Consider the following 57,076-nt stretch of genomic DNA (forward strand, 5'->3'; position numbering starts at 1 on the left):
TCAGGTGTGTAAGCGCAGTAATGCGTTCAGCTAACTGATACTAATTGCCCGTAAGGCTTGATCCTATAACAAGTCTGCCTTGTAGATCGGCGCCGTGCGACAGCACCGGCCGCAAGATCCAGAGCGACAAGTTGGATTCTCGTGTGTGATACACACAACTCAAAATTACTGCTTCTTCCCAGATTGGTCGCGTTGCGAAGCAACGTGACAACCCTCTTTGCCTGATGACCATAGCGAGTCGGTCCCACCCCTTCCCATCCCGAACAGGACCGTGAAACGACTCTACGCCGATGATAGTGCGGATTCCCGTGTGAAAGTAGGTAATCGTCAGGCTCCCTAAGCCAGAAACCCCCGCCCGAAAAGGCGGGGGTTTTTGCATTTGCGGCAAAGAAATACGCGATCTCAGGCCGTCGAATCTCTCCCGTTTTTTGCTCAAGCCGCAACGCATATCCACTTTCCATCCTCCAGGACCATTCGCCCGCCTGTTCGCTTCTATCTTCGGTCAATAATCGACTCGCGCGAACTCGGCGAAGCCGCTGGCCTGGCACCATTCATACCCGCTCCACATCGTCGCACCGACTTTTCAAAGTTCGTCCCGTATCGATATTCGCCATCCGCCGCCTCCGCTTTTTAGCCAAATAGGCCGGAAACTCGTGCGAAATGACGCCTTATTCGGCGTGGCCACGTAGAATTTGCGAATCTCCACCCCAGTAGCATCCAGAACGATGAACGCCGCCACTCAGATAGCTCGGGCCGTATGCCCGCACGATTGTCCGGACACGTGCGCAATGCGTGTGACCGTCGAAAACGGTCGGGCGATCAAGGTCGCGGGCGATCCCGACCATCCGCCGACGCAAGGCGTGCTGTGTACGAAAGTCAGCCGATACGCCGACCGCGTTCATCATCCCGACCGACTCACTGTTCCCCTCAAGCGCGTGGGCGCGAAGGGGGAGGGGCGCTTCGTGCCGATCAGCTGGAGCGAAGCATTCGACGAGATCGGTCGTCGTCTCGGCGAAATCGCCGCGCGCGCGCCGGAGGCGATCCTGCCGTACAGCTACGCGGGAACGATGGGGCTCGTGCAGGGCGAAGGCATCGCCCAGCGGTTCTTCCATAAACTCGGTGCGTCCCGGCTCGAGCGGGCCATCTGCGCGGCGGCCGGCGCAGCAGGGCTGCGCTATACGTATGGCGGAAGCGTCGGCATGCATCTCGAGCATTTCGAGGAAAGCGAGTTGATCCTGATCTGGGGCGCCAACCCGATCGCCTCCAGCCTGCATTTCTGGACCCGTGCGCAGGAAGCCAAGCGTCGCGGCGCCCGTCTCGTCGCAATCGATCCCTACCGCTCGCTGACGGCAGAGAAATGCCATCAGCACATCGCATTGAAACCGGGCACCGACGGAGCGTTCGCACTCGGCATGATGCATGTACTGATCACCGAGGATCTGCTCGATCACGACTACATCGCACGCCATACGCTCGGCTTCGATGCGCTCAAGGCGCGAGCCCTGTCCTATCCGCCGGAGCGTGTCGCGCAAATCTGCGGCATCGAGGCGTCGGAACTGATCGAACTCGCACGTCGTTACGGCGCGACCCGCAAGGCATCGATCCGCCTCAATTACGGCATGCAGCGCGTGCGCGGGGGCGGCAACGCCGTGCGCGCGATTGCGAGCCTGCCTGCGCTGACGGGCGCGTGGCGCGACCGGGCCGGCGGGCTGCTGCTGTCGTCGTCGGAATCTGCACCGGTCAATCAGGCGGCGCTGCTGCGCCCCGATCTGATGCCCGGCTGGCCGCAGAAACTGCCGCGCATCATCAACATGAATGCCATCGGCGATGCACTGCTGCATCCGGGCGACGCGACTTTCGGGCCGAAGGTCGAAGCAGTGATCGTCTACAACTCGAATCCGGTTGCGGTTGCCCCCGACTCGTCGAAAGTCGCCGCCGGGTTCGCGCGCGAAGACCTGTTCACGGTCGTTCTCGAGCACTTCAAGACAGATACCGTCGACTTCGCCGACATTGTGTTGCCGGCCACGACGCAGCTCGAGCATCTCGACGTCCACAAGTCGTACGGCCACACCTATGTGATGGCGAATCTGCCGGCGATTCCGCCGGTCGGCGACGCACGACCGAACACCGAAATCTTTCGCGGCATTGCGCGCAGCATGGGGCTGGACGAGCCCGCGCTTTATCACAGCGACGAAGAGGTCGCGCAGGCGGCGCTTCGCTGGGACGATCCGGCACTCGACAGCGACTGGGAGACGTTGAAGCGTGCCGGCTGGCTGAAGCTCAAGGTTGCGGACGCGCCTTTCGCGAATGGCGGCTTTCGCACACCGTCCGGCAAATGCGAATTCTACAGCGCGCGACTCGAGCAGATGGGCATGGACCCGGTGCCCGATTACCTGCCGCCGTTCGAATCGGCGGAGGCGGCGCCTGAACTCGCCGCCCGCTACCCGCTCGCGATGATTTCGCCGCCGGCCCGGCACTTCCTGAACAGCACGTTCGTGAACGTGGACAGCCTGCGCAGCACGGAAGGCCAGCCGCATCTCGATATTCACCCGGCCGACGCCGATGCGCGCGGCATCGCGGAGGGCGACGTCGTACGCATATTCAACGACCGCGGATCGATGCAGGCGGTCGCAAGAGTGACTGATCGCGCGCGGGCGGGGCTCGTCGTCGGACTGTCGATCTGGTGGAAGAAATTGTCGGCGGACGGTCGGAACACGAACGAAGTGACGAGTCAGGCGCTGACCGACCTCGGCAACTCGGCGACCTTTTACGATTGTTTGGTGGAAGTTGAGCGGACTTGACGGAACTTCCAGATATGATCGGACGAATGCGTTCGAAAGTTCGAAGTGGACATCTAACCCTGTTGTCTCAGGACGGGCGAGCCGCTACGATGCGTTTTAGCACGACCATTCGAAAATCAGTGAGGAGACGCGCGGTATGGATAAAATTTGGCTGAAATCGTACCCACCCGGCGTTCCAGCCGAAATCGACGCGTCTCCATATCCTTCCGTCCCGGATCTCCTCGACGAGAGCTTCAGGCAGTATCGCGACCGCAAGGCGTTCGTCTGCATGGGCAAGAGCATCACGTACGGCGAACTCGATGCACTGTCACGCCGGTTCGGCGCGTGGCTGCAGTCGCGTGGCCTGAAGCGCGGCGCACGCGTCGCGCTCATGATGCCGAACGTGCTGCAGTACCCGGTGGCGATCGTTGCCGTGCTCCGCGCGGGCTACACCGTCGTCAACGTCAACCCGCTCTATACGCCGCGCGAGCTCGAACATCAGCTGAAGGACAGCGGGGCCGAGGCGATCGTCATTCTCGAGAATTTCGCGTCGACGTTGCAGGCCGTTATCGCCAATACCGACGTCAAGCATGTCGTGGTCGCGTCGATGGGCGACCTGCTGGGCATCAAGGGCTGGCTCGTCAATTACGTCGTACGCAACGTGAAGAAGATGGTGCCGGCCTGGCAGCTCCCGTCGTTCACGCGCTTCAAGGCCGCGCTGTCCGAAGGGGCGCGGCAGACCTTCAAGCCGCCGAAGATCGGCCCAGACGACGTCGCGTTCCTCCAGTACACGGGCGGTACGACGGGTGTCGCGAAGGGCGCGACGCTGCTGCACCGGAACATCGTGTCGAACGTGCTGCAGGCCGGCGCCTGGCACCATCCCGCGCACGCGAAGTACCCGGAGGTGAAGCAATTCGTGACGGTAGTCGCGCTGCCGCTCTATCACGTGTTCGCGCTGACGGTCTGCGGCTTCCTGACGATGCGCACGGGCGGCATGGGCATCCTGATTCCGAATCCGCGCGACATCGGCGGCATGATCAAGGAACTGAAGGGATACCAGATTTCGACGATTCCCGCCGTCAACACGCTGTACAACGCAATGCTGAACCATCCCGAATTCAACCAGCTCGACCTGTCGAAGCTCGTGATCGCCAACGGCGGTGGCATGGCGATCCAGGAAGGCGTCGCGAAGCGCTGGTACGAGAAGACCCAAACGGCGATCATCGAAGGGTACGGCCTGTCCGAAACGTCGCCGGTCGCGACCTGCAACCCCGTGACGGCGACCGAGTACAGCGGGACGATCGGCCTGCCGCTGCCGTCGACCGAAATTGCCATCCGCGACGACGCCGGCAACGACGTCGCGCTCGGCGAGCCGGGCGAGATCTGCATCCGCGGGCCGCAGGTCATGGCCGGCTACTGGAACCGCCCGGAAGAAACCGCGAAGGTCATGTTCGCGGACGGTTTCTTCAAGACCGGTGACGTCGGCGTGATGGACGCGCGCGGTTACGTGAAAATCGTCGACCGGAAGAAGGACATGATCCTGGTATCCGGTTTCAACGTGTATCCGAACGAGGTCGAGGACGTGGTGGCGTCGCACCCGGGCGTGTTCGAGGTGGCGGCGGTCGGCGTGCCAGACGAGCATTCGGGCGAAGCCGTGAAGCTGTTCGTCGTGAAGAAGGATCCGGCGCTGACCGACAAGGACATCCTCGCGTACTGCAAGGAGCGGCTCACCGGTTACAAGCGGCCGAAACTCGTCGAGTTCCGCACGGAGCTGCCGAAGACGAACGTCGGCAAGATCCTGCGGCGCGAGCTGCGCGACGGACGCGCGTAACACTCAAGTCGAACGAAGGAGCCCGGTCTGTGCCGGGCTCTTTTGTTTGTGGTGCGGCATCAGGGCTGCCGCGCCATATCGGAACGGCGCGCGTTCGTCCGGGCGCGCCGCGGCGGGCGGAGCGCCCCGGTCGGGCCGCCCGCCGCCGATTCGATTCGAACGGGGCGGCACTTCGCTGCACGCCGGAGTCGGCAAATGGTGGCGTTCGTGTCGAGTCAGCGTCGCGAACGATTCGTCGCCAAGAGCGCGTGACCCGGCGATCATTCCGCGCACACCGCACACCGCTTCGCAGCCCCAAAAGAAAAGGCGCCCGAAGGCGCCTTCAAGATGCTGCGGCTTGTCAGGCAAGCTGATTAGAACTTGTGACGGATACCGACACGCGCCGCGACCTGGTTGCTGGTCGTCGACGGATCGAGACCGTTGATCGAAGCATGTGCCTGAACGACGTTGCCTGCCGAGTCGAGCGTGTTGCCCGATGCATGCTGGTACACGCCGATCACGTAGACGTCCGTGCGCTTCGACAGGAAGTAGTCGACGCCCAGCGAGCCCTGGTGGTACTTGGCTGCCGAGTTGCCGTCGATCTTGCTGCCTTGCGTGTAGTCGTACGCCGCACCGACGATCAATGCCGGGGTCAACTGATACTTGAAGTTGATTTCGCCGTTGTTGAAGGTCGCGGTCTGGTTCACGAACGGACCGACCGAGAAGCCCTTGAACTTCGTGTTCGAGTACGTCGCGCCGATCGTCGCTGCGCCGAACGTGTATGCGCCGCCCGCACCGATGACCTGGTACGTGTTCGCGCTGTTCGCATACGCGCCGTAGACCGGCGACGACACGGCCGTCGCCGCAGCCGACGCGCCCGTATTGAACATGCCGCCGAAGTTCGCCGGCGTACGTGCGTTCAAGTAGCCGACACCCAACACCAGCGGGCCGTTGTTGTAACCGGCGCCGAGCGACCAGACCTGGTTCTTCGAGAACTGGCCGGCTTGACCGCCGAAGCTGTACAGGCCGCCGAACGAGAAGCCGCCGTAGGTCGGGCTCGTGTACTTGACCGCGTTGTTCACACGGTAAGCGTTGTTGAAGTTGTCGAGGTCGCCCGGGTGAGCGGCGATGTAGCCGCCCCACTGGTCGCCTGCCTCGAGCGGGCCGACGAAGTCGACGACGGAGTCGTACTGGCGACCCAGCGTGACCGTACCGTACTGGCTCGACAGGCCGACGTAAGCCTGGCGGCCGAACATCAGGCCGCCCTGGCCGAGCTTGCCGGAGTTGACGTCAAAACCGTTCTCGAGCACGAAGATTGCCTTCAGGCCGCTGCCCAGATCTTCGGTGCCGCGCAGGCCGAAGCGGCTGCCTTGCATCACGCCGCTTGCCAGGCCGTACAGGTGGCCGCCCTTGGCGTTGTTGTTGAAGATGAAGCCTTCATCGATGATGCCGTAAAGCGTCACGCTGCTTTGCGCATGTGCAGCGCCAGCAAACGCGCCCAGCGCGACGAGCGCGAGAAGCGACTTTTTCATTAACGGATCTCCAAGAATCACTGAATTTTTTTGGCGGGGCGGATAGTTATGGTGTGTTGACGGGCCCCATCAACTTCGCAAGAAGTCGCACGTAATGTAGCAAAGCCGATTTTTCCGACAAAGCGAAATGCCGTGGCTCAAGGTTCCCATGTTTCCTTTATGCAACAATGGTTAAAATCACGGGTTAACCGCAATTTCCGCTGAATAATCAAGTCGGTTACGTAGCGGAGCACGTGCCGTTGCCGCCCGCGGCAGCGCACGCAGCCAGGAGAACAGGATGGTGTTGGACGAACTGATCAGCGAATTCGATCGCGGCCTGCGATCGCTGACCGGCATTAGCCGGATGAGCCGCCCAGTGCCCGCGCCGGCGGAGCCGCCGGCCGGCGAACTGACCCCCGCGGAGCGCACGCATGCCGCAGGGCTGATGCGCGTGAACCACGTCGGCGAGGTCTGTGCGCAGGCGCTTTATCAGGCGCAGAAGCTGACCGCGCGCTCGTCGTCGTCGAAGGCGATGTTCGAGGAAGCCGCGCGCGAGGAGGAAGATCATCTCGCGTGGACCGCGCACCGGCTGAAGGAACTCGATTCGCGTCCGAGCCTGCTCAACCCGCTGTGGTACGCCGGCGCGCTCGCGATCGGTGTCGTCGCCGGCACGCTGGGCGACAAGGTCAGCCTCGGCTTCATGGCGGAGACGGAGCGTCAGGTCGAGAGCCACCTCGACGGGCACCTGTCCGAGCTGCCGGCGACCGACACGGCGTCGCGCGCGATCGTCGAGCAGATGCGGCTCGACGAGGTGAAGCACGGCAAGGCCGCGACCGATGCCGGCGGGATCGAACTGCCGCTGCCCGCACGGATGCTGATGCGCGCCGCGTCGAAAGTCATGACGAGCACTGCATACTATCTGTGACATTCGGAGGTGGGCGGCGCATGACGCCGCCCACCTCCGTCACCCATCGATACCGCCCGTTTTTTCCGCGTTTTCCCGCCCCCGAAAGCCCCGTCCGCACGCCAGTCTGGCCCGCCTTTCTCACGTATCACCTTCACAAGTTGCACTAGCTCATTCATTTATAACGGTTTTTGGTATGAGGGGCCGCATGAGCATGTGCGCGTAAGTCCTTGTTCTAACTAACAAAATTCGTCAAAAAACCGGGCCGCTCCCTTGACCGTGCCAAACCCTTCCTCTAAAGTGGGAGACAGTGTGAGAAAGTGTATTTTTGTGTGATTTGGCGGGCTATTCGGGCTAAATTCTTGAGCGTTGAGCGGGTGCTTCGGTGCCCTGAACGGGAGAGCGGAAAGTGTTCCAAGGGGCGTCGGCGCTGACGCTCGATGCGAAAGGGCGGATGTCGGTGCCGGCTCGCTATCGCGAAGCGCTGCAAGGACAGGCAGAAGGACGGGTGACTGTGACCAAGCACCCGGACGGCTGCCTGTTGCTGTTTCCGCGCCCCGAATGGGAGGTATTCCGCGCCAAGATCGCCGCGCTGCCGATGGATGCACATTGGTGGCGGCGGATCTTTCTCGGCAATGCAATGGATGTCGATCTCGACAGCGCGGGCCGGATTCTCGTATCGCCCGAGCTGCGGATGGCGGCCGGACTGGAAAAGGAAGTCATGTTGTTGGGAATGGGTAGTCACTTCGAGCTGTGGGATTCGCAGACCTACATCGCGAAGGAGCAGGCAGCGATGGCGCAGGGCATGCCCGACGCGCTGAAGAATTTCACGTTCTGATTGCGGTGACGGAGACGCCCGCGATGGGAAACGAATTGCAGCATCGGACCGTGCTTCTGGACGAAGCGGTCGATTCGCTCGTGACGCGGCCGGACGGCATTTATGTCGACGGTACGTTCGGGCGCGGCGGTCACAGCCGCGCGGTGCTCGCGCGGCTGGCGGCGGCCGGCCGGCTGATCGCGTTCGACAAGGATCCGAGGGCGATCGAGACGGCGCAGCGCATCGAGGATGCGCGCTTCTCGATCGTGCATGACAGCTTTGCATCGATGCGCGACGCGCTTGCGGCGCGCGGCGTCGAGAAGGTGTCGGGTGTGTTGCTGGACCTGGGCGTGTCCTCGCCGCAGGTGGACGATCCGGCGCGCGGCTTCAGCTTTCGCGCGGATGGCCCGCTGGACATGCGAATGGATCCGACGCGCGGCGAGTCGGCGGCCGAGTGGCTCGCGCGGGCTTCGGTGCAGGAATTGACGGAGGTGATACGGGATTATGGGGAAGAACGGTTTGCTTTTCAGATTGCAAAGGCGCTTGTTGCTCGCCGGGCAGAGTCCGACCGTCTTGGGCCTCTCGACACCACGGGCGAGCTTGCCCAAATCGTGGGTAACGTCGTCAAAACCCGTGAGAAGGGCAAGGATCCGGCAACCCGCACCTTTCAGGCTATACGGATTCACGTCAATCAAGAGCTTGCGGACCTGCAAGTCGTACTAGACACGGCATTGTCGTTGCTGGAGCAAGGGGGGCGGCTGGTGGTCATCAGCTTTCATTCACTCGAGGACCGGATCGTCAAGCGATTCATGCAGGCGCACGCGAGCGCGCCTGCGGTCGATCGTCGCCTGCCGATCCGCGCCGTCGACCTCCCGAGCCCGCCGCTCAAGATCATCAGCCGCCAGTTTCCGAGCGAAGCGGAAGTTGCCGCGAATCCGCGCGCCCGGTCGGCCGTGATGCGCATCGCGGAGCGCGTCACGCCATGAGCCGCTTCAATATCTTCCTGCTGATCATCGTGATGGGCTGCGCGCTGTCGGTCGTCAATTCGACGAACCAGCAGCGCCAGATCTTCATCCAGCTGCAGCGTGCGCAGTCGCAGGAGCGTCAGCTCCAGCAGGACTACGCGCAGCTTCAATATCAGCAGAGCGCGCTGTCGAAGACGTCGCGTATCGAGCAACTCGCGAACGATTCGCTGAAGATGCAGGCGATCACGACGGGTCGCACCCAATACCTGACGCTGCCGCCGGGCGCCGTGAAGGCGATCGACGCACCGATTCCGGCTTCGGCCGAGACGGCCGCCAAGGGCGGGGGAGGCGCGCGATGAAGCCGGCACAAAAGCGCCAGGACGTGAAATTCTCGTCGAGCCCCGTGCTCGGCGTGCACCTGCCGATGTGGCGCTCGAAATTCGTCGTGTTCCTGCTGTTCATGGCGTTCGTCGCACTGGCCGCGCGGGCGTTCTGGATCCAGGGGCCCGGCAACGCGTTCTATCAGAAGCAGGGCGAAAGCCGCTACCAGCGCACGATCGAGCTGCCGGCCACGCGCGGCAAGATCCTCGACCGTAACGGGCTCGTGCTCGCGACGAGCCTGCCCGTGCGCGCGATCTGGGCGATTCCGGATGCCGTGCCGGACGATCTCGGCGCGGACAAGGTCAATCAGCTCGGCAAGCTCCTCGGCATGACGCCGAAGGAACTGCGCGTGAAGCTGTCGGAAGACAAGGGATTCGTCTACGTGAAGCGCCAGGTGCCGATCGACATCGCGGACAAGGTCGCCGCGCTCGACATCCCCGGCGTCTATCAGCGCAACGAATACAAGCGTTTCTATCCGGAAGGCGAGATCACTGCTCACCTGATCGGCTTCACGAACGTCGAGGACGAAGGGCAGGAAGGCGTCGAGCTCGGCGACCAGAAGATGCTGTCCGGCACGTCCGGCGTGCGCCGCGTGATCAAGGACCGGATGGGGCACATCGTCGAGGACGTCGCCGAGCAGATCCCGCCGCACAACGGGACGGACGTCGACCTGTCGATCGACAGCAAGATCCAGTACATCGCGTATGCGAACCTGAAGGCCGCCGTCGAGAAGTTCAAGGCGAAGGCCGGCGCGGCGATGGTGGTCGACGTGCGTACCGGCGAGGTGCTCGCGCTCGTCAACTACCCGACCTACAACCCGAACGACCGTTCGCGCATGACGGGCGAGCAGTTGCGCAACCGGATCATGACCGACGTGTTCGAGCCGGGCTCGATCATGAAGCCGTTTACGGTGTCGCTCGCGCTCGACCTGCACCGCGTGACGCCGAACACGCTCGTCGAAACGGGCAACGGGCATTTCGTGCTCGATGGCGCGCCGATCACCGACGACGCGGGTTTCGGCACGCTGACGGTCGGCGGCGTGATCCAGAAGTCGAGCAACATCGGCGCGACGAAGATCGCGATGACGATGCGGCCCGAGGAAATGTGGAATATGTATACGAGCATCGGCCTCGGTCAGGCGCCGAAGGTCGGGTTCCCGGGCGCGGTGGCCGGCCGCCTGCGTCCGTGGAAGAACTGGCGGCGCATCGAGCAGGCGACGATGTCGTACGGCTACGGCCTGTCGGTGTCGCTGTTCCAGCTCGCACGCGCCTACACGGCGATCGCGCACGACGGCGAGCTGATGCCCGTGACCATTTTCAAGACCGACCCCAATCAGCCGATCGTGGGCACGCAGGTGTTCAACCCGACCACCGCGCGCGAAGTGCGCGCGATGCTCGAGACGGTGGTCGCGCCGGGCGGCACGTCGCCGGATGCGGCCGTGCCGGGTTATCGGGTCGGCGGCAAGAGCGGTACCGCGTACAAGCATGAGGGTCACGGCTACACGCGCAAGTACCGCGCGTCGTTCGTCGGGATGGCGCCGATGCCGAATCCGCGCGTCGTGATCGCGGTGTCGGTCGACGAGCCGACCGCCGGCAGCCACTTCGGCGGCCAGGTGTCGGGCCCCGTATTCTCGGCGATCGCGGGCGACACGATGCGTGCGCTGAACGTGCCGCCGAACATGCCGATCAAGCAACTGGTCGTGTCCGACGACACGCCGGGCACGCCCGCCAAGACGGGCCCGCAAAAGCTCGCCGCCGGCGGCAGTGCGAAGCATATGATCGTATCCAGCACGACACGTAATTCACCAGGAGTTGTTCGATGAGCGCCGCTCGCAGTTCCCATCCGGCGCATCAGCAGATCGCGGCCGCGCTTGCGTGGCTGCGCCAGCATGTGGCCCCCGCGGCGCAACTGCATGCCGACACGCGCAGCCTGCAGGCAGGCGACGTGTTTCTCGGCTATGCGGTCGACGGGGCAGACAATCGCGCCTTCATTGCCGAGGCCGTCTCCCGCGGTGCGGCCGCCGTGCTGTATCAGCCGGAAGGCCTTGCAGCCGCGCCGGTCGCACCCGTCGCACTCGCGGTGCCGGCGCTCGACCAGCTGGCCGGTGAGATCGCCAGCGGCTGGTACGGCGACCCGAGCGACAGTCTGCTCGCCATCGGCGTGACCGGCACCAACGGCAAGACGTCGTGCACGCACTGGATCGCGGCCGCGCTGACGGCGCTGCACCAGCCGTGCGCGCTGATCGGCACGCTCGGCAGCGGCATGCCGGGGCAGCTGGTGCCGACCGGCTTCACGACGCCGGACGCGCCGCAGCTGCAGCGCAGCCTCGCGCAACTGCACGACGCGGGCGCAAAGGCCGTCGCGATGGAAGTGTCATCGCACGCGCTGCACCAGGGCCGCGTGAACGGCACGGCATTCGACATCGCCGTGTTCACGAACCTCACGCAGGATCACCTCGACTATCACGGCACGTTCGATGCGTACGAAGCCTCGAAGTCGAAGCTGTTCGCATGGCGTGGCCTGCGCGCGGCGGTCGTCAATCGCGACGACGCAGCCGGCCGCCGCCTGCTCGAGAAGCTGGCCGGCCGCGTGCGCACGATCGCCTACGGGATCGGCGACGTGCACGCAGCCGACGCCGATCGCGAGCTGGTCGCGCTCGACGTGCGCGCGACCGCCACGGGCACGGCATTCCGCCTGCGCTCGTCGTGGGGCGACGCGGACATCGAGGTCGGCACGCTCGGCACCTTCAACGTCAGCAACCTGCTCGCGGTGCTCGGCTCGCTGCTCGCGGCCGACTTGCCGTTCGACGCGGCGGTCGCGGAAATTGCGCGGCTCGAGTCCGTCAACGGCCGCATGCAGCGCCTTGGCGGCCGGCTGGCGAACGATGAACCGCTGGTCGTGATCGACTATGCACATACGCCCGACGCGCTCGAGAAGACGCTCGACGCGTTGCGCCCGATCGCGGCGGCGCGCGGCGGACGGCTCGTCTGCATGTTCGGCTGCGGCGGCGATCGCGATGCGACCAAGCGTCCGCTGATGGGCGCGATCGCCGAGCGGCTCGCCGACGAAGTCGTCGTCACGAGCGACAACCCGCGCAGCGAGGATCCGCAGCGCATCATCGACCAGGTCATCGCGGGCATGACCGCGCCCGATCGCGCACGCCGCATCGAGGATCGCGCGAGCGCGATCCTGCAGGCCGTGCGCGGCGCCGCCCGCGAGGATGTCGTCGTGCTGGCCGGCAAGGGGCACGAGGCAACGCAGGAAATCATGGGCAAGAAGCGCACGTTCTCCGATCAGGATCACGCGCGGCTCGCACTCGCGGCACGCGCGACGCATGGCAAGGGAGGCGGCGAATGACGATGCTCAGTCTGGGCGAAGCCGCCCGCCTGATTCCCGGCGCCACCGTCCACGGCGATCCGGACACCACGTTCGAGCGCGTGTCGACGGACAGCCGCACGGTCGGCCCTGGCGACCTGTTCGTCGCGCTGAAGGGCGAGCGCTTCGACGCGCACGACTTCCTCGGCGACGTGGCCGCGTGCGGCGCGTCGGCGGCGCTCGTCGCACACGTGCCGGCGGGTCTCGCGATGCCGGCGATCGAAGGCGGCGAAACGCGTGCCGCGCTCGGCGCGCTCGCGCACGGCTGGCGCAAACGATTCGCGCTGCCGCTCGTCGCGGTGACGGGCAGCAACGGCAAGACGACCGTCAAGGAAATGATCGCGTCGATCTTCGCCGCGGCGGTCGGTACCGACGCGCGGCTCGCGACGGCCGGCAACCTGAACAACGACGTCGGGCTGCCGCTGACGTTGCTGCGCCTGTCGACCGCGCATCGCCTCGCAGTGATCGAGATCGGCATGAACCACCCGGGCGAGACCGAAGTTCTGGCGCGCCTCACCGCGCCCACGGTCGCGCTCGTCAACAACGCGCAGCGCGAACACCAGGAATTCATGGCGACGGTCGAAGCCGTCGCGCTCGAACACGCGGCCGTGATCCACGCGCTGCCGCCGGACGGCGTCGCGGTGTTCCCGGCCGACGATGCGTACGCGGGCATCTGGCGCGTCGCGGCGACCGGCAACCGGATCCTCGATTTCGCACTGCACGACGCCGAACGGCAGAACGATGCGCAGGTCGTCGGTCGCCTTCACGGCGGCGAACTCGCGATCGACACGCCGGCGGGCGCCGTCACGGTGCGGTTGCGTGCGCTCGGCGAGCACAACGCGCGCAACGCGCTGGCCGCGACGGCCGCGGCGCTGGGCGCGGGTGTCGAACTGTCGGCGATCAAGCAGGGCCTCGAGTCGTTCGAACCGGTCAAGGGCCGGCTCCAGGTGAAGCAGGCGATCGCCGGCAGCCTCGCGGGCGCGACGGTCGTCGACGATACGTACAACGCGAACCCCGATTCGATGCGTGCGGCGATCGACGTGCTTGCTGCCCATCCGGCGCCGCGCGTGCTGGTGATCGGCGACATGGGTGAAGTCGGCGACGAAGGCCCGGCGTTTCACCGGGAGATCGGTGCGTATGCGCGCGAGCGCGGCATCGATGCGCTGTTCGCGCTCGGCGATGCGTCGCGCGATGCGTGCACGGCGTACGGCGAGACGGCCCGCCACTTCGGCGACGTCGGCGCGCTGGTGACGGCGCTGCTCGCGGCGGGCTATGGCGCGCGGGCGACGGTGCTCGTGAAGGGCTCGCGGTACATGAAGATGGAGCGCGTGGTCGACGCGCTGACGAACCAACCCGCGGCGGGCACGGTGCCCGCTGCACACTGAGTAGAAGGAAGGAAGCATGCTGCTGGCGCTGGCGCAATGGCTGCAGGGAGACGCAAGCTTTTTGCGCTTGTTCACGTACCTGACGTTCCGCGCGGTGATGGCTACCATCACCGCGCTCGGTATCGGGCTCGTGTGCGGACCGTGGGTGATCCGCAAGCTGACGCAAATGAAGGTCGGGCAGGCCGTGCGCAAGGACGGCCCGCAAAGCCATCTCGTCAAGTCCGGCACGCCGACGATGGGCGGCGTGCTGATCCTGATCGGCATCGCGGTCGCGACGCTGCTGTGGGGCGACCTGACGAACCGTTTCATCTGGATCGTGATGCTCGTCACGTTCGGCTTCGGCGTGATTGGCTGGGTCGACGACTACCGCAAGGTCGTCTACAAGGACCCGCGCGGGATGTCGTCGCGCGAAAAGTATTTCTGGCAGTCGGTGATCGGGCTGTTCGCGGCGGTCTACCTCGCATTCAGCGTGTCCGAGGCGAACAACGTGCGCGTGTTCGACCTGTTCATGGCGTGGGTGAGGAGCGGCCTGTCGATGGGGCTGCCGGCGCGGGCCGACCTGATGCTGCCGTTCCTGAAGTCGATCAGCTATCCGCTGGGCGTCTGGGGCTTCATCGTGCTGACGTATTTCGTGATCGTCGGCGCGAGCAACGCGGTGAACCTGACCGACGGCCTCGACGGGCTCGTGATCATGCCGGTCGTGCTGGTCGGCGGGTCGCTCGGCGTGTTCGCGTACGTGATGGGCAGCTCGGTCTATTCGAAATACCTGCTGTTCCCGCACATCCCGGGCGCCGGTGAACTGCTGATCTTCTGTTCTGCGATGGGCGGGGCAGGGCTCGCGTTCCTCTGGTACAACACGCACCCCGCGCAGGTGTTCATGGGAGACGTCGGCGCGCTGGCGCTCGGCGGCGCGCTCGGCACGGTCGCGGTGATCGTGCGCCAGGAAATCGTGCTGTTCATCATGGGCGGCATCTTCGTCGCGGAAACGCTGTCGGTGATGCTGCAGGTGTCGTGGTTCAAGTACACGAAGAAGCGCTACGGCGAAGGGCGGCGCCTGCTGAAGATGGCGCCGCTGCATCACCATTTCGAATTGTCCGGCTGGAAGGAAACGCAGGTGGTGGTGCGTTTCTGGATCATCACGCTGATGCTGTGCCTGTTCGGTCTGTCCACCCTCAAGCTGCGGTAAAGGAAAGGTAACAAGGATGTCTGGCGAGATGTTTGGAGATCGGCAGCGGCCGATGGTGCTCGTACTGGGGCTCGGTGAATCGGGTCTCGCGATCGCGCGGTGGTGCGCGAGGCACGGGTGCCGGCTGCGTATTGCCGATACCCGCGAGGCGCCGCCGAACCTTGCCGCGCTGCAGGCCGAAGGCATCGATGCGGAGTTCGTCGGCGGGCCGTTCACGCCCGCGCTGCTCGACGGCGGCGTCGAGATCGTCGGGCTGAGCCCCGGCCTGTCGCCGCTCGAACCTGCGCTGGCGGCGCTGATCGCGGCCGCGAACGAGCGCGCGATCGCGGTCTGGGGCGAACTGGAATTCTTCGCGCAGGCGCTGCGCGCGCTCGGCACGAGCGGCTACCAGCCGAAGGTGCTCGCGATCACCGGCACCAACGGCAAGACCACGACGACGAGCCTGACGGGCCTGCTGTGCCGGCGTTCGGGCAAGAAGGTCGCCGTCGCCGGCAACATCAGCCCGGCGATGCTCGACCGGCTCGCGGGCGCGATCGACGAGACGGCGCTGCCCGACGTCTGGGTGCTCGAACTGTCGAGCTTCCAGCTCGAGACGGCGCGCACGTTCGCGCCCGACGCGGCCGCGATTCTCAACATCACGCAGGATCACCTCGACTGGCACGGCAGCTTCGACGCGTATGCGGCCGCGAAGGGCCGGATCTTCGGCGCGACGACCACGCGCGTGCTCAACCGCGACGATGCGGCCGTGATGAAGTTCGCGCCGGCCGCCGGCGCGGCCGATGCGGCGCGCACGGTCACGTTCGGGCTGAACGAGCCGGTGCAGGACGGCGACTACGGGCTGTCGCGCGATAACGGTATCGCGTGGCTGGTCGAAGCGGTCGACCGCGACGCGCCGGACGAAACGACGACGACCCGCCGGCGCAAGCGCGACGGCGCGCATACGCCCGACATCGCGCAGAAGCGCCTGATGCCGGTCGACGCGCTGCGCATCCGCGGGCTGCACAACGCGGCGAACGCGCTGGCCGCGTTCGCGCTCGCGCGTGCGATCGACTTGGCCGCAGCGCCGCTGCTGCACGCGCTGCGCGAATACCGCGGCGAGGCGCATCGCGTCGAAGTGATCGCGACGATCGACGACGTGGACTACGTCGACGACAGCAAGGGAACGAACGTCGGCGCGACGGTGGCCGCGCTCGACGGGCTCGCGCAGAAGATCGTGCTGATCGCCGGCGGCGACGGCAAGGGGCAGGATTTCGCGCCGCTGGTCGCGCCGGTCGCGCGCTGGTGTCGTGCGGTGATGCTGATCGGCCGCGACGCGCCGGCGATTCGCGACACGCTCGCCGAAACCGGCGTGCCGCTCGCGGACCACGCGACGCTCGAAGGCGCGGTGCGTGCCGCCGCCGAGCTCGCCGAGCCGGGCGATGCGGTGCTGCTGTCGCCCGCGTGCGCGAGCCTCGACATGTTCAGGAACTACGCCCATCGCGCGGAGGTGTTCCGCGCGGCGGTGGATGAAGTCGCCATCGACAAAGGAGCGACGCCATGAGCTGGTCCGATCGCCTCGTCTCCCGTTTCAACGACCGGCGCGACACCGGCGGCAATGCCGCCGGCGGTCGCGTCGCGTCCGCCACGCGCGCTGCGACCGGCGGCCTCGCGAGCGTCGTCAACGGCGTGCGGCCGAGCCGCTCGCGGATGCTCGACTTCGACTACTCGCTGCTGTGGGTCGCGATCGCGCTGCTCGGGCTCGGCGTCGTGATGGTGTATTCGGCGTCGATCGCGATGCCCGATTCGCCGAAATACGCGTCGTATCACGATTACGCGTTCCTGATGCGCCACTGCGTGTCGCTCGTCGTTGCGTTCATCGCGGCGGTGATCGCGTTCCGCGTGCCGGTGTCGACCTGGGACAAATACGCGCCGCATCTCTTCCTGATCGCGCTGGTCGGCCTCGTGATCGTGCTGATCCCGCACGTCGGCAAGGGCGTGAACGGCGCGCGCCGCTGGATTCCGCTCGGCATCACGAACATGCAGCCGTCGGAAATCATGAAGCTCGCGGTGACGATCTACGCGGCGAACTACACGGTGCGCAAGCAGGAGTACATGCAGAGCTTCGCGAAAGGCTTTCTGCCGATGGCGTTCGCGGTCGGTCTCGTCGGCGCGCTGCTGCTGCTCGAGCCGGACATGGGCGCGTTCATGGTGGTCGCCGCGATCGCGATGGGCGTGCTGTTCCTCGGCGGCGTGAACGGCAAGCTGTTCGGCGGCCTGGTCGCGACGGCGGTCGGCACCTTCACGATGCTCGTATGGCTGTCGCCGTGGCGCCGCGAGCGGATCTTCGCGTATCTCGATCCGTGGGACGAACGCTATGCGCAGGGCAAGGCGTACCAGCTCACGCATTCGCTGATCGCGTTCGGCCGCGGCGAGTGGTTCGGCGTCGGCCTCGGCGGTAGCGTCGAGAAGCTGAACTACCTGCCCGAAGCGCATACCGACTTCATCCTCGCGGTGATCGGCGAGGAACTCGGCTTCGTCGGCGTGATGGTCGTGATCCTGCTGTTCTACTGGATCGTGCGCCGCGCGTTCGAGATCGGCCGCCAGGCGCTCGCGCTCGATCGCACGTTCGCGGGCCTGACGGCGAAGGGCATCGGTATCTGGTTCGGCGCGCAGACGTTCATCAACATGGGCGTGAACCTCGGCCTGCTGCCGACCAAGGGCCTGACGCTGCCGCTCGTGAGCTATGGCGGTTCGGGCATCCTGCTGAACTGTGTCGCGCTCGCGGTGCTGCTGCGGGTCGATTATGAAAATCGCGTCCTGATGCGGGGAGGGAAGGTATGACCGCGTCGCGACGCACGCTGATGGTGATGGCAGGCGGCACCGGGGGCCACGTGTTCCCGGGGCTCGCGGTCGCGCACCGGATGGAAGCGGCGGGCTGGCGCGTCGTGTGGCTCGGCAATCCGGCCGGGATGGAAGCGACGCTCGTGCCGAAGCACGGCATTCCGATGGAATACGTGCGCTTCGGCGGACTGCGCGGCAAGGGCCTGAAGACCAAGCTGACGCTGCCGTTCAACCTGCTGCGCGCATGCTGGCAGAGCCTCGGCGCGCTGCGCCGCGTGCGGCCGGACGTCGTGCTCGGGATGGGGGGCTACATCACGTTCCCGGCGGGCGTGATGGCCGCGCTGTCGGGTCGTCCGCTCGTGCTGCACGAACAGAATTCGATCGCGGGCCTGACCAACAAGGTGCTCGCGAAACTGGCCAAACGCGTGCTCGTCGCGTTTCCCGGCGCGCTGCCGCACGCGGAATGGACGGGCAACCCGATTCGTGCGGAACTTGCGCACACGGAACCGCCCAAAGCACGCTATGCGTCGCGCAGCGGCCCGCTGAACGTGCTGGTCGTCGGTGGCAGCCTCGGTGCGGCCGCGCTGAACGAAGTCGTGCCGCGCGCGCTGGCGCTGCTGAGGCCGGACGAGCGCCCGCGCGTCGTGCACCAGGCCGGCGCGAAGCACATCGACGCGCTGAAGGCGAATTACGAAGCGGCCGGTTTCGCGGCCGGCGAAGACGTGCGGCTCGTGCCGTTCATCGACGACATGGCGAGCGCGTACGCGGCGGCGGATCTCGTGATCTGCCGTTCCGGCGCGATGACGGTGTCGGAGATCGCGGCGGTGGGCGTGGCGGCGCTGTTCGTGCCGTTCCCGTACGCGGTCGACGACCACCAGACGACCAACGCCGCGTTCCTCGCCGATGCGGGCGCGGCCGTGCTGGTGCAACAACGCGACCTGTCGGCGGAACTGCTCGCCGACTGGCTGCGCGGCCAGTCGCGGGCGTCGCTCGCGGACATGGCGGAGCGTTCGCGCTCGCTGGCGAAGCCCGAGGCCACCGACGAAGTCGCGCGTGTCTGCGCGAAGGCGGCCGGCGCGAACCTGGAAAAACTGCAATGAAACACATCGTCAAACACATTCATTTCGTCGGGATCGGCGGCGCGGGCATGAGCGGCATCGCCGAAGTGCTCGTCAACCTCGGCTACGAGGTCAGCGGCTCCGACCTGTCGCGCAACGCGGTGACCGACCGTCTCGAGGCGCTCGGCGCGCGGATCGCGATCGGCCACGACGCGGCGAACATCGAGGGCGCGAACGCGGTCGTCGTATCGACGGCCGTGCGCTCGGACAACCCCGAGGTGCTGGCCGCGCGTAGCCAGCGCGTGCCGATCGTGCAGCGCGCGGTGATGCTCGCGGAACTGATGCGCCTGAAGCAGGGCATCGCGATCGCCGGCACGCACGGCAAGACCACGACGACGAGCCTCGTCGCGAGCGTGCTCGCGGCAGGCGGCCTCGACCCGACCTTCGTGATCGGCGGCCGGCTGATCAGCGCCGGCGCGAACGCGCGGCTCGGCACGGGCGACTTCATCGTCGCCGAGGCCGACGAGTCGGACGCGTCGTTCCTGAACCTGTATCCGGTGATCGAAGTCATCACGAACATCGACGCCGATCACATGGACACTTACGGCCACGATTTCGCGCGGCTCAAGCAGGCGTTCATCGAGTTCACGCAGCGCCTGCCGTTCTACGGCAGCGCGGTGGTGTGCGTCGACGATCCGAACGTGCGGCAGATCATCCCGTTCATCTCGAAGCCGGTCGTGCGCTACGGGCTGTCGCCGGACGCGCAGGTGCGCGCGGAAGACATCGACGCGCGCGACGGCCGCATGCACTTCACGGTGATCCGCGAAGGCCGTGCGCCGCTCGCGGTGGTGCTGAACCTGCCGGGCCTGCACAACGTGCAGAACGCGCTCGCGGCGATCGCGATCGCGACCGATCTCGGCGTGGCGGACGACGCGATCCAGCTGGCGCTCGCGGAATTCAACGGCGTCGGCCGGCGCTTCCAGCGCTACGGCGAGGTGCCGAGCGCGGACGGCGGCCAGTACACGCTGATCGACGATTACGGCCACCACCCGGTCGAGATGGCCGCGACGATCGCGGCCGCGCGCGGCGCGTTCCCGGGCCGCCGCCTCGTGCTGGCGTTCCAGCCGCACCGCTACACGCGCACGCGCGACTGCTTCGACGATTTCGTCAACGTACTGTCGACGGTCGACGCGCTGGTGCTGACGGAAGTTTATGCCGCGGGCGAAGCGGCGATCGCGACGGCCAACGGCGATGCGCTGTCGCGTGCGCTGCGCGCGGTGGGGAAGGTTGACCCGGTGTTCGTCGCGACGGTCGACGACGTGCCGGATGCATTGGCGAAGGTCGCGCAGAACGGCGACGTGGTGATCACGATGGGCGCGGGTTCGATCGGCGGCGTGCCGGCGAAGCTCGTGCAACATACTCAACAGAAGGCATGACATGAGCGGGATCGATCCGAAACGTTTCGGCAAGGTGGCGGTGTTGTTCGGCGGCGAATCCGCCGAGCGCGAGGTGTCGCTCACCTCGGGCCGCCTCGTGCTGCAGGGCCTGCGCGACGCGGGCGTCGACGCGCATCCGTTCGACCCGGCCGAGCGGCCGCTGTCGGCGCTGAAGGACGAAGGCTTCGTGCGCGCGTTCAACGCGCTGCACGGCGGCTACGGCGAGAACGGCCAGATCCAGGGCGCACTCGATTTCTACGGGATCCGCTACACGGGCAGCGGCGTGCTCGGCTCGGCGCTCGGCCTCGACAAGTTCCGCACGAAGCTCGTGTGGCAGCAGACGGGCGTGCCGACGCCGCCGTTCGAGACGGTGATGCGCGGCGACGACTACGCGGCGCGCGCGGCGGACATCGTCGCGAAGCTCGGCCTGCCGCTGTTCGTGAAGCCGGCGAGCGAAGGCTCGAGCGTCGCGGTGCTGAAGGTGAAGACGGCCGACGCGTTGCCCGCCGCACTGTCGGAAGCGGCGACGCACGACAAGATCGTGATCGTCGAGAAGAGCATCGAAGGCGGCGGCGAATACACCGCGTGCATCGCCGGCGATCTCGACCTGCCGCTGATCAAGATCGTGCCGGCCGGCGAGTTCTACGACTACCACGCGAAGTATGTCGCCGACGACACGCAATACCTGATTCCGTGCGGGCTGCCCGCCGAACAGGAAGCGGAACTGAAGCGCATCGCGCGCCGCGCGTTCGACGTGCTCGGCTGCACCGACTGGGGCCGGGCGGACTTCATGCTCGACGCCGCCGGCAACGCGTATTTCCTGGAAGTGAACACGGCCCCCGGGATGACCGACCACTCGCTGCCGCCGAAGGCCGCGCGCTCGATCGGCATCAGCTATTCGGAGCTGGTCGTGAAGGTGCTGTCGCTTACGCTCAACGACTGACGCAGGAACGGAACGACGTATGTGGAACAACGTTCGCCAACTCAACCTTGCCGCCAGCGCGCTGTACGCGCTGTTGCTGCTCGTGTTGGCGGCGGCCGGCTGCTACTGGCTGATCCAGCGTCCGACGTTCGCGCTGCGCGAAATCCGGATCGATGGCGACACCGAGCACATCAACTCGCCGACGGTGCGTGCAGGCGTGGTCGGCCGGCTGAAGGGCAATTTCTTCACGGTCGATCTCGACGCGGCGCGGGCGGCGTTCGAGCAGATGCCGTGGGTGCGCCACGCGAGCGTGCGCCGGGTGTGGCCGAATGCGCTGGCTGTCACGCTCGAGGAGTACAAACCGCTCGGGACCTGGGGCAGTGCGCAGCTCGTGAGCGTCGACGGCGAGCTGTTCACCGCGAACCAGGGCGAACTGGATCAGGAATTGCCCGCGTTCGACGGCCCGGAGGGCAGTGCGAAGGAAGTCGTCACGCGGTATCACGACTTCGCGAACTGGTTTGCGCCGCTGAAGGCGGCGCCGGAAGAAGTGACGCTGTCGGCGCGCTACGCGTGGACGGTGAAGCTGTCGAACGGCATGCAGGTCGAGCTGGGCAAGGAACGCAACAGCGAGTCGCTGCATGACCGGAGCCAGCGCCTCGTCGCCGCGTGGCCGGCCGTCACGGAGCGTTGGGGCAACGACATCGAGTACGCGGACCTGCGTTATCCGAACGGATTCGCGATTCGTGCGGCAGGCATGCGGTTCCTGACCGATACCGACAAGCGCAAGAAGTAACGAGAGATCACACGCAAGAGCACTTTATGAGCAAAGACTACAAGGATCTGCTGGTTTCCCTCGACATCGGCACGTCGAAGGTGGTGGCCATCGTCGCCGAGCTGAAGGGCGAAGGCCATTACGAGGTGATCGGCCTCGGCCAGAGCGAGTCGAAAGGTCTGAAGAAGGGCGTGGTGGTCAACATCGAGGCCACCGTGCAGTCGATCCAGCGCGCGCTCGAGGAAGCCGAGCTGATGGCCGACTGCAAGATCACCAACGTGTTCACGGGGATCGCCGGCAGCCACATCCGCAGCTTCAACTCGAGCGGGATGGTCGCGATCAAGGACAAGGAAGTCACGCAGACCGACGTCGCGCGCGTGATCGAGACCGCGAAGGCGATCAACATCCCGACCGACCAGCAGGTGCTGCACATCCTCACGCAGGAATTCATCATCGACGGCCAGGAAGACGTGCGCGAGCCGATCGGCATGAGCGGGATCCGCCTCGAGGTGAAGGTGCACATCGTGACCGGTGCGGTCAGCGCCGCGCAGAACATCGTCAAGTGCGTGCGCCGCTGCGGGCTGGAAGTGAACGACCTGATCCTGCAGCCGCTCGCGTCGTCGCTGGCCGTGCTGACTGAAGACGAGAAGGATCTCGGCGTGGTGCTGGTCGACGTCGGCGGCGGCACGACCGACATCGCGATCTTCGCCGAAGGCGCGATCCGCCACACCGCGGTGATTCCGATCGCCGGCGACCAGATCACGAGCGACATCGCGATGGCGCTGCGCACGCCGACGCCGGACGCGGAAGACATCAAGGTCGGCTACGGGATCGCGAAGCAGGCGCTCGCCGATCCGGACGAGATGGTCGAAGTGCCGGGCCTCGGCGAACGCGGTCCGCGCACGCTGTCGCGCCAGGCACTTGCCGCCGTGATCGAACCGCGCGTCGAGGAACTGTTCTCGCTCGTGCAGCAGGTCGTGCGCGAGTCGGGTTACGAAGAACTGCTGAGCTCCGGCGTGGTCATTACCGGCGGGGCTTCGATGATGCCGGGCATGGTCGAGCTCGGCGAAGACATTTTCCTGAAGCCGGTGCGCATCGGCGCGCCGGAATACGCAGGCGGCCTCGCCGACGTGGTGCGCAACCCGCGCTACTCGACGGCGATGGGCCTGCTGGTCGAAGGCAGTGCACAGCGCATGCGCGGTCGCAAGGTCGCCGTGCAGTCCGGCAACGCGGGGCAGATCTTCTCGCGGATGAAGGAATGGTTCCTGAGCAACTTTTGACATACCGAATCGAAATTCGCGCCGGTGCCGGCGGCTGGCGCGCGACAGGGGGTTGCCCGATCTCCTGCCGAATAACGGCCGAGTAGTTCTATTTTCTTGACGGAGGCAACAATGGAATTCGAAATGCTGGAAACCGAAACCAACGGCACCATCATCAAGGTGGTCGGCGTTGGCGGCGCTGGCGGCAATGCCGTTCAGCACATGATCAACCGTGGCGTGCAGGGCGTCGACTTCATCGTGATGAACACCGACGCACAGGCGCTGTCGCGTGCGCGCGCACCGTCCGTGATCCAGCTCGGCAACACGGGCCTCGGCGCCGGCGCGAAGCCGGAAATGGGCAAGGCGGCGGCGGAAGAGGCGCGCGAGCGCATCGCCGACGCGCTGCGTGGCGCGCACATGGTGTTCATCACGGCCGGCATGGGTGGCGGCACGGGCACGGGCGCGGCGCCGGTGGTCGCGCAGATCGCGAAGGAGATGGGCATCCTGACGGTTGGTGTCGTCAGCAAGCCGTTCGAATTCGAAGGCGGCAAGCGCATGCGCGTCGCGGAAGCAGGCTCGCAGCAACTGGAGGATCACGTCGACTCGCTGATCGTCGTCCTGAACGACAAGCTGTTCGACGTGATGGGCGATGACGCCGAGATGGACAAGTGCTTCCAGTGCGCGGACGACGTGTTGAACAACGCGGTTGCGGGCATTGCCGAAATCATCAATGTCGATGGCCTCGTGAACGTCGACTTCGAAGACGTGAAGACGGTGATGGGCGAGCAGGGCAAGGCGATGATGGGCACGGCGACGGTCGCCGGCGTCGATCGCGCACGCCTCGCGGCCGAACAGGCCGTGGCGAGCCCGCTGCTCGAAGGCGTCGATCTGTCGGGCGCGCGCGGCGTGCTGGTCAACATCACGTCGAGCCGTTCGCTGCGCCTGTCGGAAACGCGCGAAGTGATGAACACGATCAAGAGTTACGCGGCGGAAGATGCCACGGTGATCTTCGGTGCGGTGTACGACGACGCGATGGGCGATGCGCTGCGCGTGACGGTCGTGGCGACGGGTCTGGGCCGTGCGGCGAAGAAGCAGCAATCGGCTCCGATGACGCTGCTGCGCACCGGCACCGACAACCAGCCGGTGAGCGTCTCGCACGGCTATGCGCAGCCGCAGCACGTCAGCACGGCCGACTACGGCGCGCTCGATACGCCGGCGGTGTGGCGCAACTCGCGCGAAACCGCGGCATCGCACGTGCAGGCGCTGCAGGAGAAGGGTGTCGACACGTACGACATCCCGGCTTTCCTGCGCAAGCAGGCTGACTGACGACGCACACAGGCGAAGCCGCGGCAAGTTTGCCGCGGTAACGCCGGCGTGACGGATGCCACGGACCACGACAGGCCGCGTCGGATGCGACGCCGGGCCGGGAAACGTGCCCTCTTCGCTCGAGCGAGGCGGGATGGGCCGTGCTGTCCGCAACACGCTGAAAAACCGTATCGCTATGAGGGACCAGCCATGATTCAAGTGGGCGACGCGCTGCCCGACGCGCAACTGTTCGAGTTCATCGACGACGCGCGCGAAGGCTGCACGCTGGGGTCGAATGCCTTCAGCGTGCGCGACCAGGTTGCGGGAAAGCGGGTGGTGATCTTCGGATTGCCGGGAGCTTTCACGCCGACCTGCTCGGCGCGGCATGTGCCGGGCTATGTCGAGCACGCCGAGCAACTGCGCTCGGCGGGCATCGACGAGCTCTGGTGCGTGTCCGTCAACGACGCATTCGTGATGGGCGCATGGGGACGTGATCTGCACACCGCGGGCAAGGTGCGCATGATGGCGGACGGCAGCGCTGCTTTCACTCATGCGCTGGGGCTGACGCAGGATTTGTCCGCGCGTGGCATGGGAATCCGTTCCCTGCGCTACGCGATGGTGGTCGACGACGGTGTGGTCAAGACGCTGGCCGTCGAAGCGCCGGGCAAGTTCGAAGTGAGCGATGCGGCGAGTGTGCTCGCGACGTTGAAGTCCTGATCCTGCGGTGCGCCGTTGCCTGCCGGCAACGCTGCTCACCGGCCTCAGGGCAGTTGTAACACGGGCCGATGACCGGAAACGCCTCCGTTCCGGGCATCGGCCCGTCCCGTATCGGCGCGGGTAACCAGTCGAAACAGATTGATACGCAGTTTCAAACAGCGTCGAATAGGGAATTACGCTATAATCTCACCTATCGAATATAACTCCTGATTGATATTCTCAATCAAGACGAAGAACACCATGTTGAAGCAGCGCACCATCAAATCGATCGTGAAGACCGTGGGCATCGGTCTCCACTCGGGCCGCAAGGTCGAACTGACGCTCCGCCCGGCCGCGCCGGGTACGGGGATCGTATTCTCGCGCGTCGACCTGCCCACGCCTGTCGACATTCCGGCATCCGCGATGTCGATCGGCGACACGCGGCTCGCGTCGGTGCTGCAGAAGGATGGAGCGCGCGTGTCGACCGTCGAGCACCTGATGTCGGCGTGCGCCGGCCTCGGCATCGACAACCTCTATGTCGACGTGACGGCCGAGGAAATCCCGATCATGGACGGCAGCGCCGCGTCCTTCGTGTTCCTGATCCAGTCCGCGGGCATCGAGGAGCAGAACGCGCCGAAGCGCTTCATCAAGGTGAAGAAGCCGGTCGAAATCCGCGACGGCGACAAGTTCGCGCGTCTCGATCCGTATTTCGGCTTCAAGCTGAAGTTCACGATCGACTTTCGTCACCCGGCCGTCGACAAGACTGGCCAGGAACTCGAGGTCGATTTCGCGAATACGTCGTACGTGCGCGAGATCGCGCGTGCGCGCACGTTCGGTTTTGCCCATGAAGTCGAAATGATGCGCGAGCTGGGTCTCGCGCGCGGCGGCAGCATGGACAACGCGATCGTGCTCGACGAGTACCGGATCCTGAACAACGACGGGCTGCGTTACGACGACGAGTTCGTGAAGCACAAGATGCTCGATGCGATCGGCGACCTGTACGTGGTCGGCCATCCGCTGCTGGCGTCGTACACCGCGTACAAGTCGGGGCACGGGCTGAACAACGCGCTGCTGCGCGAACTGCTCGCGCACGAAGACGCGTACGAGATCGTCACGTTCGACGACCCGCAGGCTGCGCCGAAGGGCTTCGCGTTCGACGCGCAGACGGCCTTCGCCTGATCGGCGTCCGGCGCCCCGCGATAAAAAAAGCGACCCTCGGGTCGCTTTTTTATTGGGCGGCCGGCCCGCACGGGCGGCGGCGCGCGTTCAGCGCGACGACTTCGCGCCGTGCCGTGCGGCCATCCGCGCGAGCGCGGCCTGCAGCGGCGACGGCTCGAGGTGATCGGCGAGCTCGCGCAACGCGGCGGCGCCGACGGTCGTCATGCGCGCCTGCTTCACGTGCGGCGGTTCCGGCGCGTCCTTCGGCCGCACGCGTACGCGCAGCGCCGAGACCGGCCAGCCGCGCTTCTGGAGATCGGCGAGCAGGCGCGGCTCGACCTGCCGCAGGCGGGCCGCGAGCGCATTGTGCGCGGCAAAGAGGGTCAGGGTGCCGTCCTTGATGGAGCCCGGTTCGACATGATTCGCAAGATAGTCGGGCAGGAGCGCCGCGAGGTCGCGCTGCAGCGACGCGACCTGTTCGACGCCGGCGCGCAGCGCCGCGAACGCGTCGGTGCGGTTGAGCACTTCGGACACGGGTTGCGGGCGATATGCGGGGAGCGGGCCGAAACGCTTGGAAAATCGGTTCATCGAGGCATTCTTCGGGCGCGCACGGGCGCGGGCGTTGACGCCGATTGTACCCGCGCCGGCTCCCGCACGGGCGGCTTTCGGGCCGTGCGCCCGGTTGCCTGCACGGGTTCGGCGTGCGGCGTGGGTCGGGCCGGGACACCGGCGCATGCTTCCTCGCGTGCTAAAATTCCTCGTTTGATTCCACTAATTCGCTAAGCCGCCGAGGCTCGGGCGTCGGGGCGCGCAACACGCGCCGGGCGCCGGTGCTGCGACGCAGGATCCGATCCGATGACAACCGGTTTTCTCCAGAAAATTTTTGGCAGCCGCAACCAGCGGCTCGTCAAGCAATACCAAAAGACCGTCGCGACGATCAATGCGCTCGAAACGCAGATCGAGAAGCTGACGGACGACCAGTTGCGCGGTAAGACGGATGAGTTCCGCCAGCGGATCGCGGGCGGCGAGTCGCTCGACAAGCTGCTGCCCGAGGCGTTCGCAGTCTGCCGGGAGGCGAGCCGCCGCGTGCTGAAGATGCGCCATTTTGACGTGCAGCTGATCGGCGGCATGGTGCTCCACTACGGCAAGATCGCGGAAATGCGCACCGGCGAGGGCAAGACGCTCGTCGCGACGCTGCCCGTGTACCTGAATGCGCTGGCCGGCCGTGGCGTGCACGTGGTGACGGTCAACGACTACCTCGCGCAGCGCGACGCCGAATGGATGGCGCGCCTCTACAACTTCCTCGGTCTGTCGGTCGGCATCAACCTGTCCGGCATGGAGCACGACCAGAAGCAGCAGGCCTACGCGTCGGACATCACCTACGGCACGAACAACGAGTTCGGCTTCGACTACCTGCGCGACAACATGGTCTACGAGACCGACGCGCGCGTGCAGCGGGCCCTGAACTTCGCGGTCGTCGACGAAGTGGACTCGATCCTGATCGACGAGGCGCGTACGCCGCTGATCATCTCGGGCCAGGCGGAAGACCACACCGAGCTGTACGTGCGGATGAACGCGCTGCCGCCGCTGCTCGAGCGCCAGATCGGCGAGGAGAAGGCCGATGGCACGGGCGTCGAGAAGCCGGGCGACTACACGCTCGACGAGAAGTCGCGCCAGGTGTTCCTGACGGAGTCGGGCCACGAGAAGGCCGAGCGGCTGCTCGCCGAGTGGGGCCTGATCGGCGAGGGCGAGAGCCTGTACGCACCGCAGAACATCACGCTGATGCACCACGTGTACGCGGCGCTGCGCGCCCACACGCTGTTCCACAAGGATCAGCACTACGTCGTGCAGAACGGCGAAGTGGTGATCGTCGACGAATTCACGGGCCGCCTGATGGCGGGCCGCCGCTGGTCCGACGGCCTGCACCAGGCGGTCGAGGCGAAGGAGCACGTGAAGATCCAGAGCGAGAACCAGACGCTCGCCTCGATCACGTTCCAGAACTACTTCCGGATGTACGCAAAGCTCGCGGGCATGACGGGCACGGCGGACACCGAAGCGTACGAATTCAACGAGATCTACGGCCTCGAGACGGTCGTGATCCCGACCAACCGTCCGCCGAAGCGGATCGACAAGCAGGACCAGATCTACAAGACGGCCAAGGAGCGCTACGACGCGGTGATCCGCGACATTCGCGAGTGCTACGAGCGCGGTCAGCCGGTGCTGGTCGGCACGACCTCGATCGAGAACTCGGAACTGCTGTCGCACCTGCTGAAGCAGGCCGGGCTGCCGCACGAGGTGCTGAACGCGAAGCAGCACGAGCGTGAAGCGGCGATCGTCGCGGAAGCCGGCCGTCCGAAGCGCATCACGATCGCGACCAACATGGCCGGTCGCGGTACCGACATCGTGCTCGGCGGCAACGCCGAGAAGCAGGCCGCATTCATCGAAGCCGACGAAGCGATCCCGGCCGACGAAAAGGCGCGCCGCATCAAGCAGTTGCACGACGAGTGGGAAACGCTGCACGAGCAGGTGAAGGCCGCGGGCGGCCTCCACATCATCGGCACCGAGCGCCATGAATCGCGCCGGATCGACAACCAGCTGCGCGGCCGTGCGGGCCGCCAGGGCGATCCGGGCTCGTCGCGCTTCTATCTGTCGCTCGACGATCCGCTGCTGCGCATCTTCGCGGGCGACCGCGTGCGCTCGATCATGGATCGCCTGAAGATGCCGGAAGGCGAGGCGATCGAGGCCGGCATCGTCACGCGTTCGATCGAATCGGCGCAGCGCAAGGTCGAAGCGCGCAACTTCGACATCCGCAAGCAGCTGCTCGAATACGACGACGTGTCGAACGACCAGCGCAAGGTGATCTACCAGCAGCGCAACGAATTGCTCGAAGCGCACGACATCACCGAGACGATCTCGGCGATGCGTCACGGCGTGATCACCGAAGTCGTCCGCCAGTTCGTGCCGGAAGGCAGCATCGAGGAACAGTGGGACGTGCCCGAGCTCGAGGAAGCGCTGCGCAACGACTGGCAGCTCGACCTCGCGATCCAGGAAATGGTGAACGAGTCGTCGTCGATCACGGCCGAGGAGATTCTCGAAGCCGTGACGACCGCCGCCGACGAGCAGTACGAGGCGAAGGTCGCGCTGGTCGGCCGCGAATCGTTCAGCGCGTTCGAGCGTTCGGTGATGCTGCAGACGGTCGACCGGCTGTGGCGCGAGCACCTCGCGGCGCTCGACCACCTGCGCCAGGGCATCCACCTGCGCGGCTATGCGCAGAAGAACCCGAAGCAGGAATACAAGCGCGAAGCGTTCGAGCTGTTCGCCGCGATGCTCGACGCGATCAAACAGGAAGTCACGCGCATCGTGATGAACGTGCAGATCCAGTCGCCTGAGCAGCTCGAGGAAGCCGCCGAGCAGATCGAGGAGCGCGGCGGCCATCTCGAAAACGTCGAGTTTCAGCACGCCGACTACGCGGAATCCGGCGCGCCGGTCGCGAACGTCGCGGCCGCCACCGCGGCCACGGCGACGGCCGACATGGTCGGCAGTGCGATGACCCACAGCGGCCCCGGCGGCGAGATGCCGAAGGTCGGCCGCAACGACCCGTGCCCGTGCGGCAGCGGCAAGAAGTACAAGCAATGTCACGGGAAGCTGTCATGATCGGCGGCGGCGCGCATCCGCGTGCCGCTTCGTTCGCAGCTTCGAGTCAGTGACGTGAGTTGCGGCGGCCCGCGCGTGCGGCCGCCGGTTCTTCCAATCGATGCCGGCGCGTGCCGGCATTTTCCATCCGGCAGGTGTGCCCCATGGCTGTCAATTTTCCGTCGATCGATCCCGCCCAACTCCATCCCGTCGCCGGCGTCACGCTCGGCTGGGCGGAAGCGAACATCCGCAAGCCGAATCGCAAGGACGTGCTGGTCATCTCCGTCGACGAAGGGGCGACGGTCGCTGGCGTATTCACCGAGAACCGCTTCTGCGCCGCGCCCGTGATCGTGTGCCGCGAGCATCTCGCGAAGGTGCGCGCGGGCGGCGCGGGCATCCGCGCGCTCGTCGTGAACACGGGCAACGCGAATGCGGGCACCGGCGAGCCGGGCCTCGCGAACACCCGCGAAACCTGCGCGGAACTCGCGCGTCTCGCGGGCCTCGACGCCGCACAGGTGCTGCCGTTCTCGACCGGCGTGATTCTCGAGCCGCTGCCGATCGACCGCCTGAAGGCCGGGCTGCCGGCCGCGCTCGCGAACCGCAAGGCCGCGAACTGGTACGACGCCGCGCAGGCGATCATGACGACCGACACGCTGCCGAAGGCCACGTCGCGCCAGGTGACGATCGACGGCCATACGGTCACGCTGACGGGCATCAGCAAGGGCGCGGGCATGATCAAGCCGAACATGGCGACGATGCTCGGCTTCCTCGCGTTCGATGCGAACGTCGCGCAGCCGGTACTCGACACGCTCGTGAAGGAAGTGGCCGACCGCTCGTTCAACTGCATCACGATCGACGGCGACACGTCGACGAACGACTCGTTCATCCTGATCGCGTCGGGCAAGAGCACGCTGCCCGCGATCACGTCGACCGATTCGCCGGCTTATGCGGCGCTGCGCGATGCAGTGACGCAGGTTGCCCAGCAGCTGTCGCAGCTGATCGTGCGCGACGGCGAAGGCGCGACGAAATTCATGACGGTGCAGGTCGAGGGCGGCAAGAGCGTCGCCGAGTGCCGCCAGATCGCGTATGCGATCGGGCATTCGCCGCTGGTGAAGACGGCCTTCTATGCATCCGACCCCAACCTGGGCCGGATTCTCGCGGCGATCGGCTACGCGGGCGTCACGGATCTCGACGTCGGCAAGATCGATCTCTATCTCGACGACGTGCTCGTCGCGAAGGCCGGTGGCCGCAACCCGGCTTATCAGGAAGAGGACGGCCAGCGCGTGATGAAGCAGAGCGAAATCACGATTCGCGTGCTGCTCGGTCGCGGCGACGCGCAGGCAACGGTCTGGACGTGCGACCTGTCGCACGATTACGTGAGCATCAACGCGGACTACCGCTCCTGATCGGGAGCGCTCGAACGACATGGACAAGCTCGAACAGTTTCTGACGCGCGCGGAAGCGCTGCTCGGCCGCCTCGAGGGGATGCTCCCCCCGGCGCCGGCGGCCGTCGACTGGAACGCCGCCACCGCGTTCCGCTGGCGCAAGCGCCAGGGGCGCGGCTATCTGCAACCGGTGCCGGCAGCGTCGACGATCACGCTCGACGACCTGCACAACATCGATCGGCAGAAAGGGCTGATCGAGCAGAACACGCGACAGTTCGTGCAGTGCAAGCCGGCGAACAATGTGCTGCTGACCGGTGCCCGCGGCACCGGCAAGTCGTCGCTGATCAAGGCGTGCCTGAACGCCTATGCGAAGGACGGGCTGCGCCTGATCGAAGTCGACAAGGACGATCTGCACGATCTCGGCGACATCGTCGAGGTGATCTCGCAGCGTCCGGAGCGGTTCATCGTGTTCTGCGACGACCTGTCGTTCGAGGACGGCGAATCGGGCTACAAGGCGCTGAAGGTCGCGCTCGACGGCTCGATCGCCGCGCAGTCCGACAACGTGCTGATCTACGCGACGTCGAATCGCCGCCATCTGCTGCCCGAGTACATGAGCGACAACGAGTCGTACAAGCATCTGCCGGACGGCGAGATCCACCCCGGCGAAGTCGTCGAGGAAAAGATCTCGCTGTCGGAGCGCTTCGGCCTGTGGGTCAGCTTCTACCCGTTCAAGCAGGACGACTACCTCGACATCGTCGCGCACTGGCTGCGCCATTTCGGTTGCGCGGACGCCGAGATCGAGACGGCACGCGGCGATGCGCTCGTCTGGGCGCTCGAGCGCGGTTCGCGTTCGGGGCGTGTCGCATGGCAGTTTGCGCGCGACTGGTCGGGCCGCAAGGAGCAGGCATGAGCACGGATTCCGTAACGAGCGCCGTGCGCGCGCCCGACGGCCGGAAGGTGACGGAAGTCGCGGTCGGCGTGATGGTGCAGCCAGACGGTCGCTACCTGCTCGCGCAGCGGCTGCAGGGCAAGCCGTATGAAGGCTATTGGGAGTTTCCGGGCGGCAAGCTGGAGGCCGGGGAGAGCGTCGAGGACGCGCTGGCGCGCGAGCTGCACGAGGAACTCGGCATCGAAGTCACGGCCAGCCACCGCTGGCATACGCTCGAGCACGATTATCCGCACGCGTACGTGCGGCTTTATTTCTGCAAGGTGACGGGCTGGACGGGTGAGCCGCACAGCAAGGAAGGGCAGGCGTTCGTATGGCAGCAACTGCCGGTCGAGGTCGCGCCGCTGTTGCCGGCGGCGCTGCCGGTGCTGGAACTGCTCGAGAAGGAAGCGGCGTCGCAATGACGCCGTGACGGCTCGCCTGGAAGGCGGGCCGTATCCGCCCATGGGCGGTGCCGTGCGCCGCTCAGCTGTCGCGGCGGCCGTCGGTGCCGTCTTCCTCCGACGACGGACCCTCGTCGGAGGACCCGCCGATCCGGTACTTTTCCGCGGCCCATGCACCGAGGTCGAGCTGCTTGCAGCGGGCCGAACAGAAGGGACGGAACTTGTTTTCAGGCGTCCAGCGCACTTCTGCGCCGCACGAAGGACATTTCACAACGGTAGTCATACGAAAGCGTCGAACCGGCACACGGCCGTTACAGATTGCACAGTGTCAGATGGAACGGCACGTCGATGTCCACCGCGCGCGGCCGCACGTCGCCGTCCTGCATGGTGAACCGTACCCACAACATGTATTTGTTGGCGCTCGCTTCGGGAATCACGCGCAGCTCCGGCGGCACGCGCACCTGCATCAGCTGATAGGTGCGCCCCGACAGCATCTGCTGGTAGCTGCCCTGCATCGCCATCACCTTCGACGCCTGGCCCGATTCGCGAGCGAGCCGCAGCACGATCGCCGCGGCATCGCGCAGCGGCAGCAGCGGCAGGATCCATTTCGCGATGTCCTGGCGCCGCTGTTCCGCGGGCCATTGCTGCCACGCGTAGTACGACGGAAGGTCGAACTTGCACGTGCCGCCGGGAATCACCGCGCGGCTGCGGATGCTGGCGAGCCACTCGTTGTCGACCAGATGCTGCCCGGTCTTGCCCTGCATCTGCGCAAGATTGGCGAGCGTCTGCTCGATTTCACCGAGCACGGACTCGAGCGCATTCTGTTCGATGCCCGGATTGCCGCGAAAGGGGGCGAGCGTCTGGCGTTGACGTTCGAGCTCTTTCATCAGATCCGATTTCAGGTCCGCGCGGCCCGTGACCTCGGCGATTTCGAACAGCGTCGTCAGCGCGACGTGATGCTCACGCGGGTCCTCCTGAGCCAAAAAGAACGCGAAGCGCTCGAACAGGTCTTCGAGGCGCAACAGCGTGCGAATTCGCTCGTTGAACGGATACTCGTAAAGAATCAAGCGCGCTCGCCTCTAGGGTAGGGATTGAAACAATGCAGGACATTCTAATGCTCACTGTCTACCCTAGCAACGCACCAATTTCGTACACCATCACGATCGCACGCCGCGATCAGTGCGCGGCAGCCGCCAATGCGAGATAGCGTTGGTGCAGTGCATCGACCTGCGCGGCGAGCGCATCGGGTGTCGTCGCGTCGTTGACGATCACGTCGTCGGCCGCTGCGAGACGCGCCTCGCGCGTTGCCTGTCTCGCGATGATCGCTTCGACCTGTTCGCGCGTGAAATCATTGCGTCGCATCACACGTGCGATCTGCGTTTCGACCGGACAGTCGACCACGAGCACACGATCGCTGCGCGCCTTCCAGTTACCTGACTCCACGAGCAGCGGCACGACGAAGATCACGTAAGGGCCTTGCGCTGCGCGGGCTTCGCGATCGGTTTCGGCGCGGATCAGCGGATGCGTGATCGCCTCGAGGCGCCGGCGTGCGTCGTCGTCGCTGAAAATGAGTGCGCGCATCTTCGCGCGATCGAGCGAGCCGTCGGCCGCGACGAAGTCCGGTCCGAATGCGTGTTCGATCGCGGGCATCGCGAGACCGGCCGGTGCGGTGATGCGGTGCGCGATCAGGTCGGTGTCGACGAGCGATGCACCGCGTGCGGCGAACAGGTCGGCGACGGTCGTCTTGCCGCTGCCGATGCCGCCGGTCAGTCCTATTGCAAACATGTGAGCCTCCGCCGGGCCGCCGCGCGGAAGCGAAGCGCCTCCCCGCGACGCAGCGAACATGGCGGACGCCGGCAGCGTGTCATGTCAGCCGCCGAGCGCCGAATAGAAAGGGGTACCGAAAAACAGCGTGGCGACGCCGCCTGCCGCGAGGAACGGGCCGAACGGAATCGGCTCCTCGAAGCGCATGCGCCCGCGCCAGGTCGCGACGAGCCCGACGAGCGCACCCGTCACCGCGGCGAACAGCACGACCTGCGGCAGCGCGGCCCAGCCCATCCACGCGCCGAGCGCGGCGAGCAACTTCAGGTCGCCGAAGCCGATGCCCTCGATGCCGCGCAGCCACTTGAACAGCCAGTAGACCGACCACAGGAACAGGTAGCCGGCCATCGCGCCGACCACGGCCGAACGCAGCGACGTGAACGTGCCGCCGAGATTCAGTGCGAGCCCGGCCCACAGCAGAGGCAGCGTCATCGAATCGGGCAGGTAGCCGGTCTGGATATCGATCGCGCTCATCGCCAGCAGCGCGGCGCACAGTCCGAACGCGGCGAGTGCGGCAACGGTGGGGCCGAACGCGGCGAGCGAACCGGCGGCGAGCAGCGCACCGGCGAGCTCGACGAGCGGATAGCGCACGCCGATCGCATGGCCGCACTGACGGCAGCGCCCGCGCAACAGCAGGTAGCTGACGAGCGGGATGTTTTCCCACGCGCGCAGCACGTGACCGCAATGCGGACAGGCGCTGCGCGGGCGCCACAGATCGTAGTGCGGCGGATAGCCGTCGTCCGGCGGCGAGCTTGCGCTGCCGGTTGCTTCCGCGATTTCGGCCTGCCACGCGCGCTGCATCATCACCGGGACCCGGTGCACGACGACGTTCACGAAGCTGCCGACGCACAGGCCGAGCACGACGGCGAACGCATACTGCACCGCGAGCGGCAGCATCGCCAGCGCGTGCAACGTGCTGTCGGGCGAGTCGAAAACGGTGGTCAGGGGCGCGGGCGTCATGGGGCTCGGGTTCGGGCTTGAAAAGGCGACAGAATCGGTTGCGATGCTACACCACGTTGCCCAGCTGAAGGATGGGCAGATACATCGCGATCACGAGGCCGCCGACGAGCGCACCCAGGACGATCACGATCAGCGGCTCGCCGAGCGCGGCGAGCGCATCGAGGCGTGCGTCGAGCTGACGTTCGCATAGCGCGGCGATATCGGCGAGCATCGTGTCGAGCGCGCCGGTTTCCTCGGCGACGGCGATCGGCTGCACGACGTCGTCCGGGAAGCAGCCCGCCGCGTGCATCGCATCGGCGAGACGCGCGCCGCGCAGCACGCGCGTCGCGATCTGCGCGGTGGCCTGCTCGAACACCGGATGGCCGGCGGTGCGTTCGAGCGTGGAGAATGCATCGGCGAGCGGGACGCCCGCACCGAGCAGCGTTGCGAGCGAGCGGCACCAGCGCGCGGTCGCGAACCGCGTGAGCGCGCCGCCGACGAGCGGCGCATCCAGCACGTGCCGCGCGGCCGTGTAGCGCAGCGATGGCGAGCGCCGCAGCGCGTGACGTGCGGCGAGCCCCGCCACCGCTGCCCCGGCGACGAACGTGCCGCCCCAGGCCGAGGTCGCGGACGAGAGGGCGAGCAGGGCTCGGGTCGGCGCCGGCAAGGCCGCGCCGAAGCCGTCGAAGATCTGCCGGAACGTCGGCACGACCCACACCATCAGCGCGGCCGAGATCGCGAGCGCGAACACGATGACGGCGACCGGGTAGGCGAGCGCGGCACGCAGCTTGCGCCATTGCGCGTCGGCACGTTCGCGGTGCTCCGCGACGCGGGTCAGTATGGTGCCGAGCGCGCCCGATGCTTCGCCTACCTCGATCAACTGGCGATACAGCGTGCCGAACTGGGACGGGTAGCGTGCGAGCGCGGCGGCGAAGCGCTGCCCGCCGACGATCTCGCGTGCGAGGCCGGCGGCGATGCGCGGCAGCCCGTCGCGCGTGCGGGTGCGCGCGAGCATCTCGAGCGACGGTGCGAGCGGCAGTCCGGCCTGCAGCAGGCTCGCGAGCTGACGCGTGAAGCGCGTGACTTCCCGCGCGCCGGCCGACGGCGGGCGGGCCGTGCCGCGGACATCGAGCGACAGCACCGTGACGCCGTCGCGCGCGAGCGCCGCACGTGCGGCGGCGGCATCGAAGGCGATGACGTTCCCGCGGCATGGCGTGCCGTCGCGACGACGGCCACGCCACGCGAAACGCGTCTCGTGCGGCGGTGCAGGCATCGCGATCACGCGTCGGGCGTCGCGGCCAGTGCTTCCGCGACGCTCGTCGTACCGTCGCGAACGTGCGCGAGTGCCGCGTCGCGCAGACTACGTACGCCCTCGGCTGCCGCGCATTGCGCGAGCGCACCGACGCTTGCGCGCGCGACGATGCGTTCTGCCATCTCCGGTGAAACCGGCATCGTCTGATGCAGGCCGATGCGGCCTCGATAACCGATGCCGTGACAGGCGGCACAGCCGCGCGCGACGAACGGGCGCCACCCGGATTCCAGTGCTGCCGGATTGCAGCCTGCTTCGCGCAGCGCGCGCACCGACGCGTCCGAACGCACGCGGCAGGTGAGGCACAGGCGCCGCACGAGGCGTTGCGCGGTGACGAGGCGCAACGCGGCGGCGAGGTTGTATGGCGCGACGCCGATGTCGAGCAGTCGCGCGACGGCTGCCGGCGCGTCGTTCGTATGCAGCGTGGACAGCACGAGGTGCCCGGTCTGTGCGGCCTTGATCGCGACGTCGGCCGTCTCCGCATCGCGAATCTCGCCGACCATGATGACGTCCGGGTCCTGACGCAGCAGCGCGCGCAGCGCAGTGGCGAACGTCAGCCCGGCTTTTTCGGCGACGCCGACCTGGTTGATGCCGTCGAGCTGGATCTCGGCCGGATCCTCGACCGTGCACACATTGTGCGCATCGCGGTCGAGCATCTGCAGCGCGCAGTAGAGCGACAGCGTCTTGCCGCTGCCGGTCGGCCCGGTCACGAGCACGAGACCGTGCGGCGCGCGTATCGCGGCTTCCATCGCCGCGGCCTGCCGCGCGTCGAAGCCGAGACGCGCGAGCGTGAGGTCGGGCGGCAGCGTTTCGAGGCGGCGCAACACGAGCTTCTCGCCGAACAGCGTGGGCAGCGAGCTGACCCGGTAGTCGCCGCGCGTGCCGCCGTCGACCGCGATGCGCAGCCGGCCGTCCTGCGGAAGCCGGCGCTCGGCGATGTCCATGCGGGCGAGCACCTTGATCCGCGTCACGAGCGCGTCGCGCAGATGAGCGGGCGGCCGCGCGTGTTCATGCAGGACGCCATCGATGCGCAGGCGGATGCGCCAGCCTGCTTCGAACGGTTCGACGTGGATGTCGGACGCGTCGCGCACGCGGGCGGCGTGCAGTGTGTCGGTCAGCAGCCGTACGGCGGGCGAGTCGTCGAGTTGCGCCGCATCGAGCGACCGCGGTGTTTCGGCGGGCGATGCGGCGGTGGAGACAGGCGGCCGCTGCGTGTGCAGCGGCGCCCCGGGAAGTGGGAAGTGCATGTGAGCCGGCGCTCGGCCGCCTGTTGATCGTGACCGGCAAATGGTCGCGTATCGTGCGCGGCGCCGACAGTCGGCCGTTCGGCTAGCGCGCGCCGCGTGCGCGCGTGCTGCGCGGCTTGAAGAGCTTGACGGTGCGCACGGCCTGGTCGTCGCTGCGCATGACCTCGAGCATCACGTCGCGGATCTTCAGGCACACGTCGCCTTCGGGGATTTCCTCGAGGATTTCGAGGATCAGGCCATTGAGCGTCTTCGGTCCGTCGGTCGGCAGTTGCAGGTGCAGCCAGCGGTTCAGTTCGCGCAGCGGCATGCTGGCGGCGACGATGCATTCTCCGTTCTCGTTCCAGCCGCCCGCGCGTTCGCCGCGCGGCATCGACGTCGTGAATTCGCCGATCAGTTCCTCGATGATGTCCTCGGGCGTGACGAGCCCCTCGAGTTCGCCGTACTCGTTGACGACGAGCGCGGTCCGCTGGCGGCTTTCCTGGAAATACTGGAGCTGCTGGACGACCGGCGTGCCCGACGGCACGTAGTACGGCTCGGCGAGCAGCGTGCGCAACGTTTCGCGGTCGAAATCCTGGTTGTGCAGCCCGGTGAGCGTCTTGCGGACGTGCAGCACGCCGAGCACCTTGTCGATGTCGCCTTCGTAGACGACGAGGCGGTTGTGATAGCAGGTCTCGAGCTGATGCAGGATGTCGTCGAGCGGCGCGTAGAAGTTGAGCGACTCGATCTGGCGGCGCGGCACCATCACGTCGTCGACCGTGATGTTCTCGAGGTCGAACAGGTTGAGCAGGATGCTGCGGTGCTTGGTCGGCATGAAGCTGCTCGACTCGAGCACGATCGCGCGCAGCTCGTCGGCGGACATCCGCTGGTCGCGGCCCTTCTTCGTATTGATGCGCAGCATCCAGAGCACGCCGTTCGCCAGTTCATTGACGAACCAGACGACCGGCTTGAACACGCGCATCAGCGGCGCGATCACGAGACTGGCGGGCAGCGCGATGCGTTCGGGAAAGGTCGCGCCGACGATCTTCGGCGCGATTTCCGCGAACACGATGATCAGGAACGCGACGATGCCGGTCGCGATCGACAGCGCCAGGTTGTTACGGCCGAACGTGTGCAGCGCGAGCGACGTCGTCAGGACCGGGATGATCGTGTTGAACAGGTTGTTGCCGATCAGGATCACGCTGAGCAGCAGGTCGGTGCGCGTGAGGAGACCCTGCGTGGTTTTCGCACCGAGCACGCCCTGGCCGGCGAGATGCTTCAGCCGATGGCGGTTGAGCGCCATCATCGCGGTCTCGGAAATGGAAAAGAAGCTGGAGCAGAGGAGAAGCAGGAAGACGGCGCCGATTTGCGCCCATAAGGGAATTTGGTCCACGCGTCAGAAGGGCAGTGAAGGACAGGGATGGAGGGAATATAGCAGAGGCCGGCGGCCGGGATGTGTCGTGCGCGACACGCGCGCTCGCGAGACCAGGCAGAAGAAGGCAAAAAAAAACCGTGCACACGGTGCACGGTTTTTTCAAAATCTGGTCGGGGTGAGAGGATTCGAACCTCCGGCCTCTACGTCCCGAACGTAGCGCTCTACCAGGCTAAGCTACACCCCGATTTTTTGCTCTTCCGACTTCGCCGCTTTCGTTCAGATCGCTGCGTCGTCACAAGCAAGAACGTAACTATAACGATGTTTTTTCGAAAAGGGAATACCTTGATGAAGAAATTTTTCGAAAAGCGGTTCGTGTCGTGGTCGCCGCGCGCTTACGACTGTCGCGACGTCGAGTACGAGCACAGCGCGAGCAGGCTTTCCTTGTAGATCGAATCCGGGAACGCGGCGATCGCGGCCGCGGCGGCCTGTGCTTCCTGGCGCGCGCATTCGAGCGTATGGTCGAGCGCGCCCGAACGCGTGATCGCGTCGAAGATCGTGTCGAAGCGATCGGTGCCGCCTTGTTCGATCGCCTCGCGGGCGAGCGCCGATTGCTCGGGCGTGCCGCGTTCGATCAGATAGATGAGCGGCAGTGTCGGCTTGCCTTCGCGCAGGTCGTCGCCGGCATTCTTGCCCATCGCTTCGGCCGTGCCCGCGTAGTCGAGCCAGTCGTCCATGATCTGGAATGCGGTGCCGATCCGGCGGCCGTATTCGGCGGCGGCGGCTTCGGTCGGCGCATCGGCGCCGGCGAGCACCGCGCCCAGGCGGGCCGATGCCTCGAACAGCTTCGCCGTCTTGTAGCGGATCACCTGCATGTAGCGCGTCTCGTCGACGTCCGCGTCGTGCATGTTCAGGAGCTGCAGCACTTCGCCTTCGGAAATGATCGTCGTCGCTTCCGACAGGATTTCCATCACGCGCATCTTGCCGACGCCGACCATCATCTCGAACGAACGCGAATAGAGGTAGTCGCCGACCAGCACGCTCGCCGCGTTGCCGAACAGCGCGTTGGCCGTCTGGCGGCCTCGCCGCAGTTCGGATTCGTCGACGACGTCGTCATGCAGCAGCGTGGCCGTGTGGATGAACTCGACGACGGCGGCCAGCACGTGCCGCTGGTGCGACGTCTCGCCGAGCGCGCCGGCGACGAGCAGCAGCAGGGCCGGACGCAGCCGCTTGCCGCCCGCGCCGATGATGTACTCGGCGATCTGGTTGATCAGCAGCACGTCGGACGCGAGGCTTTGCCGGATAACGCGATTCACCTGCTCCATGTCGCTGGCGATCGGGGCGAGCAGGTGGGCGGCGCTGAGGGTGGGGGAGGCGGTGGACGACGACATGATGATCGAAATGGGTGATGCCGCGGATTATAAGTCGAATCCGCGATATGCCGGTCTGTCGGACGTGTCTGCCCGGTGATTTTGGCCGTCCGGCCAGGGCTTGCGGGCGGCAATCGTGGATCGGCTTTGACTTGGGTGCTAAGCCCATGTATAATCACGTGTTTTCCGCGCGTGGTGTGCGGAAAAATTGGATCCAGAGTGAGGTTCTCAATGTACGCGGTCATAAAAACCGGCGGCAAGCAGTACAAGGTTGCCGTTGGCGAAAAACTCAAAGTAGAACAGATACCGGCTGACATTGACGCTGAAATCACGCTCGACCAGGTTCTCGCAGTGGGCGAAGGCGAATCGATTAAGTTCGGTACGCCGCTGGTCAGTGGGGCTTCCGTCAAGGCCACCGTTGTGTCGCACGGTCGTCATGCCAAGGTCACCATCTTCAAGATGCGTCGCCGGAAGCACTACCAAAAGCACGGCGGCCACCGCCAGAACTACACTGAGCTGCGCATCGACGCGATCAACGCGTAAGCGCCTCGGTAAAGGAGCAATCAGATGGCACACAAAAAGGCAGGCGGCTCTTCCCGGAACGGCCGCGACTCCGAGTCGAAACGTCTCGGCGTGAAAGTGTACGGCGGCCAGGCGATCAACGCTGGCGGCATCATCGTGCGTCAGCGCGGTACGCGCATGCACGCTGGCGAGAACGTCGGCATGGGCAAGGATCACACCCTGTTCGCGCTGGTCGACGGTCACGTCAAGTTCGCGACCAAGGGCGCGGACAAGAAGCATCTGGTCATCGTTGTCCCGGCGGCTGCCTAAGTTCAGGCACCCACGGGCTTCGTAGCCGAAAGGCCCCGCAGTCTTCGCGGGGCCTTTTTTTATTTGGCCGCCGGGCGCATGTGCGCGCCGGCGGCTGTCGCGACACTGGCGGGCAATCGGCCGAACGGCAGATTGTTCAAGCGCGCCGGCGCGCGGCACAATAGCGGAAATACTGGTCGGAGTGACGAATGAAGTTCATTGACGAAGCACGAATCGAAGTCATCGCCGGCGACGGAGGCGATGGCAGCGCGTCGATGCGCCGCGAGAAATTCGTTCCGTTCGGCGGGCCGGACGGCGGCGACGGCGGCCGGGGCGGCAACGTCTACGCGATCGCCGACCGCAACATCAACACGCTGATCGACTACCGTTACGCGAAGAAGCACCTGGCGCGCAACGGCGAAAACGGTCGCGGCTCGGATTGCTACGGCAAGGGCGGGGACGACGTCACGCTGCGCATGCCGGTCGGCACGGTCGTGACCGACATGGATACGGGCGAGCTGATCGCCGACCTGACCGAGCACGATCAGCAGGTGATGCTCGCGAAGGGCGGCGCAGGCGGTCTCGGCAACCTGCATTTCAAGTCGAGCACGAACCGCGCGCCACGCCAGAAAACCGACGGCAAGCCCGGCGAACGGCGCATGCTGCGGCTCGAGCTGAAGGTGCTCGCCGACGTCGGTCTGCTTGGCATGCCGAACGCCGGCAAGTCGACCTTCATCTCGTCGGTGTCGAACGCGAAGCCGAAGATCGCCGACTATCCGTTCACGACGCTCGCGCCGAACCTTGGCGTCGTGCGGGTCGGCCCGAGCAAGAGCTTCGTGATCGCCGATATTCCGGGGCTGATCGAGGGCGCCGCCGAAGGCGCGGGCCTCGGCCACCAGTTCCTGCGACACCTGCAGCGCACCGGCGTGCTGCTGCATCTCGTCGATCTGGCTCCGTTCGACGAAAGCGTCGACCCGGTCGCTGAAGCGACCGCGATCGTCGGCGAGCTGCGCAAATACGACGAGGCGCTGTACGAGAAGCCGCGCTGGCTCGTCCTCAACAAGCTCGACATGGTGCCGGAAGACGAGCGCGAGGCGCGCGTCGCCGATTTCCTCGACCGTTTCGGCTGGGACGGCCCGGTGTTCGAGATTTCGGCGCTCACGGGCCAGGGCTGCGAAGCGCTGTGCTACGCGATCTACGATTACCTCGCCGAGCATTCGGACGCACATCGTGCGGCGGAAGAGGAAGATCTGGCCGCGGACGTGCGGTTCCGCGATGCGCCGCAAGCCGATGGCGGCGCGACGCCCGGCGACGACGCCTGAGCGGGCCCGACACGCACCGGGCATCGCGTCCGGTGCCTGAATTCAATTGCGCCCGGCCGGGCAGGCATCAGATACAGGAGACGGCGCACGATGCGTTCGATCATCGCGGATTCCAAGCGATTGGTGGTGAAGGTGGGCTCCAGCCTCGTGACCAACGACGGCAAGGGGCTCGATCATGCTGCAATCGGCCGCTGGGCGGCCCAGATCGCCGCGCTGCGCGCACAGGGCAAGGAAGTGGTGCTCGTCAGTTCGGGCGCGATTGCCGAAGGGATGCAGCGGCTCGGCTGGAGCAAGCGTCCGCGCGAGATCGACGAGCTGCAGGCCGCCGCCGCGGTCGGCCAGATGGGGCTCGCGCAAGTTTATGAAAGCCGCTTTACCGAGCACGATATCCGCACCGCGCAGATCCTGCTGACGCACGCCGACCTGGCCGATCGCGAGCGCTACCTGAATGCGCGCTCGACGCTGCTGACGCTGCTGCGGCTCGGCGTCGTGCCGATCATCAACGAGAACGACACGGTCGTCACCGACGAAATCAAGTTCGGCGACAACGACACGCTCGGCGCGCTCGTCGCGAACCTGATCGAAGGCGATGCGCTGATCATCCTGACCGACCAGACGGGCTTGTTCACCGCCGATCCGCGCAAGGATCCGAATGCGACGCTGGTCGCGGAAGCCAGCGCGGGCGCGCCGGAGCTCGAGGCGATGGCCGGCGGCGCAGGCTCGAGCCTCGGCCGCGGCGGGATGCTGACGAAGATCCTCGCGGCGAAGCGCGCGGCGCACAGCGGCGCGAACACCGTGATCGCGAGCGGCCGCGAAGCCGACGTGCTGGTGCGGCTGGCGGCGGGCGAGGCGATCGGCACGCAGTTGATCGCGCGCACCGCGCGGATGGCCGCGCGCAAGCAATGGATGGCCGATCACCTGCAGGTGCGCGGGCACGTCGTGATCGATGCGGGCGCGGTCGAGAAGCTGACGGCCGGCGGCAAGAGCCTGCTGCCGATCGGCGTGACTGGCGTGCAGGGCGCGTTCGCACGCGGGGAGGTGATCGCGTGTGTCGGCCCCGACGGGCGTGAAGTGGCGCGCGGCCTCACGAACTACAGCAGCGCGGAAACGAAGCTGATTCACCGCAAGCCGAGCGGCGAGATCGAGACGGTGCTCGGCTACATGCTGGAGCCGGAGCTGATTCACCGCGACAACCTCGTGCTCGTGTAACCGTTCGGCCAGGCGTCGCGAGACAGCAAAAAGCCCGCATCGCGCGGGCTTTTTGTTGTGACGAAGCGAAACGAGGCCGGGCAGCCGGCCTCGGTTGCGCGGTCAGCGCAGCTGGCTCATCGCGGTGCGGTGGAACTTGATGTTCTCGAGGATCTGCTGGGTCGTGCCCTGCGGCATCTTGTTCGCGCAGAAATAGTCCTGGTACAGCGCCGAGTGGTACGCGTTCAGCTCGCCGTTCTCGATGCGACGCCAGTCGTTCTCGACCGTGCGGTCCCAGCCGTCGTGATCCGAATTCAGGCCTGCATACTGACGCCATTCGTAGGTGTCGCAGCGGATGCCTTCGTAGTTCACGTTGCGCGCGCCGGCCGGGCTCGTGATGACGACTGCGTAGCGCACGACGCCGTCGCTGCCGACCGCGAGCGACTTCGCATCGACGGAGAACTTGAGCGGCGTGTTCTGCGACACGTTGAACGGCAGCAGATCGCCCGCTTGCGGCAGCGGCGGCAGCGTGTCGACCGGGTTTTCCTTCCAGTTGCCCTGGCGGTCCAGCAGGTACACGAACTCGCTGTCATCCTTGTTGGTCGGCGTCTTCGAATTCGCGCAACCGGCCAGCGTGGCCGCCGCGACGATCGATGCGAGCGCGAGAGCAATCGCTTTCAATATGCATTCCTCGTAAAAAAAGGGCGCGACACCAAGGTCGCGCCCGGTCATGCAGTCCGACTCGTCATTTGCCGACGATCACGCGGGGCGGCATCTCGTCGAGCGTGCTCGCCTCCACTTCGATCTCGGAACAGACCACCGATGTGTCGACAATCGTCAGCGTCTGCTGGGCCTGCGCGCCGATGACGCGCGGATAGCGCGACAGACGCGGCCCACGCGGCTTTTCGGCTCGCTGCGCCGGGCGGCGCAGGAAGCGCGACAGTTCCGTCAGCGCCAACTGATAGACATCCCGCTTGAACTCGATCACCGCATCGAGCGGCACCCAGTACTCGTTCCAGCGCCACGCATCGAACTCCGGGTGGTCGGTCGCGCGCAAGCAAATGTCGCAATCGCGTCCGACCATCCGCAGAAGGAACCAGATCTGCTTCTGGCCGCGGTAATGTCCGCGTACTTCGCGCTTGATGAACTTGTCAGGCACCTCGTAACGCAACCAGTCGCGAGTGCGGCCGATTATCTTGACGTGTTCCGGGTGCAGGCCCGTCTCCTCGTGCAGCTCCCGGTACATCGCCTGCATGGGGGTCTCGCCGTACTTGATCCCACCTTGAGGAAACTGCCAGGAATGCTCGCGGAGCCGCTTGCCCCAAAACACCTCGTTGCGCGCGTTCAAGAGGATGATGCCGACGTTCGGGCGAAAGCCTTCACGATCCAGCATACAACCACCTTCGAATCCTTTAAAATTGCTTTGATTATAAACAGATAACGGGCGCTGCGCACCGTGACGGAGCGAAACCGCGCGGGGTACACCGGCTGAATTGTCCCTGATTTGTCTGCTAAGTCATCTGCGCCATCGTCGTTCGTCGCGCGCAGCTTTTTCACCTTGAAACTTTTTCGGGCGCCCCGCCTGGGGGCGCCGTATTTGGAACCGTCCGCATGAAAGCTTCCCGTTTCTTTATCGGCACCCTCAAAGAAGCACCGGCCGACGCAGAGATCGTCAGCCACAAGCTGATGGTGCGCGCCGGCATGATCCGTCGCGTCGCCGGCGGCATCTACAACTACCTGCCGGTCGGCCTGCGTTCGATTCGCAAGGTCGAGGCGATCGTGCGCGAGGAAATGAACCGGGCAGGCGCCATCGAGCTGCTGATGCCGGCCGTGCAACCGGCCGAGCTGTGGCAGGAATCGGGCCGCTGGGAGCAGTACGGCCCCGAACTGCTGCGCTTCAAGGACCGCAAGGACAACGACTTCGTGATCGGGCCGACGCACGAGGAAGTCATCACCGACATCGCGCGCAACCAGATCAAGAGCTACCGGCAGATGCCGGTGAACTTCTACCAGATCCAGACGAAGTTCCGCGACGAGATCCGTCCGCGCTTCGGCGTGATGCGCGGCCGCGAGTTCATCATGAAGGACGCGTATTCGTTCGACAAGGACGCGGCCGGCCTGAACGAGTCGTATCGCAAGATGTACGACGCATACGTGCGCATCTTCACGCGCCTCGGCCTCGAGTTCCGCGCGGTTGCGGCCGACAGCGGCTCGATCGGCGGCAACTTCTCGCACGAGTTCCACGTGATCGCCGATACCGGCGAGGACGCGATCGCCTACTGCCCGACGTCCGACTTCGCGGCGAACGTCGAAGCGGCCGAAGCGCTGCCGCTGATCGCCGAACGCGCGGCACCCGCCGAAGCGATGGAAAAGGTCGCGACGCCCGGCAAGGCGAAGTGCGAGGCCGTCGCCGAACTGCTGTCGATCCCGCTCGAGCGTACGATCAAGTCAATCGTGCTCGCCACCGACAACGAAGGCGCCGAGCCGACCATCTGGCTCGTGATGCTGCGCGGCGACCACGACCTGAACGAGATCAAGGTGTCGAAGCTGCCGGGGCTGAAGAACCACCGCTTCGCGACCGAGCAGGAAATCGTCGAGTGGTTCGGCACGCCGCCGGGCTACCTCGGCCCGGTCGGCACGAAGAAGCCGGTGAAGGTGATCGCCGATCGCACGGTCGCGAACATGAGCGACTTCGTCGTCGGCGCGAACGAGGTCGACTATCACATCGCCGGCGTGAACTGGGGCCGCGACCTGCCGGAGCCGGACGTCGCCGACGTGCGCAACGTGAAGAAGGGCGATCCGTCGCCGGACGGCAAGGGTGAGATCGACATCTGCCGCGGCATCGAAGTCGGCCACGTGTTCCAGCTCGGCACCAAGTACTCGGAAGCGATGGGCGCGACGTTCCTCGACGAGTCGGGCAAGCCGCAGCCGATGCTGATGGGCTGCTACGGCGTCGGCGTCACGCGCATTCTCGGCGCGGCGATCGAACAGAACTTCGACGAGCGCGGCATCATCTGGCCCGAGTCGATCGCGCCGTTCGAAGTCGTGCTGTGCCCGATGGGCTACGATCGCAGCGACATGGTCCGCGAGGCCGCCGACAAGCTGTACGCGGAACTGGCCGCGGCCGGCATCGACGTGATCCTCGACGATCGCGGCGAGCGCCCGGGCGTGATGTTTGCAGACTGGGAATTGATCGGCGTGCCGCATCGCCTGGTGATCGGCGAGCGCGGCCTGAAGGAAGGCAAGATCGAGTATCAGGGCCGCCGCGACGCCGAGGCGACGCTGCTGCCGGCCGACGCGGCCGCGGCGACGGTGACGGAGAAGATCCGCGCCGCGCTCGCGCGCTAAGCGCTTCGACCGGAGGATACGGTGGAATACACCTTCCTGTCGGCCACCGTGCTCCTCGTGCTGATCACGGATCCGCTCGGCAACATCCCGCTGTTCATCACGGCGATGCGGGATGTGCCGCGCGAGCGGCGCGTGAAGCTGATCCTGCGTGAAGTCGGGATCGCGTTCGTGATCCTGCTGTTCTTCATGGTGGTCGGCGACCGCTTCCTGCGGATGATGAACCTCACCGACCTGTCGCTGCGGCTCGGCGGCGGGATCGTGCTGTTCCTGATCGCGCTGCGGATGATCTTCCCGCATCCGGACGGCGCGCTCGGCAGCGATCCGCGCGCCGGCGGTGAACCGTTCATCGTGCCGCTCGCGATTCCCGCGCTCGCCGGGCCGTCCGCGCTCGCGACGGTGATGCTGCTGACGTCGCAGGCGCCGGGCAAGATGTTCGAGTGGGTCGGCGCGCTGACGGTCACGATGATCGTCTGCGCGATCACGCTGGTGCTGGCCGAACGGATCCAGCAGTGGCTCGGCGAGCGAACCGTCGCCGCGTTCGAGCGGCTGATGGGTCTCGTGCTCGTCGCGATCTCGGTCGAGATGCTGCTCGCCGGCATCAAGGCGTTCGTGCACCAGCTGCAGATGTAACGCGTTGGTGCGTACCGACGAAAAAATGCGGCGCTCCGGGTAACCGGAGCGCCGCTTTCCATTTATATAGCGGGCAGGGCGGCGATCAGACGTTCGCGGTCAGCGCACGGATCGTCGGCAGGTTGCGCCAGTAGCCCTTGGCGTCCATCCCGCAGCCGAACACGTAGCGGTCGGGCACCGAGAAGCCGCAGAAGTCGGGATGCAGCGGTTTCGCTTTCGTGAGCGTCTTCTCGCACAGCACCGCGGACATGAAGCGCTTCGCGCCCATGTCGAGGATGCGGTCGCGGATCGCGGCCATCGTCTCGCCTTCGTCGAGGATGTCGTCGAGCACGAGCACGATGCGGTCCTTCACCGATTCGCGCGGCGCGACGCGCCAGTGCATCTCCGGGCTGCCCTGCGTCGTGTTGCGGTAGCGGGTCAGGTGGATGTAGTCGAATTCCAGCGGGAAATCGAGATGCGGCAGCAGCATCCCGGTAAACACCGCGGCGCCGCCCATCACCGAGAGGACGAGCGGGAACGCGTCGCCGATCTCGGCGCGGATCGCTTCGGCCATCCGGGCGATCGACGCGTTGACGGCGTCCGCCGAGACGATCTCTTCGGAGTGTTCGAAAATGTGGAGGGCTTCTTCGCGGTTCATGAGTTCTGGCGGGCAGTCGGTATACAAATAAGAATGAAGCAGAACGGCTGGCGCGCGCTACGGCAAAAACCCGCGCGCCGGCCGACGGGCGGAATCAGCGCATGCCGGGCATCATGCCCTTCAAGCCGCGCATCATCTTCTGCATGTTGCCGCCCTTCAGCTTCTTCATCATCGTACGCATCTGGTCGTACTGGTTCAGCATCCGGTTGACTTCCTGCACCGGCACGCCCGCGCCGGCTGCAATGCGGCGCTTGCGCGTCGCCTTGATGATTTCGGGTTTGGCGCGCTCGGCGGGCGTCATCGAGCTGATGATGCCTTCCATCCGGCGGATCGACTTCTCGGCCTGGCCCATGTCGGCGCCGGCCGCCGCCTGCTGGAACTGCGCGGGCAGCTTGTCCATCAGCGACGACAGGCCGCCCATGTTCTTCATCTGCGAGATCTGCGCGCGGAAATCGTTCAGGTCGAAGTCGCCGCCTTTCTTGACCTTGTCGGCGAGCTTCTGCGCGGCCTGCACGTCGACGCCGCGCTGCGCTTCCTCGACGAGCGCGAGGATGTCGCCCATGCCGAGGATCCGGTTCGCCATCCGGTCCGGGTGGAACACCTCGAGGCCGTCGAGCTTCTCGGCGACGCCGACGAACTTGATCGGCTTGCCCGTGATGTGGCGCACCGACAGCGCGGCACCGCCGCGCGAATCGCCGTCGAGCTTGGTCAGCACGACGCCGGTGAGCGGCAGCGTGTCGTTGAACGCCTTCGCGGTGTTGACCGCGTCCTGGCCGAGCATCGCGTCGACGACGAACAGCGTTTCGGCCGGCTTGAGCGTGCCGTGCAGCGCGGCGATTTCCTGCATCATCGCCTCGTCGATACCGAGGCGGCCGGCCGTGTCGACGATCAGCACGTCATGGTAGTGGCGCTTCGCCCAGTCGACGGCCGCGAGTGCGATGTCGACGGGCTTCTGGTCCGGCGTCGACGGGAAGAAATCGGCGCCGACCTGTTCGCTCACCGTTTTCAGCTGCATGATGGCGGCCGGGCGATACACGTCGCACGACACCGTCAGCACCTTCTTCTTGTACTTCTCGCGCAAGAGTTTCGCGAGCTTGCCGGCGGTCGTGGTCTTGCCGGCGCCCTGCAGGCCGGCCATCAGGATCACGGCGGGCGGCGTGACCGCGAGGTTCAGCTCGGCGGCCTTGCCTTCGTAGTCGCCGCCGATCACGGCGGTCAGTTCCTTCTGGACCACGCCGACGAGCGCCTGGCCCGGCGACAGGCTGCTGATCACTTCCTCGCCGAGCGCCTTTTCCTTGACCTTGGCGATGAATTCGCGGACGACCGGCAGCGCGACGTCGGCTTCCAGCAGCGCGAGACGCACCTCGCGGAGCATCTCCTGGGTGTTCGCCTCGGTAAGCCGGGCCTCGCCGCGCAGCGTCTTGACGACGCGCGCCATCCGTTGAGTGAGATTGTCGAGCATGGGGAGCGATGGACAGTGGGGCCCGAAGGCGCAACGGAACCGTACAAAAGGGAGCCGTCGCGGGAAGGGGGCCTAGTGTAAACTTCGAACATGGATATTGTACTGTATGCCCTCACCGCATTCCTGTACGGCGGCCTCGCCGTCGCAGGCTGGCGCACGCACCGCCAGGGTGCGACGCCGCTCGTCGCGAGCGTGCCGGCCGTGCCGGTGCCGGCGTCCGCCGCGTCGGGAATGAGCGGCGCCGGCCGCGCGCTGCTGTTCGCGGCGCTCGTCGCGCACGGCGTGCTGCTGCACACGACGATCTTCCCGCACGACGCGATGGTCTTCGGCTTCGCGTTCGCGCTGTCCGCGATGTTCTGGCTCGGCGCCGGCATCTACTGGATCGAGAGCTTCTTCTTCCCGCTCGACAGCCTGCGCCTGCTCGTGCTGCCGCTCGCGTGCGGCGCGTCGCTGCTGCCGCTCGTGTTCGGTGGCGTGCGGGTGCTGCCTTATGCCGCAGCGCCGCTGTTCAAGATGCACTTCCTGATCGCGAACATCGCGTACGGCCTTTTCGCGATCGCCGCGCTGCATGCGGTCCTGATGCTGATGGTCGAGCGGCGCCTGCAGTCGCTGAGGAGCGGCGGGCGCGACGGCTCGACCGGCTGGATCGCGAGCTGGCTCGAAACGCTGCCGCCGCTGCTCACGCTCGAGAAGCTGCTGTTCCGTCTGATCGGCGCCGGCTTCGTGCTGCTGACGCTGACGCTCGCGTCGGGGATCCTGTTCAGCGAGCAGGTCGATGCACGCGCGCTGCGGCTCGATCACAAGACCGTGTTCGCGGTGCTGTCGTGGCTGATGTTCGGCGGCCTGCTGGTCGCGCACAAGACGTCGGGCTGGCGCGGGCGCGGCGCCGCGCGCTGGGTGCTCGTGTCGTTTGCCGCGCTGCTGCTCGCGTATGTCGGCAGCCGGTTCGTTTTCGAGGTGCTGCTGCACCGCTCCGTGGTTTGAACGCAGGTTTCCGATGCGACAGATTCTTCTCCTGATTCTTCTCTTCTTCGCTGGTTCGTGGCTCACGCGCAAGCTGCGCCAGGCCCAGGAGCACGCGCAGGCGCGCGCCGGCCGCGGTGGCGGCAACGACGGCGCACCGGGTCCTGGCGCCGGGGCGGCACGCCCGAACGGCGACGCGCGCTCGCTGCCCGAACCGATGGTGCGTTGCGCCGAGTGCGGCGTGCATACGCCGCAGGGCGACGCCGTCGCCGCGGGCGGCGAATACTTCTGCAGCACCGAGCACGCGCAGCGCCACGGCGCACACGCGAGCGGCCACGACGCCCGATGAGCGACGCAGCGCTGCTGTCGGTCGACGCGAACGGCTGGGTGCGCGAAGCGCGCCACGCGCCGTCGCCGAATTTCGAGGCGCGGCCCGCGGGCGCGGTGCCGACGCTCGTCGTCGTCCACAACATCAGCCTGCCGCCCGGCGAGTTCGGCGGCGATGCGATCGAGGCGCTGTTCCTGAATCGCCTCGATTGCGATACGCACCCCTATTACCAGCGTCACCTGCGCGACGTGCGCGTGTCCGCGCACTTCCTGATCCGCCGCGACGGCGAACTCGTGCAGTTCGTGTCGTGCGACGAGCGTGCATGGCATGCGGGCGCGTCCGAGTTCTTCGGCCGGCCGCGCTGCAACGACTTCTCGATCGGCATCGAACTCGAAGGTGCGGACGACGTGCCGTTCGACGCGGCGCAGTACGCGACGCTCGGGGTGCTCGCACGCACGCTCGCCGCGCGCTACCCGATCGATGCGGTGGCCGGGCATTCCGACGTCGCGCCGGGCCGCAAGACCGACCCGGGTCCGCACTTCGATTGGCAACGCTTCGCGAGCGATGCCGGGTTTTCCGCCGAATACTTTCCTTTCCGTCAGCACTGATCGCAGGGTTTTTGAGCGGGCGAAATTTTTTTTTCCGACCAATGCCTTGTCGCGTCTGCCCGTCCGGGCGGCCGGGTTGATGTCAATACCTCCGGCGAAAATTCTCCGTTTTGATGTCGCCGGAATGTCCACTATACTTGGTGCCAGTTGAGCGGTTCTGTACTAGATATAGTGTGTGTCGCAGGGGAAACCCGAGCGGCACCGGCCGGCGGGCAACGCCGGCGGCCAGGGTTCTCAGTGCGGCGCGCCAGGCCGGGCGGTCCGGGCGTCGCAATCAAGCGCAGCGAACTTCGACGGGGCAGCGTACACATGACGAAGCACACGACCGGATCGGTTGTCGCGCATCGACCGAACCGGCTTCCCCGACGCATCGCTCGCCTCTTACCGCTCGCGCATCCGATAGCGCAGCGTTCGTTTTAATCCGCGGTTCTCTCCGCACCATCCAACACCAGGAGCTTTGCACATGCAAACCACCGACAACGCGACGTCCCAGTACGAGAGCGCCTCGAGCCGTCCGCTCGGCGGGACCGAACAGGGCGCGCAGGCGCTCGCGCCGCAGGCCACGTTCGCCGACTACAAGGTGATCCGCCGCAACGGCAGCGTGGTGTCGTTCGAGCCTTCGAAGATCGCGATTGCGGTGACCAAGGCTTTCCTGGCCGTCAATGGCGGGCAGGGCGCGGCATCGGCACGCGTACGCGAACTCGTCGAGCAGCTCACGCACAACGTCGTGCGCGCGCTCGTGCGCAGCCGTCCGAACGGCGGTACGTTCCATATCGAAGACATCCAGGACCAGGTCGAACTCGCGCTGATGCGCGGCGGCGAGCACAACGTCGCGCGTGCGTACGTGCTGTATCGCGAGAAGCGTCACCTCGAGCGCCAGCATGCGGGCGAGGAAGCAGCGGCAGCGGGCGGCGAGTCGAGCACCGGCATCAACGTCGTCGACAACGGCGTCACGCGCCCGCTCGACCTGAACGCACTGCGCGCGCTGATCGTGTCGGCATGCGACGGTCTCGGCGCTGCGGTTAACCCTGACCCGATCGTCGCGGAAACGGTGAAGAACCTGTACGACGGCGTGCCGATGAGCCAGGTCTACGACTCGGCGATCCTCGCTGCGCGCACGATGATCGAAAAGGATCCGGCATACAGCCAGGTCACGGCCCGCATCCTGCTGCACACGATCCGTCGCGAGATCCTCGGCGAGGAAGTGGTCCAGGCCGAGATGTCGGCCCGCTACGCGGAATACTTCCCGCAGTTCCTGAAGCGCGGCGTCGACGCCGGCCTGCTCGACGACAAGCTGCTGCAGTTCGACCTGAAGCGTCTCGGCGAAGCGCTCGACGCGAACCGCGACCTGCAGTTCGGCTACCTCGGCCTGCAGACGCTGTACGACCGCTACTTCCTGCACGTCGACGGCAGCCGCATCGAAATGCCGCAGGCATTCTTCATGCGCGTCGCGATGGGCCTGTCGCTGAACGAGATCGACCGCGAAACGCGCGCGATCGAGTTCTACAACGTGCTGTCGAGCTTCGACTTCATGAGCTCGACGCCGACGCTGTTCAACTCGGGCACGCACCGCTCGCAGTTGTCGTCGTGCTACCTGACGACGGTCGCGGACGATCTCGACGGCATCTATGAAGCGCTGAAGGAAAACGCGCTGCTGTCGAAGTTCGCCGGCGGTCTCGGCAACGACTGGACCCGCGTGCGCGCACTCGGCTCGCATATCAAGGGCACGAACGGCAAGTCGCAAGGCGTGGTCCCGTTCCTGAAGGTCGTCAACGACACGGCCGTCGCGGTCAACCAGGGCGGCAAGCGCAAGGGCGCGGTCTGCGCGTACCTCGAATCGTGGCACCTCGACATCGAGGAGTTCCTCGAGCTGCGCAAGAACACCGGCGACGATCGCCGCCGTACGCACGACATGAACACGGCGAACTGGATTCCCGACCTGTTCATGAAGCGCGTGATGGAAGGCGCCGACTGGACGCTGTTCTCGCCGTCGACCTGCCCGGACCTGCACGACAAGTTCGGCGCCGATTTCGAGAAGGCTTACACGGCTTACGAAGAGAAGGTCGCGCGCGGCGAGATCAAGCTGTTCAAGAAGATTCCGGCGCAGCAGCTCTGGCGCAAGATGCTCGGCATGCTGTTCGAAACGGGCCACCCGTGGATCACGTTCAAGGATCCGTGCAACGTGCGCTCGCCGCAGCAGCACGTCGGCGTCGTCCACTCGTCGAACCTGTGCACGGAAATCACGCTGAACACGAGCGACACCGAAATCGCGGTGTGCAACCTGGGCTCCGTGAACCTCGTCGCCCACCTGGTGAAGCAGGCCGACGGCAGCTACGCGCTCGACCACGACAAGCTGAAGCGCACGATCAGCGTCGCGATGCGCATGCTCGACAACGTGATCGACATCAACTACTACGCGGTGCCGAAGGCGCGTAACTCGAACCTGAAGCACCGTCCGGTCGGCATGGGCATCATGGGCTTCCAGGACTGCCTGCACCTGCTGCGCACGCCGTACGCGTCGGAAGCGGCGGTCGAGTTCGCCGATCGTTCGATGGAAGCGGTCTGCTACTACGCGTACTACGCGTCGACCGAGCTGGCCGAGGAACGCGGCCGCTACTCGAGCTACCGCGGCTCGCTGTGGGATCGCGGCATCCTCCCGCAGGACACGCTGAAGCTGCTGACGGAAGCGCGCGGCGGCTACGTCGAGGTCGACACGTCCGAGTCGCTCGACTGGACGACGCTGCGTTCGCGGATCGCCGCGCACGGCATGCGCAACTCGAACTGCGTCGCGATCGCGCCGACGGCGACGATCTCGAACATCATCGGCGTGTCGGCATGCATCGAGCCGACCTTCCAGAACCTGTACGTGAAGTCGAACCTGTCGGGCGAATTCACGGTGGTCAACGAGTACCTCGTCCGCGACCTGAAGGAACGCGGCCTGTGGGACGAAGTGATGGTCGCCGACCTGAAGTACTTCGACGGCATGCTGTCGCGCATCGACCGTATCCCGGCCGACCTGCGCGCGATCTACGCGACCGCGTTCGAAGTCGACCCGACGTGGCTGGTCGAAGCGGCATCGCGTCGCCAGAAGTGGATCGACCAGGCGCAGTCGCTGAACATCTACATGGGCGGCGCGTCGGGCAAGAAGCTCGACGAGGTCTACAAGCTCGCGTGGCTGCGCGGTCTGAAGACGACCTACTACCTCCGCACGATGGCAGCGACGCACGTCGAGAAGTCGACGGTCGCACACGGCGCGCTGAACGCGGTGCCGACGAGCGGCGGCTCGAGCAGCGGCGGCGCGCAAGGCGCGGCAGGCGGCTTCGGTGCAGCGGGCGGCGCAGCGTCGTCGTCGGGCGCAGTCGACGCGGCACCGGCACTCGCGCCGGTTGAAGCGGACGGTCCGGTATGCACGATGCGCCCGGGCGATCCCGGCTTCGACGAGTGCGAAGCCTGCCAGTAACGCGGCGCGCATGACCTGAAGAAGGTTCGGGCGGCGCGCACGACAACCGATCGAGGTTGAAGTGTGCGCCGCTCTCAACTAAAAAAATGATAAGGAATCTGTAACGCGGCACTCGCGTTGCAGGCAGTGACAAGCGATCGAAACATCCCCGACGACGTCGCGTTTCGATCAGCGTTCGATGCGTCGAGCGCACCTCGCGATACACGTGCGACACACGTCGCGCGCTGCATGAACGACGATGCGTTGCTCAAAGTGTTGTATCGAGGTCGCAACGCGAATCGAAAAAAGGATTTTTCGTGAGCGAGCCCTTTTATCGCTCAGGAAAAGATGGTACAAACCGTTCTAAATTGATGGTGAGAATTTATGCTCAACTGGGATGACGAGAAGACTGCCGTAACCCCCGCGAGCGGAGCGCAGCAAAACGCGTTGCGCACCTCCGCAGGGATGGCTGTCGGAATGCAGGCTGCAACGCCTGCCGCCCATCAGGTCCGCGACATTTTCGAAGGCGATCTTGCGGTGCCGCCGCAAGCATCGGCTGTTCCCGCCGGCGGTTCGGAAGCGCGGGTCAACGTTGCAGACAAGCGCATCATCAACGGCCAGACTGACGTCAATCAGCTGGTGCCGTTCAAGTACAAGTGGGCGTGGGAAAAGTATCTGGCGGGTTGCGCGAACCACTGGATGCCGCAGGAAATCAACATGTCCCGCGACATCGCCCTGTGGAAGGATCCGAACGGTCTGACCGAGGACGAGCGCCGCATCGTCAAGCGCAACCTCGGCTTCTTCGTGACGGCCGATTCGCTCGCCGCGAACAACATCGTGCTCGGCACGTACCGCCACATCACGGCGCCCGAGTGCCGGCAGTTCCTGCTGCGCCAGGCGTTCGAAGAGGCGATCCACACGCACGCGTACCAATACATCGTCGAATCGCTCGGTCTCGACGAAGGCGAGATCTTCAACGCGTACCACGAGGTCACGTCGATCCGCGCGAAGGACGAATTCCTGATCCCGTTCATCCACACGCTGACGGACCCGGCCTTTAAGACCGGCACGCTCGAAGCGGATCAGAAGCTGCTGAAGTCGCTGATCGTGTTCGCCTGCATCATGGAAGGCCTGTTCTTCTATGTCGGCTTCACGCAGATTCTCGCGCTCGGCCGCCAGAACAAGATGACGGGTGCTGCAGAGCAATATCAGTACATCCTGCGCGACGAGTCGATGCACTGCAATTTCGGCATCGACCTGATCAACCAGATCAAGCTCGAGAACCCGCATCTCTGGACCGCGGAATTCCGCGCCGAGATCCGCGAGCTGTTCAAGCAGGCTGTCGAACTCGAATACCGCTACGCCGAGGACACGATGCCGCGCGGCGTGCTGGGTCTGAACGCGTCGATGTTCAAGAGCT

General features: G+C 65.9%; 49 protein-coding genes, 1 tRNA gene and 1 rRNA gene (1 of these 51 cut by a window edge). 36 read left to right on the top strand and 15 right to left on the bottom strand.

The genetic code is table 11. The features are described 5' to 3' along the window. Positions 1 to 220 precede the first annotated feature (220 nt). From rrf to DIE04_RS04905, 3 genes are all read left to right on the top strand, one after another. Positions 221 to 333 (top strand): 5S ribosomal RNA (gene rrf, locus DIE04_RS04895). A 392-nt stretch (positions 334 to 725) separates the two neighbouring features. Continuing rightward, on the top strand, positions 726 to 2,801 hold the full coding sequence (locus tag DIE04_RS04900) for a molybdopterin-dependent oxidoreductase (protein WP_124520035.1): 2,076 nt from the start codon (positions 726 to 728) through the stop codon (positions 2,799 to 2,801). A gap of 136 nt (positions 2,802 to 2,937) precedes the next feature. Next, on the top strand, positions 2,938 to 4,611 hold the full coding sequence (locus DIE04_RS04905) for a long-chain fatty acid--CoA ligase (RefSeq protein ID WP_124520033.1): 1,674 nt from the start codon (positions 2,938 to 2,940) through the stop codon (positions 4,609 to 4,611). Positions 4,612 to 4,964: 353 nt separating this feature from the next. On the opposite strand, the gene DIE04_RS04910 is transcribed toward DIE04_RS04905, so the two are convergent. Further along, a complete protein-coding gene (locus DIE04_RS04910) occupies positions 4,965 to 6,122 on the bottom strand; it encodes a porin (protein WP_044844243.1) in 1,158 nt (385 codons plus the stop codon). Positions 6,123 to 6,399: 277 nt separating this feature from the next. Between DIE04_RS04910 and coq7 the strand changes: the two genes are divergently transcribed. The 18 genes from coq7 (at position 6,400) to lpxC (ending at position 26,561) form a co-directional block, all read left to right on the top strand. Continuing rightward, on the top strand, positions 6,400 to 7,026 hold the full coding sequence (gene coq7, locus DIE04_RS04915) for a 2-polyprenyl-3-methyl-6-methoxy-1,4-benzoquinone monooxygenase (RefSeq protein ID WP_059608158.1): 627 nt from the start codon (positions 6,400 to 6,402) through the stop codon (positions 7,024 to 7,026). Between the two features lie 388 nt (positions 7,027 to 7,414). Next, positions 7,415 to 7,843 carry a division/cell wall cluster transcriptional repressor MraZ gene (gene mraZ, locus DIE04_RS04920; RefSeq protein WP_006400450.1) on the top strand — a complete coding sequence of 143 codons (429 nt, stop codon included), beginning with the start codon at positions 7,415 to 7,417 and terminating at the stop codon, positions 7,841 to 7,843. Between the two features lie 23 nt (positions 7,844 to 7,866). Then, on the top strand, positions 7,867 to 8,808 hold the full coding sequence (rsmH, locus tag DIE04_RS04925) for a 16S rRNA (cytosine(1402)-N(4))-methyltransferase RsmH (RefSeq protein ID WP_124520031.1): 942 nt from the start codon (positions 7,867 to 7,869) through the stop codon (positions 8,806 to 8,808). Continuing rightward, positions 8,805 to 9,146 carry a cell division protein FtsL gene (gene ftsL, locus DIE04_RS04930; protein WP_044844241.1) on the top strand — a complete coding sequence of 114 codons (342 nt, stop codon included), beginning with the start codon at positions 8,805 to 8,807 and terminating at the stop codon, positions 9,144 to 9,146. The genes rsmH and ftsL overlap by 4 nt, the downstream gene beginning before the upstream one ends. Next, positions 9,143 to 10,990, top strand: a complete 1,848-nt coding sequence (locus DIE04_RS04935) for a penicillin-binding protein 2 (RefSeq protein WP_124520029.1) — start codon at positions 9,143 to 9,145, stop codon at positions 10,988 to 10,990. Before ftsL ends, DIE04_RS04935 begins: the two co-directional genes overlap by 4 nt. Further along, positions 10,987 to 12,525 carry a UDP-N-acetylmuramoyl-L-alanyl-D-glutamate--2,6-diaminopimelate ligase gene (locus tag DIE04_RS04940; protein WP_124520027.1) on the top strand — a complete coding sequence of 513 codons (1,539 nt, stop codon included), beginning with the start codon at positions 10,987 to 10,989 and terminating at the stop codon, positions 12,523 to 12,525. The genes DIE04_RS04935 and DIE04_RS04940 overlap by 4 nt, the downstream gene beginning before the upstream one ends. Then, positions 12,522 to 13,928, top strand: coding sequence for a UDP-N-acetylmuramoyl-tripeptide--D-alanyl-D-alanine ligase (gene murF, locus DIE04_RS04945; protein ID WP_124520025.1), 1,407 nt, complete (start codon positions 12,522 to 12,524; stop codon positions 13,926 to 13,928). Before DIE04_RS04940 ends, murF begins: the two co-directional genes overlap by 4 nt. A 16-nt stretch (positions 13,929 to 13,944) precedes the next feature. After that, a complete protein-coding gene (mraY, locus tag DIE04_RS04950; protein ID WP_006752439.1) occupies positions 13,945 to 15,114 on the top strand; it encodes a phospho-N-acetylmuramoyl-pentapeptide-transferase in 1,170 nt (389 codons plus the stop codon). A 28-nt stretch (positions 15,115 to 15,142) separates the two neighbouring features. Beyond that, the gene (gene murD, locus DIE04_RS04955; protein WP_044844237.1) at positions 15,143 to 16,654 is read left to right on the top strand and encodes a UDP-N-acetylmuramoyl-L-alanine--D-glutamate ligase; all 1,512 of its coding nucleotides are present in this window, start codon (positions 15,143 to 15,145) and stop codon (positions 16,652 to 16,654) included. After that, positions 16,651 to 17,934: a putative lipid II flippase FtsW gene (ftsW, locus tag DIE04_RS04960; RefSeq protein ID WP_044844236.1), complete on the top strand. Its 1,284-nt coding sequence runs from the start codon at positions 16,651 to 16,653 to the stop codon at positions 17,932 to 17,934. Before murD ends, ftsW begins: the two co-directional genes overlap by 4 nt. Then, complete coding sequence (murG, locus tag DIE04_RS04965) at positions 17,931 to 19,034, top strand: undecaprenyldiphospho-muramoylpentapeptide beta-N-acetylglucosaminyltransferase (RefSeq protein ID WP_124520023.1); 1,104 nt, start codon at positions 17,931 to 17,933, stop codon at positions 19,032 to 19,034. The genes ftsW and murG overlap by 4 nt, the downstream gene beginning before the upstream one ends. Beyond that, entirely contained in the window at positions 19,031 to 20,428 is a 1,398-nt protein-coding gene (murC, locus tag DIE04_RS04970; protein ID WP_044844234.1) for a UDP-N-acetylmuramate--L-alanine ligase, read from the top strand. The genes murG and murC overlap by 4 nt, the downstream gene beginning before the upstream one ends. A gap of 1 nt (position 20,429) precedes the next feature. Beyond that, complete coding sequence (locus tag DIE04_RS04975; RefSeq protein ID WP_059535171.1) at positions 20,430 to 21,371, top strand: D-alanine--D-alanine ligase; 942 nt, start codon at positions 20,430 to 20,432, stop codon at positions 21,369 to 21,371. A gap of 19 nt (positions 21,372 to 21,390) precedes the next feature. Beyond that, complete coding sequence (locus tag DIE04_RS04980; protein WP_124520021.1) at positions 21,391 to 22,143, top strand: cell division protein FtsQ/DivIB; 753 nt, start codon at positions 21,391 to 21,393, stop codon at positions 22,141 to 22,143. Positions 22,144 to 22,169: 26 nt separating this feature from the next. Further along, positions 22,170 to 23,402 (top strand): cell division protein FtsA, encoded by a 1,233-nt coding sequence (gene ftsA / locus DIE04_RS04985; RefSeq protein ID WP_044844232.1) that lies wholly within the window; start codon positions 22,170 to 22,172, stop codon positions 23,400 to 23,402. 111 nt (positions 23,403 to 23,513) lie between these two features. Further along, positions 23,514 to 24,707, top strand: a complete 1,194-nt coding sequence (gene ftsZ, locus DIE04_RS04995) for a cell division protein FtsZ (protein WP_124520019.1) — start codon at positions 23,514 to 23,516, stop codon at positions 24,705 to 24,707. A gap of 189 nt (positions 24,708 to 24,896) precedes the next feature. After that, positions 24,897 to 25,403, top strand: a complete 507-nt coding sequence (locus tag DIE04_RS05000; protein ID WP_124520017.1) for a peroxiredoxin — start codon at positions 24,897 to 24,899, stop codon at positions 25,401 to 25,403. Positions 25,404 to 25,643: 240 nt separating this feature from the next. Then, positions 25,644 to 26,561 (top strand): UDP-3-O-acyl-N-acetylglucosamine deacetylase, encoded by a 918-nt coding sequence (lpxC, locus tag DIE04_RS05005; protein WP_044844229.1) that lies wholly within the window; start codon positions 25,644 to 25,646, stop codon positions 26,559 to 26,561. An 87-nt stretch (positions 26,562 to 26,648) separates the two neighbouring features. Here lpxC and DIE04_RS05010 read toward each other — a convergent pair whose 3' ends face one another. Continuing rightward, positions 26,649 to 27,128: a DUF721 domain-containing protein gene (locus tag DIE04_RS05010; RefSeq protein WP_124500207.1), complete on the bottom strand. Its 480-nt coding sequence runs from the start codon at positions 27,126 to 27,128 to the stop codon at positions 26,649 to 26,651. 267 nt (positions 27,129 to 27,395) lie between these two features. Between DIE04_RS05010 and secA the strand changes: the two genes are divergently transcribed. The 4 genes from secA (at position 27,396) to DIE04_RS05030 (ending at position 32,908) form a co-directional block, all read left to right on the top strand. After that, a complete protein-coding gene (gene secA / locus DIE04_RS05015; protein ID WP_124488223.1) occupies positions 27,396 to 30,194 on the top strand; it encodes a preprotein translocase subunit SecA in 2,799 nt (932 codons plus the stop codon). Positions 30,195 to 30,337: 143 nt separating this feature from the next. Continuing rightward, positions 30,338 to 31,579 (top strand): bifunctional glutamate N-acetyltransferase/amino-acid acetyltransferase ArgJ, encoded by a 1,242-nt coding sequence (argJ, locus tag DIE04_RS05020; protein WP_124488224.1) that lies wholly within the window; start codon positions 30,338 to 30,340, stop codon positions 31,577 to 31,579. Positions 31,580 to 31,598: 19 nt separating this feature from the next. Next, on the top strand, positions 31,599 to 32,468 hold the full coding sequence (locus DIE04_RS05025; RefSeq protein ID WP_044844225.1) for an ATP-binding protein: 870 nt from the start codon (positions 31,599 to 31,601) through the stop codon (positions 32,466 to 32,468). After that, entirely contained in the window at positions 32,465 to 32,908 is a 444-nt protein-coding gene (locus tag DIE04_RS05030) for an NUDIX domain-containing protein (protein WP_044844224.1), read from the top strand. Before DIE04_RS05025 ends, DIE04_RS05030 begins: the two co-directional genes overlap by 4 nt. A gap of 61 nt (positions 32,909 to 32,969) precedes the next feature. Here the strand turns inward: DIE04_RS05030 and DIE04_RS05035 are convergent, their stop codons facing one another. The 9 genes from DIE04_RS05035 to DIE04_RS05075 all read right to left on the bottom strand — a co-directional run bounded on the left by DIE04_RS05035 (position 32,970) and on the right by DIE04_RS05075 (position 40,942). Then, on the bottom strand, positions 32,970 to 33,170 hold the full coding sequence (locus DIE04_RS05035; RefSeq protein ID WP_039317342.1) for a DNA gyrase inhibitor YacG: 201 nt from the start codon (positions 33,168 to 33,170) through the stop codon (positions 32,970 to 32,972). Positions 33,171 to 33,198: 28 nt separating this feature from the next. Further along, complete coding sequence (gene zapD, locus DIE04_RS05040) at positions 33,199 to 33,954, bottom strand: cell division protein ZapD (protein WP_044844223.1); 756 nt, start codon at positions 33,952 to 33,954, stop codon at positions 33,199 to 33,201. 109 nt (positions 33,955 to 34,063) lie between these two features. Then, positions 34,064 to 34,672 (bottom strand): dephospho-CoA kinase, encoded by a 609-nt coding sequence (gene coaE / locus DIE04_RS05045; protein ID WP_124488225.1) that lies wholly within the window; start codon positions 34,670 to 34,672, stop codon positions 34,064 to 34,066. Between the two features lie 84 nt (positions 34,673 to 34,756). Beyond that, a complete protein-coding gene (locus tag DIE04_RS05050; RefSeq protein WP_124488226.1) occupies positions 34,757 to 35,668 on the bottom strand; it encodes an A24 family peptidase in 912 nt (303 codons plus the stop codon). 46 nt (positions 35,669 to 35,714) lie between these two features. Beyond that, entirely contained in the window at positions 35,715 to 36,920 is a 1,206-nt protein-coding gene (locus tag DIE04_RS05055; protein ID WP_124520015.1) for a type II secretion system F family protein, read from the bottom strand. A 5-nt stretch (positions 36,921 to 36,925) separates the two neighbouring features. Further along, complete coding sequence (locus tag DIE04_RS05060; RefSeq protein WP_124520013.1) at positions 36,926 to 38,203, bottom strand: GspE/PulE family protein; 1,278 nt, start codon at positions 38,201 to 38,203, stop codon at positions 36,926 to 36,928. Positions 38,204 to 38,285: 82 nt separating this feature from the next. Then, positions 38,286 to 39,572, bottom strand: coding sequence for an HlyC/CorC family transporter (locus DIE04_RS05065; protein WP_082088470.1), 1,287 nt, complete (start codon positions 39,570 to 39,572; stop codon positions 38,286 to 38,288). 149 nt (positions 39,573 to 39,721) lie between these two features. After that, positions 39,722 to 39,798, bottom strand: a tRNA-Pro gene (locus DIE04_RS05070). A 148-nt stretch (positions 39,799 to 39,946) separates the two neighbouring features. Continuing rightward, entirely contained in the window at positions 39,947 to 40,942 is a 996-nt protein-coding gene (locus tag DIE04_RS05075; RefSeq protein WP_044844218.1) for a polyprenyl synthetase family protein, read from the bottom strand. Positions 40,943 to 41,152: 210 nt separating this feature from the next. Here DIE04_RS05075 and rplU point away from each other — a divergent pair, with 210 nt between their 5' ends. The 4 genes from rplU to proB all read left to right on the top strand — a co-directional run bounded on the left by rplU (position 41,153) and on the right by proB (position 44,262). Further along, positions 41,153 to 41,464 (top strand): 50S ribosomal protein L21, encoded by a 312-nt coding sequence (rplU, locus tag DIE04_RS05080; protein ID WP_006025184.1) that lies wholly within the window; start codon positions 41,153 to 41,155, stop codon positions 41,462 to 41,464. A 24-nt stretch (positions 41,465 to 41,488) separates the two neighbouring features. Then, a complete protein-coding gene (gene rpmA, locus DIE04_RS05085) occupies positions 41,489 to 41,752 on the top strand; it encodes a 50S ribosomal protein L27 (RefSeq protein ID WP_006476999.1) in 264 nt (87 codons plus the stop codon). A gap of 188 nt (positions 41,753 to 41,940) precedes the next feature. Next, entirely contained in the window at positions 41,941 to 43,053 is a 1,113-nt protein-coding gene (gene cgtA / locus DIE04_RS05090; RefSeq protein ID WP_044844217.1) for an Obg family GTPase CgtA, read from the top strand. Positions 43,054 to 43,143: 90 nt separating this feature from the next. Further along, positions 43,144 to 44,262 carry a glutamate 5-kinase gene (gene proB / locus DIE04_RS05095; protein ID WP_044844216.1) on the top strand — a complete coding sequence of 373 codons (1,119 nt, stop codon included), beginning with the start codon at positions 43,144 to 43,146 and terminating at the stop codon, positions 44,260 to 44,262. A gap of 102 nt (positions 44,263 to 44,364) precedes the next feature. On the opposite strand, the gene DIE04_RS05100 is transcribed toward proB, so the two are convergent. Further along, entirely contained in the window at positions 44,365 to 44,973 is a 609-nt protein-coding gene (locus DIE04_RS05100) for a CNP1-like family protein (RefSeq protein WP_044844215.1), read from the bottom strand. 13 nt (positions 44,974 to 44,986) lie between these two features. Then, a complete protein-coding gene (locus DIE04_RS05105) occupies positions 44,987 to 45,634 on the bottom strand; it encodes an RNA pyrophosphohydrolase (protein ID WP_044844214.1) in 648 nt (215 codons plus the stop codon). 218 nt (positions 45,635 to 45,852) lie between these two features. Here DIE04_RS05105 and DIE04_RS05115 point away from each other — a divergent pair, with 218 nt between their 5' ends. Both DIE04_RS05115 and DIE04_RS05120 read left to right on the top strand, forming a co-directional pair. After that, positions 45,853 to 47,589 carry a proline--tRNA ligase gene (locus DIE04_RS05115; RefSeq protein ID WP_044844213.1) on the top strand — a complete coding sequence of 579 codons (1,737 nt, stop codon included), beginning with the start codon at positions 45,853 to 45,855 and terminating at the stop codon, positions 47,587 to 47,589. Positions 47,590 to 47,610: 21 nt separating this feature from the next. Beyond that, positions 47,611 to 48,219, top strand: a complete 609-nt coding sequence (locus tag DIE04_RS05120) for a MarC family protein (protein WP_044844212.1) — start codon at positions 47,611 to 47,613, stop codon at positions 48,217 to 48,219. Positions 48,220 to 48,304: 85 nt separating this feature from the next. On the opposite strand, the gene DIE04_RS05125 is transcribed toward DIE04_RS05120, so the two are convergent. After that, positions 48,305 to 48,856 (bottom strand): hypoxanthine-guanine phosphoribosyltransferase, encoded by a 552-nt coding sequence (locus DIE04_RS05125; RefSeq protein ID WP_044844211.1) that lies wholly within the window; start codon positions 48,854 to 48,856, stop codon positions 48,305 to 48,307. Between the two features lie 94 nt (positions 48,857 to 48,950). Continuing rightward, positions 48,951 to 50,318, bottom strand: coding sequence for a signal recognition particle protein (ffh, locus tag DIE04_RS05130; RefSeq protein ID WP_039317379.1), 1,368 nt, complete (start codon positions 50,316 to 50,318; stop codon positions 48,951 to 48,953). A 90-nt stretch (positions 50,319 to 50,408) separates the two neighbouring features. Here ffh and DIE04_RS05135 point away from each other — a divergent pair, with 90 nt between their 5' ends. The 5 genes from DIE04_RS05135 to DIE04_RS05160 all read left to right on the top strand — a co-directional run. Further along, positions 50,409 to 51,302 (top strand): inner membrane protein YpjD, encoded by an 894-nt coding sequence (locus tag DIE04_RS05135; protein ID WP_124488230.1) that lies wholly within the window; start codon positions 50,409 to 50,411, stop codon positions 51,300 to 51,302. A 13-nt stretch (positions 51,303 to 51,315) separates the two neighbouring features. Beyond that, positions 51,316 to 51,630: a PP0621 family protein gene (locus DIE04_RS05140; protein WP_124488231.1), complete on the top strand. Its 315-nt coding sequence runs from the start codon at positions 51,316 to 51,318 to the stop codon at positions 51,628 to 51,630. After that, entirely contained in the window at positions 51,627 to 52,217 is a 591-nt protein-coding gene (gene ampD / locus DIE04_RS05145; protein ID WP_124488232.1) for a 1,6-anhydro-N-acetylmuramyl-L-alanine amidase AmpD, read from the top strand. Before DIE04_RS05140 ends, ampD begins: the two co-directional genes overlap by 4 nt. Positions 52,218 to 52,680: 463 nt before the next feature. Beyond that, on the top strand, positions 52,681 to 55,677 hold the full coding sequence (locus tag DIE04_RS05150) for a ribonucleoside-diphosphate reductase subunit alpha (protein ID WP_124520011.1): 2,997 nt from the start codon (positions 52,681 to 52,683) through the stop codon (positions 55,675 to 55,677). 363 nt (positions 55,678 to 56,040) lie between these two features. After that, on the top strand, positions 56,041 to 57,076 hold the 5' portion of the coding sequence (locus DIE04_RS05160; protein WP_044844206.1) for a ribonucleotide-diphosphate reductase subunit beta. Its footprint extends 176 nt past the window's final position; only the first 1,036 of its 1,212 coding nucleotides appear in the window; the start codon lies at positions 56,041 to 56,043; its stop codon lies beyond the right edge, outside the window.

It is taken from the genome of Burkholderia sp. Bp8994 (genome assembly GCF_003853805.1).
GTDB lineage: Bacteria > Pseudomonadota > Gammaproteobacteria > Burkholderiales > Burkholderiaceae > Burkholderia.

What these genes read in the sequence shown, in the direction of transcription:
- DIE04_RS04900 (WP_124520035.1), top strand. Translation starts at nt 726, where the DNA reads ATGAACGCCGCCACTCAGATAGCTCGGGCCGTATGCCCGCACGATTGT.
- DIE04_RS04905 (WP_124520033.1), top strand. Translation starts at nt 2,938, where the DNA reads ATGGATAAAATTTGGCTGAAATCGTACCCACCCGGCGTTCCAGCCGAA.
- DIE04_RS04910 (WP_044844243.1), bottom strand. Translation starts at nt 6,122, where the DNA reads ATGAAAAAGTCGCTTCTCGCGCTCGTCGCGCTGGGCGCGTTTGCTGGC.
- coq7 (WP_059608158.1), top strand. Translation starts at nt 6,400, where the DNA reads ATGGTGTTGGACGAACTGATCAGCGAATTCGATCGCGGCCTGCGATCG.
- rsmH (WP_124520031.1), top strand. Translation starts at nt 7,867, where the DNA reads ATGGGAAACGAATTGCAGCATCGGACCGTGCTTCTGGACGAAGCGGTC.
- ftsL (WP_044844241.1), top strand. Translation starts at nt 8,805, where the DNA reads ATGAGCCGCTTCAATATCTTCCTGCTGATCATCGTGATGGGCTGCGCG.
- DIE04_RS04935 (WP_124520029.1), top strand. Translation starts at nt 9,143, where the DNA reads ATGAAGCCGGCACAAAAGCGCCAGGACGTGAAATTCTCGTCGAGCCCC.
- DIE04_RS04940 (WP_124520027.1), top strand. Translation starts at nt 10,987, where the DNA reads ATGAGCGCCGCTCGCAGTTCCCATCCGGCGCATCAGCAGATCGCGGCC.
- murF (WP_124520025.1), top strand. Translation starts at nt 12,522, where the DNA reads ATGACGATGCTCAGTCTGGGCGAAGCCGCCCGCCTGATTCCCGGCGCC.
- mraY (WP_006752439.1), top strand. Translation starts at nt 13,945, where the DNA reads ATGCTGCTGGCGCTGGCGCAATGGCTGCAGGGAGACGCAAGCTTTTTG.
- murD (WP_044844237.1), top strand. Translation starts at nt 15,143, where the DNA reads ATGTTTGGAGATCGGCAGCGGCCGATGGTGCTCGTACTGGGGCTCGGT.
- ftsW (WP_044844236.1), top strand. Translation starts at nt 16,651, where the DNA reads ATGAGCTGGTCCGATCGCCTCGTCTCCCGTTTCAACGACCGGCGCGAC.
- murG (WP_124520023.1), top strand. Translation starts at nt 17,931, where the DNA reads ATGACCGCGTCGCGACGCACGCTGATGGTGATGGCAGGCGGCACCGGG.
- murC (WP_044844234.1), top strand. Translation starts at nt 19,031, where the DNA reads ATGAAACACATCGTCAAACACATTCATTTCGTCGGGATCGGCGGCGCG.
- DIE04_RS04975 (WP_059535171.1), top strand. Translation starts at nt 20,430, where the DNA reads ATGAGCGGGATCGATCCGAAACGTTTCGGCAAGGTGGCGGTGTTGTTC.
- DIE04_RS04980 (WP_124520021.1), top strand. Translation starts at nt 21,391, where the DNA reads ATGTGGAACAACGTTCGCCAACTCAACCTTGCCGCCAGCGCGCTGTAC.
- ftsA (WP_044844232.1), top strand. Translation starts at nt 22,170, where the DNA reads ATGAGCAAAGACTACAAGGATCTGCTGGTTTCCCTCGACATCGGCACG.
- ftsZ (WP_124520019.1), top strand. Translation starts at nt 23,514, where the DNA reads ATGGAATTCGAAATGCTGGAAACCGAAACCAACGGCACCATCATCAAG.
- DIE04_RS05000 (WP_124520017.1), top strand. Translation starts at nt 24,897, where the DNA reads ATGATTCAAGTGGGCGACGCGCTGCCCGACGCGCAACTGTTCGAGTTC.
- lpxC (WP_044844229.1), top strand. Translation starts at nt 25,644, where the DNA reads ATGTTGAAGCAGCGCACCATCAAATCGATCGTGAAGACCGTGGGCATC.
- DIE04_RS05010 (WP_124500207.1), bottom strand. Translation starts at nt 27,128, where the DNA reads ATGAACCGATTTTCCAAGCGTTTCGGCCCGCTCCCCGCATATCGCCCG.
- secA (WP_124488223.1), top strand. Translation starts at nt 27,396, where the DNA reads ATGACAACCGGTTTTCTCCAGAAAATTTTTGGCAGCCGCAACCAGCGG.
- argJ (WP_124488224.1), top strand. Translation starts at nt 30,338, where the DNA reads ATGGCTGTCAATTTTCCGTCGATCGATCCCGCCCAACTCCATCCCGTC.
- DIE04_RS05025 (WP_044844225.1), top strand. Translation starts at nt 31,599, where the DNA reads ATGGACAAGCTCGAACAGTTTCTGACGCGCGCGGAAGCGCTGCTCGGC.
- DIE04_RS05030 (WP_044844224.1), top strand. Translation starts at nt 32,465, where the DNA reads ATGAGCACGGATTCCGTAACGAGCGCCGTGCGCGCGCCCGACGGCCGG.
- DIE04_RS05035 (WP_039317342.1), bottom strand. Translation starts at nt 33,170, where the DNA reads ATGACTACCGTTGTGAAATGTCCTTCGTGCGGCGCAGAAGTGCGCTGG.
- coaE (WP_124488225.1), bottom strand. Translation starts at nt 34,672, where the DNA reads ATGTTTGCAATAGGACTGACCGGCGGCATCGGCAGCGGCAAGACGACC.
- DIE04_RS05050 (WP_124488226.1), bottom strand. Translation starts at nt 35,668, where the DNA reads ATGACGCCCGCGCCCCTGACCACCGTTTTCGACTCGCCCGACAGCACG.
- DIE04_RS05055 (WP_124520015.1), bottom strand. Translation starts at nt 36,920, where the DNA reads ATGCCTGCACCGCCGCACGAGACGCGTTTCGCGTGGCGTGGCCGTCGT.
- DIE04_RS05060 (WP_124520013.1), bottom strand. Translation starts at nt 38,203, where the DNA reads ATGCACTTCCCACTTCCCGGGGCGCCGCTGCACACGCAGCGGCCGCCT.
- DIE04_RS05075 (WP_044844218.1), bottom strand. Translation starts at nt 40,942, where the DNA reads ATGTCGTCGTCCACCGCCTCCCCCACCCTCAGCGCCGCCCACCTGCTC.
- rplU (WP_006025184.1), top strand. Translation starts at nt 41,153, where the DNA reads ATGTACGCGGTCATAAAAACCGGCGGCAAGCAGTACAAGGTTGCCGTT.
- rpmA (WP_006476999.1), top strand. Translation starts at nt 41,489, where the DNA reads ATGGCACACAAAAAGGCAGGCGGCTCTTCCCGGAACGGCCGCGACTCC.
- cgtA (WP_044844217.1), top strand. Translation starts at nt 41,941, where the DNA reads ATGAAGTTCATTGACGAAGCACGAATCGAAGTCATCGCCGGCGACGGA.
- proB (WP_044844216.1), top strand. Translation starts at nt 43,144, where the DNA reads ATGCGTTCGATCATCGCGGATTCCAAGCGATTGGTGGTGAAGGTGGGC.
- DIE04_RS05100 (WP_044844215.1), bottom strand. Translation starts at nt 44,973, where the DNA reads ATGACCGGGCGCGACCTTGGTGTCGCGCCCTTTTTTTACGAGGAATGC.
- DIE04_RS05105 (WP_044844214.1), bottom strand. Translation starts at nt 45,634, where the DNA reads ATGCTGGATCGTGAAGGCTTTCGCCCGAACGTCGGCATCATCCTCTTG.
- DIE04_RS05115 (WP_044844213.1), top strand. Translation starts at nt 45,853, where the DNA reads ATGAAAGCTTCCCGTTTCTTTATCGGCACCCTCAAAGAAGCACCGGCC.
- DIE04_RS05125 (WP_044844211.1), bottom strand. Translation starts at nt 48,856, where the DNA reads ATGAACCGCGAAGAAGCCCTCCACATTTTCGAACACTCCGAAGAGATC.
- ffh (WP_039317379.1), bottom strand. Translation starts at nt 50,318, where the DNA reads ATGCTCGACAATCTCACTCAACGGATGGCGCGCGTCGTCAAGACGCTG.
- DIE04_RS05135 (WP_124488230.1), top strand. Translation starts at nt 50,409, where the DNA reads ATGGATATTGTACTGTATGCCCTCACCGCATTCCTGTACGGCGGCCTC.
- DIE04_RS05140 (WP_124488231.1), top strand. Translation starts at nt 51,316, where the DNA reads ATGCGACAGATTCTTCTCCTGATTCTTCTCTTCTTCGCTGGTTCGTGG.
- ampD (WP_124488232.1), top strand. Translation starts at nt 51,627, where the DNA reads ATGAGCGACGCAGCGCTGCTGTCGGTCGACGCGAACGGCTGGGTGCGC.
- DIE04_RS05150 (WP_124520011.1), top strand. Translation starts at nt 52,681, where the DNA reads ATGCAAACCACCGACAACGCGACGTCCCAGTACGAGAGCGCCTCGAGC.